This window comes from Lysinibacillus sp. GW823-FHT02G10 (assembly GCF_058797135.1).
This window is the reverse complement of sequence record NZ_JBXAJI010000002.1, coordinates 230,687-288,357: the sequence shown is the minus strand read 5'-3', so window position 1 is coordinate 288,357 and position 57,671 is coordinate 230,687. Positions and strand designations below refer to the sequence as shown.

56 protein-coding genes, 1 tRNA gene, 1 pseudogene, 1 riboswitch and 1 other annotated feature (2 of these 60 running past the window's edge) are annotated in these 57,671 nt (G+C 37.3%); of the genes and pseudogenes, 42 read left to right on the top strand and 16 right to left on the bottom strand.

Annotated elements, in window-relative coordinates; translation table 11 throughout:
* From polX to AC1RFD_RS11275, 12 genes are all read left to right on the top strand, one after another.
* Positions 1–1,304 carry the 3' portion of a DNA polymerase/3'-5' exonuclease PolX gene (gene polX / locus AC1RFD_RS11330; protein WP_259948401.1) on the top strand. 406 nt of this gene lie to the left of the window's left edge, so the window shows 1,304 of its 1,710 coding nt (coding positions 407–1,710); its start codon lies beyond the left edge, outside the window; the stop codon is at positions 1,302–1,304.
* Positions 1,305–1,322: 18 nt separating this feature from the next.
* On the top strand, positions 1,323–3,689 hold the full coding sequence (locus AC1RFD_RS11325; RefSeq protein WP_492474909.1) for an endonuclease MutS2: 2,367 nt from the start codon (positions 1,323–1,325) through the stop codon (positions 3,687–3,689).
* Positions 3,690–3,711: 22 nt separating this feature from the next.
* Positions 3,712–4,125: a DUF350 domain-containing protein gene (locus AC1RFD_RS11320; protein WP_008179180.1), complete on the top strand. Its 414-nt coding sequence runs from the start codon at positions 3,712–3,714 to the stop codon at positions 4,123–4,125.
* Between the two features lie 447 nt (positions 4,126–4,572).
* The gene (locus AC1RFD_RS11315; protein WP_048393666.1) at positions 4,573–6,267 is read left to right on the top strand and encodes an AMP-binding protein; all 1,695 of its coding nucleotides are present in this window, start codon (positions 4,573–4,575) and stop codon (positions 6,265–6,267) included.
* Between the two features lie 138 nt (positions 6,268–6,405).
* Positions 6,406–6,987 (top strand): fatty acid metabolism transcriptional regulator FadR, encoded by a 582-nt coding sequence (fadR, locus tag AC1RFD_RS11310; RefSeq protein WP_054549980.1) that lies wholly within the window; start codon positions 6,406–6,408, stop codon positions 6,985–6,987.
* Positions 6,988–7,001: 14 nt separating this feature from the next.
* Positions 7,002–7,775, top strand: coding sequence for an enoyl-CoA hydratase (locus tag AC1RFD_RS11305; RefSeq protein WP_004226413.1), 774 nt, complete (start codon positions 7,002–7,004; stop codon positions 7,773–7,775).
* Between the two features lie 114 nt (positions 7,776–7,889).
* Entirely contained in the window at positions 7,890–8,663 is a 774-nt protein-coding gene (locus tag AC1RFD_RS11300) for an electron transfer flavoprotein subunit beta/FixA family protein (RefSeq protein WP_305193042.1), read from the top strand.
* 47 nt (positions 8,664–8,710) lie between these two features.
* Positions 8,711–9,688, top strand: coding sequence for an electron transfer flavoprotein subunit alpha/FixB family protein (locus tag AC1RFD_RS11295; protein ID WP_054549982.1), 978 nt, complete (start codon positions 8,711–8,713; stop codon positions 9,686–9,688).
* 139 nt (positions 9,689–9,827) lie between these two features.
* Positions 9,828–10,061: a binding site (T-box leader), on the top strand.
* 91 nt (positions 10,062–10,152) lie between these two features.
* A complete protein-coding gene (locus tag AC1RFD_RS11290; RefSeq protein WP_492474940.1) occupies positions 10,153–11,469 on the top strand; it encodes an amino acid permease in 1,317 nt (438 codons plus the stop codon).
* Positions 11,470–11,590: 121 nt separating this feature from the next.
* Positions 11,591–11,902 (top strand): thioredoxin, encoded by a 312-nt coding sequence (gene trxA / locus AC1RFD_RS11285; RefSeq protein WP_004226420.1) that lies wholly within the window; start codon positions 11,591–11,593, stop codon positions 11,900–11,902.
* A 123-nt stretch (positions 11,903–12,025) separates the two neighbouring features.
* On the top strand, positions 12,026–13,816 hold the full coding sequence (gene uvrC / locus AC1RFD_RS11280) for an excinuclease ABC subunit UvrC (protein WP_048393674.1): 1,791 nt from the start codon (positions 12,026–12,028) through the stop codon (positions 13,814–13,816).
* 107 nt (positions 13,817–13,923) lie between these two features.
* Positions 13,924–14,101, top strand: a riboswitch (Lysine riboswitch).
* Positions 14,102–14,234: 133 nt separating this feature from the next.
* The gene (locus AC1RFD_RS11275; protein WP_066037528.1) at positions 14,235–15,461 is read left to right on the top strand and encodes an aspartate kinase; all 1,227 of its coding nucleotides are present in this window, start codon (positions 14,235–14,237) and stop codon (positions 15,459–15,461) included.
* Between the two features lie 98 nt (positions 15,462–15,559).
* Here AC1RFD_RS11275 and AC1RFD_RS11270 read toward each other — a convergent pair whose 3' ends face one another.
* A complete protein-coding gene (locus AC1RFD_RS11270; RefSeq protein WP_066037527.1) occupies positions 15,560–15,994 on the bottom strand; it encodes a YslB family protein in 435 nt (144 codons plus the stop codon).
* Between the two features lie 272 nt (positions 15,995–16,266).
* Between AC1RFD_RS11270 and AC1RFD_RS11265 the strand changes: the two genes are divergently transcribed.
* From AC1RFD_RS11265 to AC1RFD_RS11205, 13 genes are all read left to right on the top strand, one after another.
* Positions 16,267–16,875 (top strand): succinate dehydrogenase cytochrome b558 subunit, encoded by a 609-nt coding sequence (locus tag AC1RFD_RS11265; RefSeq protein WP_004226428.1) that lies wholly within the window; start codon positions 16,267–16,269, stop codon positions 16,873–16,875.
* A gap of 66 nt (positions 16,876–16,941) precedes the next feature.
* A complete protein-coding gene (gene sdhA, locus AC1RFD_RS11260; RefSeq protein WP_004226429.1) occupies positions 16,942–18,696 on the top strand; it encodes a succinate dehydrogenase flavoprotein subunit in 1,755 nt (584 codons plus the stop codon).
* A 5-nt stretch (positions 18,697–18,701) separates the two neighbouring features.
* Positions 18,702–19,481, top strand: coding sequence for a succinate dehydrogenase iron-sulfur subunit (sdhB, locus tag AC1RFD_RS11255; protein WP_004226431.1), 780 nt, complete (start codon positions 18,702–18,704; stop codon positions 19,479–19,481).
* Between the two features lie 195 nt (positions 19,482–19,676).
* Positions 19,677–20,141, top strand: a complete 465-nt coding sequence (locus tag AC1RFD_RS11250; RefSeq protein WP_066037526.1) for an acyl-CoA thioesterase — start codon at positions 19,677–19,679, stop codon at positions 20,139–20,141.
* 187 nt (positions 20,142–20,328) lie between these two features.
* Entirely contained in the window at positions 20,329–20,550 is a 222-nt protein-coding gene (locus AC1RFD_RS11245) for a helix-turn-helix domain-containing protein (RefSeq protein WP_492474908.1), read from the top strand.
* A gap of 74 nt (positions 20,551–20,624) precedes the next feature.
* Positions 20,625–21,077: a MarR family winged helix-turn-helix transcriptional regulator gene (locus AC1RFD_RS11240; RefSeq protein ID WP_016991542.1), complete on the top strand. Its 453-nt coding sequence runs from the start codon at positions 20,625–20,627 to the stop codon at positions 21,075–21,077.
* Positions 21,078–21,087: 10 nt separating this feature from the next.
* Complete coding sequence (racE, locus tag AC1RFD_RS11235; RefSeq protein ID WP_004226440.1) at positions 21,088–21,885, top strand: glutamate racemase; 798 nt, start codon at positions 21,088–21,090, stop codon at positions 21,883–21,885.
* Positions 21,886–22,017: 132 nt separating this feature from the next.
* Entirely contained in the window at positions 22,018–22,767 is a 750-nt protein-coding gene (rph, locus tag AC1RFD_RS11230; RefSeq protein WP_066037525.1) for a ribonuclease PH, read from the top strand.
* 1 nt (position 22,768) lies between these two features.
* Positions 22,769–23,362 carry an XTP/dITP diphosphatase gene (locus AC1RFD_RS11225; protein ID WP_066037524.1) on the top strand — a complete coding sequence of 198 codons (594 nt, stop codon included), beginning with the start codon at positions 22,769–22,771 and terminating at the stop codon, positions 23,360–23,362.
* Between the two features lie 12 nt (positions 23,363–23,374).
* Positions 23,375–23,878: a metallophosphoesterase gene (locus AC1RFD_RS11220; RefSeq protein ID WP_281216085.1), complete on the top strand. Its 504-nt coding sequence runs from the start codon at positions 23,375–23,377 to the stop codon at positions 23,876–23,878.
* A gap of 129 nt (positions 23,879–24,007) precedes the next feature.
* Complete coding sequence (locus tag AC1RFD_RS11215) at positions 24,008–25,468, top strand: protein adenylyltransferase SelO (RefSeq protein ID WP_492474907.1); 1,461 nt, start codon at positions 24,008–24,010, stop codon at positions 25,466–25,468.
* Between the two features lie 110 nt (positions 25,469–25,578).
* Entirely contained in the window at positions 25,579–25,740 is a 162-nt protein-coding gene (locus AC1RFD_RS11210; RefSeq protein WP_016991537.1) for a DUF2639 domain-containing protein, read from the top strand.
* 59 nt (positions 25,741–25,799) lie between these two features.
* Entirely contained in the window at positions 25,800–26,498 is a 699-nt protein-coding gene (locus AC1RFD_RS11205) for a YqjF family protein (RefSeq protein WP_492474906.1), read from the top strand.
* Here AC1RFD_RS11205 and AC1RFD_RS11200 read toward each other — a convergent pair.
* Both AC1RFD_RS11200 and AC1RFD_RS11195 read right to left on the bottom strand, forming a co-directional pair.
* Positions 26,495–27,145, bottom strand: coding sequence for a hypothetical protein (locus AC1RFD_RS11200; protein WP_288586028.1), 651 nt, complete (start codon positions 27,143–27,145; stop codon positions 26,495–26,497). The two genes, AC1RFD_RS11205 and AC1RFD_RS11200, sit on opposite strands and share 4 nt — an antisense overlap.
* Positions 27,146–27,238: 93 nt before the next feature.
* Positions 27,239–27,984 (bottom strand): annotated as a pseudogene (locus tag AC1RFD_RS11195) (SDR family NAD(P)-dependent oxidoreductase).
* Positions 27,985–28,205: 221 nt separating this feature from the next.
* On the opposite strand from AC1RFD_RS11195, the gene AC1RFD_RS11190 reads away from it, so the two are divergent.
* Positions 28,206–28,279 (top strand) — tRNA-Arg (locus AC1RFD_RS11190).
* Between the two features lie 212 nt (positions 28,280–28,491).
* On the opposite strand, the gene AC1RFD_RS11185 is transcribed toward AC1RFD_RS11190, so the two are convergent.
* Positions 28,492–29,046, bottom strand: a complete 555-nt coding sequence (locus AC1RFD_RS11185; protein WP_048393709.1) for a hypothetical protein — start codon at positions 29,044–29,046, stop codon at positions 28,492–28,494.
* A 272-nt stretch (positions 29,047–29,318) separates the two neighbouring features.
* Positions 29,319–29,498: a hypothetical protein gene (locus AC1RFD_RS11180; RefSeq protein WP_281216091.1), complete on the bottom strand. Its 180-nt coding sequence runs from the start codon at positions 29,496–29,498 to the stop codon at positions 29,319–29,321.
* A 593-nt stretch (positions 29,499–30,091) separates the two neighbouring features.
* On the opposite strand from AC1RFD_RS11180, the gene AC1RFD_RS11175 reads away from it, so the two are divergent.
* From AC1RFD_RS11175 to AC1RFD_RS11165, 3 genes are all read left to right on the top strand, one after another.
* Positions 30,092–30,613: a DinB family protein gene (locus AC1RFD_RS11175; RefSeq protein ID WP_103118521.1), complete on the top strand. Its 522-nt coding sequence runs from the start codon at positions 30,092–30,094 to the stop codon at positions 30,611–30,613.
* 431 nt (positions 30,614–31,044) lie between these two features.
* Positions 31,045–32,997, top strand: coding sequence for a lipoteichoic acid synthase (ltaS, locus tag AC1RFD_RS11170; protein WP_492474905.1), 1,953 nt, complete (start codon positions 31,045–31,047; stop codon positions 32,995–32,997).
* A 777-nt stretch (positions 32,998–33,774) separates the two neighbouring features.
* On the top strand, positions 33,775–34,413 hold the full coding sequence (locus AC1RFD_RS11165; protein WP_492474904.1) for an NAD(P)H-binding protein: 639 nt from the start codon (positions 33,775–33,777) through the stop codon (positions 34,411–34,413).
* 148 nt (positions 34,414–34,561) lie between these two features.
* Here the strand turns inward: AC1RFD_RS11165 and AC1RFD_RS11160 are convergent, their stop codons facing one another.
* Both AC1RFD_RS11160 and AC1RFD_RS11155 read right to left on the bottom strand, forming a co-directional pair.
* Complete coding sequence (locus tag AC1RFD_RS11160; protein WP_048395071.1) at positions 34,562–34,750, bottom strand: hypothetical protein; 189 nt, start codon at positions 34,748–34,750, stop codon at positions 34,562–34,564.
* Between the two features lie 328 nt (positions 34,751–35,078).
* Positions 35,079–35,276 (bottom strand): YjcZ family sporulation protein, encoded by a 198-nt coding sequence (locus tag AC1RFD_RS11155; protein WP_048395072.1) that lies wholly within the window; start codon positions 35,274–35,276, stop codon positions 35,079–35,081.
* 388 nt (positions 35,277–35,664) lie between these two features.
* On the opposite strand from AC1RFD_RS11155, the gene AC1RFD_RS11150 reads away from it, so the two are divergent.
* Together AC1RFD_RS11150 and AC1RFD_RS11145 are read left to right on the top strand one after the other, a co-directional pair.
* Complete coding sequence (locus AC1RFD_RS11150; protein WP_048395075.1) at positions 35,665–36,195, top strand: sigma-70 family RNA polymerase sigma factor; 531 nt, start codon at positions 35,665–35,667, stop codon at positions 36,193–36,195.
* Positions 36,196–37,191, top strand: a complete 996-nt coding sequence (locus tag AC1RFD_RS11145) for a DUF4179 domain-containing protein (RefSeq protein WP_492474903.1) — start codon at positions 36,196–36,198, stop codon at positions 37,189–37,191. It abuts the gene before it with no gap.
* Between the two features lie 181 nt (positions 37,192–37,372).
* Here AC1RFD_RS11145 and AC1RFD_RS11140 read toward each other — a convergent pair whose 3' ends face one another.
* The 3 genes from AC1RFD_RS11140 to AC1RFD_RS11130 all read right to left on the bottom strand — a co-directional run bounded on the left by AC1RFD_RS11140 (position 37,373) and on the right by AC1RFD_RS11130 (position 41,544).
* Positions 37,373–38,863, bottom strand: a complete 1,491-nt coding sequence (locus AC1RFD_RS11140) for a serine hydrolase domain-containing protein (protein ID WP_492474902.1) — start codon at positions 38,861–38,863, stop codon at positions 37,373–37,375.
* Positions 38,864–39,033: 170 nt separating this feature from the next.
* Positions 39,034–40,158, bottom strand: coding sequence for a hypothetical protein (locus AC1RFD_RS11135; RefSeq protein ID WP_492474901.1), 1,125 nt, complete (start codon positions 40,156–40,158; stop codon positions 39,034–39,036).
* Between the two features lie 381 nt (positions 40,159–40,539).
* On the bottom strand, positions 40,540–41,544 hold the full coding sequence (locus AC1RFD_RS11130) for a nucleoid-associated protein (protein ID WP_048395084.1): 1,005 nt from the start codon (positions 41,542–41,544) through the stop codon (positions 40,540–40,542).
* 361 nt (positions 41,545–41,905) lie between these two features.
* On the opposite strand from AC1RFD_RS11130, the gene AC1RFD_RS11125 reads away from it, so the two are divergent.
* The 4 genes from AC1RFD_RS11125 (at position 41,906) to AC1RFD_RS11110 (ending at position 46,330) form a co-directional block, all read left to right on the top strand.
* Positions 41,906–43,435, top strand: coding sequence for a spore germination protein (locus tag AC1RFD_RS11125; protein ID WP_427485193.1), 1,530 nt, complete (start codon positions 41,906–41,908; stop codon positions 43,433–43,435).
* Positions 43,436–43,456: 21 nt separating this feature from the next.
* Positions 43,457–44,554, top strand: a complete 1,098-nt coding sequence (locus tag AC1RFD_RS11120) for a spore germination protein (protein ID WP_048395089.1) — start codon at positions 43,457–43,459, stop codon at positions 44,552–44,554.
* Entirely contained in the window at positions 44,551–45,741 is a 1,191-nt protein-coding gene (locus tag AC1RFD_RS11115) for a Ger(x)C family spore germination protein (RefSeq protein WP_490761186.1), read from the top strand. The genes AC1RFD_RS11120 and AC1RFD_RS11115 overlap by 4 nt, the downstream gene beginning before the upstream one ends.
* A gap of 91 nt (positions 45,742–45,832) precedes the next feature.
* Positions 45,833–46,330 (top strand): SAM-dependent methyltransferase, encoded by a 498-nt coding sequence (locus tag AC1RFD_RS11110; protein WP_054550007.1) that lies wholly within the window; start codon positions 45,833–45,835, stop codon positions 46,328–46,330.
* A gap of 30 nt (positions 46,331–46,360) precedes the next feature.
* Here AC1RFD_RS11110 and AC1RFD_RS11105 read toward each other — a convergent pair whose 3' ends face one another.
* Positions 46,361–47,056 carry a response regulator transcription factor gene (locus AC1RFD_RS11105; RefSeq protein ID WP_048395095.1) on the bottom strand — a complete coding sequence of 232 codons (696 nt, stop codon included), beginning with the start codon at positions 47,054–47,056 and terminating at the stop codon, positions 46,361–46,363.
* Positions 47,057–47,182: 126 nt separating this feature from the next.
* Here AC1RFD_RS11105 and AC1RFD_RS11100 point away from each other — a divergent pair, with 126 nt between their 5' ends.
* The 7 genes from AC1RFD_RS11100 to AC1RFD_RS11070 all read left to right on the top strand — a co-directional run bounded on the left by AC1RFD_RS11100 (position 47,183) and on the right by AC1RFD_RS11070 (position 53,002).
* A complete protein-coding gene (locus AC1RFD_RS11100; protein WP_081011006.1) occupies positions 47,183–48,808 on the top strand; it encodes a flavin-containing monooxygenase in 1,626 nt (541 codons plus the stop codon).
* Between the two features lie 20 nt (positions 48,809–48,828).
* Positions 48,829–49,560, top strand: a complete 732-nt coding sequence (locus AC1RFD_RS11095) for an SDR family NAD(P)-dependent oxidoreductase (RefSeq protein ID WP_054550008.1) — start codon at positions 48,829–48,831, stop codon at positions 49,558–49,560.
* 31 nt (positions 49,561–49,591) lie between these two features.
* Positions 49,592–50,545 carry an alpha/beta hydrolase gene (locus AC1RFD_RS11090; RefSeq protein WP_054550009.1) on the top strand — a complete coding sequence of 318 codons (954 nt, stop codon included), beginning with the start codon at positions 49,592–49,594 and terminating at the stop codon, positions 50,543–50,545.
* A gap of 136 nt (positions 50,546–50,681) precedes the next feature.
* Positions 50,682–51,098, top strand: coding sequence for a YugN family protein (locus tag AC1RFD_RS11085; RefSeq protein ID WP_054550010.1), 417 nt, complete (start codon positions 50,682–50,684; stop codon positions 51,096–51,098).
* Between the two features lie 151 nt (positions 51,099–51,249).
* A complete protein-coding gene (locus AC1RFD_RS11080) occupies positions 51,250–51,411 on the top strand; it encodes a hypothetical protein (protein WP_167444838.1) in 162 nt (53 codons plus the stop codon).
* Between the two features lie 44 nt (positions 51,412–51,455).
* Positions 51,456–52,532, top strand: a complete 1,077-nt coding sequence (locus tag AC1RFD_RS11075) for a PQQ-dependent sugar dehydrogenase (RefSeq protein WP_048395103.1) — start codon at positions 51,456–51,458, stop codon at positions 52,530–52,532.
* Between the two features lie 50 nt (positions 52,533–52,582).
* Positions 52,583–53,002: a universal stress protein gene (locus AC1RFD_RS11070; RefSeq protein ID WP_281216101.1), complete on the top strand. Its 420-nt coding sequence runs from the start codon at positions 52,583–52,585 to the stop codon at positions 53,000–53,002.
* Positions 53,003–53,063: 61 nt separating this feature from the next.
* Here AC1RFD_RS11070 and AC1RFD_RS11065 read toward each other — a convergent pair whose 3' ends face one another.
* The 5 genes from AC1RFD_RS11065 to qoxA all read right to left on the bottom strand — a co-directional run.
* The gene (locus tag AC1RFD_RS11065) at positions 53,064–53,921 is read right to left on the bottom strand and encodes a DUF6612 family protein (protein ID WP_048395106.1); all 858 of its coding nucleotides are present in this window, start codon (positions 53,919–53,921) and stop codon (positions 53,064–53,066) included.
* Positions 53,922–54,168: 247 nt separating this feature from the next.
* The gene (gene qoxD / locus AC1RFD_RS11060) at positions 54,169–54,453 is read right to left on the bottom strand and encodes a cytochrome aa3 quinol oxidase subunit IV (RefSeq protein ID WP_004226585.1); all 285 of its coding nucleotides are present in this window, start codon (positions 54,451–54,453) and stop codon (positions 54,169–54,171) included.
* On the bottom strand, positions 54,453–55,052 hold the full coding sequence (gene qoxC / locus AC1RFD_RS11055) for a cytochrome aa3 quinol oxidase subunit III (RefSeq protein WP_016991860.1): 600 nt from the start codon (positions 55,050–55,052) through the stop codon (positions 54,453–54,455). Before qoxC ends, qoxD begins: the two co-directional genes overlap by 1 nt.
* 1 nt (position 55,053) lies before the next feature.
* Positions 55,054–56,997 (bottom strand): cytochrome aa3 quinol oxidase subunit I, encoded by a 1,944-nt coding sequence (qoxB, locus tag AC1RFD_RS11050; RefSeq protein WP_048395108.1) that lies wholly within the window; start codon positions 56,995–56,997, stop codon positions 55,054–55,056.
* 61 nt (positions 56,998–57,058) lie between these two features.
* Positions 57,059–57,671: the 3' portion of a cytochrome aa3 quinol oxidase subunit II gene (gene qoxA / locus AC1RFD_RS11045; protein ID WP_221680900.1), read on the bottom strand. 293 nt of this gene lie beyond the right edge of the window; only the last 613 of its 906 coding nucleotides appear in the window; its start codon lies off the right edge, out of view; its stop codon occupies positions 57,059–57,061.

Below are 57,671 nucleotides of genomic sequence, written 5' to 3'. Positions count from 1 at the left end.
AGGAGAAGATTTTAAAGGAGCTAGCCAATTTAGCAAATCGTTCAGAACGACTACCAATTTGGCAGCTTGAGCCTGTGGTTTTACAAATTGAGGCGCTTCTAGGTAGTATGAAGGAAGTAGACCGGTTTTCAGTTGCTGGGAGTTTCCGTCGAGCGTTAGAAACTAGCAAAGATATTGATTTTATTGTTGTGACAGAAGCAGTTGAGGAAGTACGCGAAAAGTTGTTAAATAGCTTGGCCATTCAAGAAGTCGTGGCGGCAGGGGATACAAAAATTTCGGTGATTTTAGACTTAGATGAACCAGTTAGCGTTGATTTCCGTTTAGTGAAAGATAATGAATATGCGACTGCGTTGCATCATTTCACAGGTTCAAAAGATCATAATGTTCGTATGCGGCAAATTGCCAAAGCCCGTGGTGAAAAAATAAGTGAATATGGTGTGGAACAGGAAGATGGTACCGTTTTGACGTTCCAAGACGAGGCAGCATTTTTCGCTCATTTTGATCTACCTTGGATTCCACCGAGCTTACGGACAGGAACAGTAGAATTTGACAAAACAAACATAATTCAAAACTTAGTTCGACTAGAGGATATTAAAGCTGATTTGCATATGCATACAACATGGTCAGATGGTGCATACTCTGTTGCAGAAATGGGCGAGGCGTTACTAGCACGGGGCTATCAATATAGCGTTATTACAGACCATTCGCAATTCCTAAAAGTAGCAAATGGATTAACACCGGAGCGTTTAGAAAAGCAACGTATAGAAATTGAGGCATTTAATGCAGCACATCCAGATTTTCATTTGTTTAAAGGGACGGAGATGGATATTTTACCAGACGGCTCACTTGATTTCGAAGATCAGGTGTTAAAAGAGCTCGATTTTGTTATTGCTTCCATTCATTCTAGTTTTACACAATCACAAGATAAAATTATGGCACGTTTACTAACAGCTATGCAAAATCCCTATGTTCATATGATTGCCCATCCGACTGGTCGAATTATTGAAGATCGCGATGGTTATAATCCTGATATGAAACAGTTAATTGCCTGGGCAAAGGAATATGGTAAAATTTTAGAGTTAAATGCAAATCCATATCGTCTCGATTTATGTGTAGAACATTTAGAAATGGCATGCGCTGCAGGTGTGCCAGTAGCCATCAACACAGATGCGCATGATATTGCACATTTACGTTTTATGGATATTGGGGTTCGCTATGCAAATAGAGCATGGTTACCGAAAGATATGATTGTGAATACATGGACGCGTGAACAGTTTGAAGCGTTCATACAACGAAATAAATAGGCTGAGGAGGTGTTCTCAGTGATTGCAGAACGCGCATTGAAAACACTAGAATACGATAAAGTTAGGCAACAAGTGGCTTCCTATTGTACTTCTTCCATTGGTAAATCTGCCATTGAGGAGCTTGTGCCACAAACAGATTTTGATAAAGTAGTACAATTATTAGAGGAAATGGATGAGGGACTTTCCATTTTGCGTGTGAAGGGCAATGTACCAATGGGCGGAATTTTTGATGTCCGTCCCTCTGCCAGACGTGCTCAAATAGGAGGCATGTTAGCAGCAGTAGAACTAATGGAAATTTCGAGCACGATTCGAGCAAGCCGAATTCTACGTAATTTTATTGAAGATTTAGAAGCCGATGAAGTGATTGATATTCCCCATTTCATCTCCAAAAAGGAAGCAATGCCTGTCCTAACAGGATTGCAACATGAAATTAATAACTGTATTGACGACAATGGAGCTGTCTTAGATTCTGCTAGTCAAACATTGCGCTCTATTCGCCAATCTTTGCGTGCTGAAGAAGGGAAAGTCCGCTCTAAGCTGGAAAGTTTAATTCGGGGAAGTAATGCAGCGAAAATGCTTTCTGATACACTTGTGACAATTCGTAATGATCGCTTTGTTATTCCCGTAAAGCAGGAATATCGTCACCACTATGGTGGGATTGTCCATGACCAATCTTCTTCTGGTCAAACCTTATTTATTGAGCCAGATTCTGTTGTCCAAGCAAACAATGAAATTCATCGCTTGAAAATGAAAGAGCAGGCAGAAATTGAACGTATTTTACTAGCATTAAGTGCAATGGTGCAAGAAGTAGCATCAGATTTATTTAACTTAGTGAAGGTATTAGGTGATATCGATGTCATTTTAGCAAAGGGCAAATATGGCCAAGCCAATAAATGTACAATGCCTAAAATGAATCAGGATGGCTATATCCGACTAATACGTGCACGTCATCCACTACTACCAATAGAATCAGCTATTCCAAATGATATTGAATTTGGTAAAGACATTACAGCTATTGTCATTACAGGTCCTAATACAGGTGGTAAAACGGTGACATTAAAAACGGTTGGTCTGTGTACATTAATGGCACAAGCTGGATTACCAGTGCCAGCATTAGATGGCTCAGAACTTGCTGTATTTGAGCAATTATTTGCCGATATTGGTGATGAACAATCAATTGAGCAGTCACTTTCTACGTTCTCGTCCCATATGGTTAATATTGTTGACATCCTACAAAAATTTGATCACGAATCACTTGTTCTTTTTGATGAGCTAGGGGCAGGTACTGACCCACAGGAAGGGGCAGCCTTAGCCATTTCAATCTTAGACGAAGTACATGGGCGCGGTGCTCGTGTAATGGCTACAACTCACTATCCTGAGCTAAAAGCTTATGGCTATAATCGACCAGGTGTAGCCAATGCCAGTGTAGAATTTGATATTGAAACTTTGAGCCCGACCTACCGTCTACTTATCGGTGTACCTGGGCGCTCAAATGCATTTGAAATTTCCAGTCGTCTTGGTTTACCTGAATCCATTATTGATCGTGCTAAAGACTTTACTGGAACCGATCGACATGAGGTTGAATCGATGATTGCCTCATTGGAAGAAACACGTCGCCAATCTGAAGATGATGCAGAGCGTTCGCATGCATTGCTATTAGAATCAGAAACATTACGTAAAGAGCTTCAAGATAAATTGCAAGCCTATGAGGAGCGTAAAGAGGCGCTTGATAAGAAGGCGAAGGAAAAGGCGCGTAAAATTGTTGATGAAGCAAAACGTGAAGCAGAAGCGATTATTGCAGAGCTTCGAGAAATGCGTAAAAATGCTGATCAAGTTGTCAAGGAGCATGAATTGATTGAAGCACGTAAACGCTTGGAAGAAGCAACACCACTTGAAGACAATAAAGTGCTAAAAAAGGCGGCACAAGTCAAAGCTCGTGCACAAAACTTAGTTGTCGGAGACGAGGTAAAGGTGTTAAGCTATGGTCAACGAGGTACTTTGTTAGAAAAGGTGTCGAATACCGAATGGGTTGTCCAAATGGGGATTTTAAAAATGAAAATCTCAGATAGTGATTTGGAGTATATTAAACCTGAAAAAGAGCCTGTATTACGAACAGCTGGTGTGAAAAATCGAAATAGTCATGTGAAACTAGAATTAGATTTACGTGGTGAACGCTATGAGGATGCAATCGTAAGAACAGAGAAATATATTGATGATGCATTACTCTCTAATTATGGTCGTGTGTCCATTATTCATGGAGTTGGTACAGGGGCTTTACGTCAAGGTATTCAAAGCTATTTGAAAAAGCATAAGCGCGTAAAATCCTTCCGTTTTGGTGAAGCCGGTGAAGGGGGCTTAGGCGTCACAGTTGTTGAATTGAAATAAGCTATAAAGGGGACGGAGAAAAATGCTGAATTCTGGCTTTTGGCGATATCCAATTATCGAAACGGCAGGATATTTTAGTGTTGTAGTATTATGTTTAGTCGTCTCGATGGCATTGTTCGAAGTCGTTACGAAATATAAAAATTGGGAAGAAATTAAAAAAGGTAATGTCGCTGTGGCTCTTGCAACAGGTGGAAAAATACTAGGGATTTGTAATATCTTCCGCTTTTCCATTGCACGTCATAGCACATTAAGTGAAATGATCGGTTGGGGCCTTTTTGGCTTTACATTATTGATTGTAGCGTATTTCTTATTTGAATTTATGACACCTCGTTTTAACGTTGATCAAGAGATTGCCAATGATAATCGCTCAGTTGGTTTCATTTCCTTTACCATTTCAGTCGGTCTTTCGTTTGTAATTGGGGCAAGTATTGCATAGGAGTGTCATGACATGGAAAAATTAGCAAAAGTACTAATCGTTGTCTGTATTGCATTTTTGGCAGTAGGTGTCTACTATATGTTAACGATTTAAATAAAAAACGCATTCTCTTTAAGAGGATGCGTTTTTTGTTAATTGTACATAGCATAAATTTCTACAACAACCTATTAACTTTCATTCATATAACTCTATTAAAGGGTAGAAAAATTATTTTTATAATATAGGAATATGCTCATTATTTTTTTATGGAGTAACTCAATAATGAACGAGCATTCATAAGGTGTATTCAAATAAATCCCGATAAATATCAATCATATTAATGTTGTTAATTGCATAATAATTAATCGAAAATGCATTTATTTTCTATTTTCTGTTTGAAACTGTATTTCTTTTTCATTATAATAAATATAAGAATTGACAAAGTTTGGGACAAAGGGGAGAGGACGTATGACAGCAAAACCATGGCTAGCAAATTATCCTGAAGAAGTACCATCGTCTTTAACGTTTGAGGAAATTCCAGTGCAAGAGTTTTTGACACGTGCCTATAAAAAGAATCCATCCAAAGTAGCGATTCATTTTATGGGAAAGGATTTGACGTACACCGAGCTATATGAGTCAGCTTTAAGGTTCGCAAACTATTTACAAGCACTAGGTGTGGAAAAGGGAGATCGAGTAGCAATTATGCTGCCTAACACGCCACAAAGTGTAATCGCTTACTATGGTGCCATGTATGCAGGTGCTGTTGTAGTACAAACAAATCCACTTTATACTGAACGTGAGCTTCAATATCAAATGGCTGATTCAGGAGCAAAGGTGATTCTCGTAATGGATATTTTATATCCGAGAGTCATGAAAATTATGAAAGAGACAGCTCTTGAAAATGTCATTGTGACAGCTATTAAAGATTATTTACCATTCCCAAAAAATTTAGTCTATCCATTTATTCAAAAAAAGCAGTATGGCTTTAGTGTCAAGGTTGAACATAGCGGCCAAAATCATCTGTTTTCAGAAATTATGCGTTCAGCACCAATTAAGATAATTGACAATATGCCATTTGATTTTGAAGAAGACCTAGCACTCCTTCAATATACGGGTGGGACAACAGGTTTCCCAAAAGGCGTTATGCTGACCCATAAAAATTTAATTGCCAATACGACAATGTGTGATGCTTGGATGTATAAATGTGTTCATGGTGAAGAAACCATTATGGGCATTCTACCATTCTTCCACGTCTATGGCATGACAACTGTTATGCTTTTATCTGTATTTACTCAAAATAGAATGGTGCTTTTACCGAAGTTTGATGCTGAAACGGCATTAAAGACGATTGATAAACAAAAACCAACACTGTTCCCCGGCGCACCAACCTTATACATCGGCCTTTTAAATCACCCAGACATTGCGAATTATGATTTATCATCCATTAAGGCATGCCTAAGTGGCTCTGCTTCATTGCCAATTGAAGTGCAAGAGAAGTTTGAGGCAGTGACTGGTGGAAAGCTAGTAGAAGGATATGGGTTAACAGAAACCTCACCTGTAACACATGCTACGCCAATTTGGGGGAAGCGGGTGATTGGCTCGATTGGTTTACCTTGGCCAAATACAGAAGCGGTTATTTTACGTACAGGTGATACAGAAGAGCTACCTATTGGTGAAGTTGGTGAAATTGCTGTTAAAGGACCACAAGTAATGAAGGGCTACTGGAACCGTCCAGAGGATACAGCTGCGACATTTGCTGATGGTTGGTTTTTAACAGGTGATCTTGGTTATATGGATGAGCAAGGCTTCTTCTATGTAGTAGATCGTAAAAAAGATTTAATAATAGCAGGCGGCTTTAATATTTATCCACGTGAAGTAGAAGAAGTGTTATATGAACGTGAAGAGATCCAAGAGTGCGTAGTAGCAGGCATACCTGATCCGTATCGTGGTGAAACAGTTAAAGCTTATATTGTATTAAAAGAAGGATATTCGATTACTGAGGACGAATTAAATAAATATTGCCGTCAGCATCTAGCAGCTTTTAAAGTTCCGCGTTATTATGAATTTAGAGAAGAGCTGCCAAAAACAGCTGTAGGAAAAATTTTGCGTCGTACGTTAGTTGAAGAAGAAAAAACAAAATTAGCGAATAAAGAAGCGAAATAAATACGTGTGAAAGTATTGACAAGCAATGCTGTAAAATATAATATGAAAATATGAATGAATGACCATTCATATTTTCATATTTTTTTAGGTTTACACGTCATATCGACGTGCGCATGTTTTTTAGGTGGTGATATAAAAGTGAAACGAGATAAGCCAAAATATAAACAAATTATTGATGCAGCTGTCATCGTTATTGCGGAAAATGGGTATCACCAAGCGCAAGTATCGAAAATCGCCAAACAGGCAGGGGTGGCCGATGGAACAATCTATTTATATTTTAAAAATAAAGAAGATATATTAATTTCTGTCTTTAATGAAAAAATGGCTGTTTTTGTAGAGTCATTACAAGATATAATAGAAAAGGGGAGTACGTCTAAAGACAAACTTTCACGAATGATTGAAAATCATTTTAATGTTCTAGCGACAGATCGATACCTAGCAACTGTCACACAATTAGAGCTTCGCCAGTCAAACAAAGACTTACGATTAAAAATTAATTCCGTATTGCGCGAGTATTTACAGCTACTTGATCAAATTTTAATCGAGGGTATGCTTACAGGTGAGTTCAATCAGACGATGGATGTACGCTTGGCTCGACAAATGGTTTTTGGAACAATTGATGAAACTATTACGTCGTGGGTTATGAATGACTATCGATATGATTTGATGGAACAGGTTCCAAAGGTTCAGGCATTAATCCTGAACGGCATTAAAGCTTAAAAGGATGTGGAGAAATGGAATTTCTAAGTTGGAAAGTAGAAGATGGAGTAGCGATTATTACAATTGCACGTCCACCAGCAAATGCATTATCTCGCGGTATTATTGCAGAAGTTAACGCTGTGCTTGATGCTGTAGAACACGATGATGCTGTAAGAGTCCTTGTACTTCATGGTGAAGGCCGTTTCTTCTCTGCAGGGGCAGATATTAAAGAATTTATTGGGGTAGAATCTGGTGAGGAATTTACAAAGCTAGCTAGCAACGGGCAGCAGGTTTTTGAGCGTGTTGAATCGTTTTCTAAGCCTGTAATTGCAGCCATCCATGGTGCGGCATTAGGCGGAGGGCTTGAGTTAGCAATGAGCTGTCATATGCGATTTGTCACTGAATCAGCAAAATTAGGTTTACCTGAATTACAATTAGGGCTTATTCCTGGTTTTGGTGGTACACAGCGCTTACCACGCTATGTTGGAGTAGCAAAGGCTGCTGAAATGATGTTTACAAGTGAACCAATCTCTGGTAATGAAGCTGTTCAGTGGGGCTTAGCAAACCGTTCATTCTCAGACGAAGCATTGCTAGAAGAAACGTTAAAGATTGCTAAGAGCATTGCTAAGAAAAGCCCAATCGCTTTAAAAGCAGCTATTCAAACATTGCAATATGCAAAGCATGCATCATTCTATGAAGGCATTGAAGCAGAGGCTAAATCCTTTGGGACAGTATTTGTCACAGAAGATGCCAAAGAAGGAATTCAAGCATTCATTGAAAAGCGTGAGCCTGTGTTTACTGGCAAATAATTTTCCAAATGTCGATAGCAACGTTCAGTATGTTATCGGCGTTATCGAAACTGAAAATATATAATATTTATAAGTTTACTTAGAATTATAAAACGTTCCAGGAGGTATGGATATATGAACATTTTTGCATTAATTAAACGCACATTTGATACAGAAGAAAAAATCGTAGTGTCGGGTGGTAAAATCCAAGAGGACGGCGCAGAATTCATTATCAACCCTTATGATGAATATGCCATTGAAGAGGCAATCCAAGTTCGCGATGCTGCTGGTGGTAAGGTAACAGTGGTGACAATTGGTGGCGAGGATGCAGAGAAGCAATTACGTACAGCACTTGCTATGGGAGCAGACGAAGCAGTGCTTATTAATACAGAAGATGATTTAGATGAGCTGGACCAACATGCAGCAGCTTATCTACTAGCAGAATACTTAAAAGATAAAGATGCAGATTTAATTTTAACAGGAAATGTTGCGATTGATGGTGGTTCAGGGCAAGTTGGTCCACGTGTTGCTGATTTATTGGATATGAATTATGTAACTACGATTACAAAACTTGAAATTGACGGAACATCTGCGAAAATTGTTCGCGATATCGAAGGGGATTCAGAGGTAATTGAAACTTCTTTACCGTTATTAGTAACTGCTCAGCAAGGTTTAAATGAGCCTCGTTACCCATCTCTACCAGGTATTATGAAAGCGAAAAAGAAACCGCTTGCAGAGCTTGAGTTAGATGATTTAGATATCGATGAAGATGATGTAGAAGTGAAGATTGAAACCGTAGACATCTTCTTACCAGCTCAAAAAGCAGCAGGCCGTATTTTAGAAGGCGACCTTTCTGCACAAGCAAAAGAACTGGTAACTCTACTTCACACGGAAGCAAAAGTTGTTTAATTATTTGATGTCAATCGAATCTTAAAGGGTAACGGAGGGAATATGCTATGTCAAAAAAAGTATTAGTATTAAGTGAAGTTCGTGAAGGAAGCTTACGTAATGTTTCTTTCGAAGCAATTGCAGCTGCAAAACAAATCGCTGATGGTGGCGAAGTTGTTGGGGTACTTTTAGGGGATGCTGTAGCAGGTTTAACTGGTCCATTATTTGAATATGGTGCTGATCGAGTAGTAACAGTGGAACACCCGCATTTAAAACAATATACATCTGATGGCTATAGTCAAGCACTATTAGCTGTTATCGAGCAAGAACAACCAGCAGGTATTGTCTTTGGTCATACAGCAAATGGGAAAGATTTATCGCCAAAAATTGCAAGCAAATTGCAAGCAGGTCTAGTATCTGATGTCACTGCTATTGAAGGTGCAGGCGACGATGTGGTATTCATCCGACCAATTTACTCTGGTAAAGCCTTTGAAAAAGTAAAAGTTAAAGAAGGCGTTGTCTTAGCTTCTATTCGTCCAAATAACATTACACCTTTAGAAAAAGCAGAAGGTAAAACAGGTGATGTGTCTGCCATCTCTGTAGAGATTACAAATCTGCGCACAATTATTAAAGAAGTTGTTCGTAAATCTTCAGAAGGTGTAGATCTTTCAGAAGCGAAAGTAGTTGTTGCAGGTGGTCGTGGCGTGAAGTCAGAAGAAGGCTTCGAGCCATTAAAAGAGCTAGCTGATTTACTAGGCGGTGCAGTAGGTGCATCACGTGGTGCATGTGACGCTGAATACTGTGATTACTCGCTGCAAATCGGACAAACAGGTAAGGTTGTAACACCAGATCTTTATATTGCAGCAGGTATTTCGGGCGCAATTCAGCATTTAGCTGGAATGTCCAATTCAAAAGTCATTGTTGCTATCAATAAAGATCCTGAAGCAAATATTTTCAAAGTAGCGGATTATGGTATCGTAGGAGATTTATTTGAAGTTATTCCGCTTCTAATTGAAGAATTTAAAGCATTAAAAGTGAACGCGTAATACAGATGCAGGAAGGGATAACCCTTCCTGCTTTTTTATATTGCTTTCCATTTTAAAAAGTACTATTTGAAAATTATTGCAAAATAAAATATTGACATAATTAACGATAGACATTATAGTGATGGATACATTAATGATTTGAAACGCAAAGATTAGGAGTAGTAAAAGCTCGTTATTCGGTGAAGAGAGCTGCGGGTTGGTGCAACGCAGACCAATAAGACTTTGAACTTGCCTAGGAGTGGTAACACAAATAGAATTATCAGATTATTCTATTTGTTTGACGGTTAACCTTCGTTACAAGGTTTTTTAAGCTGGGTTCTCAAGAGCCAATTAGAGTGGTACCGCGGTTTGCTGATAGCATATCGTCTCTTCTTTCATTTGATGATGAAGGAATAGATGGTATGCTTTTTTGATATTTAGGAGGTAAGAAAGTGGAAAAAAACAAGCAACAATTAACAAGAACAATGACCTCGCGTCATATCACGATGATGGCGTTAGGTGGTGCCATTGGCGCGGGATTATTTAAAGGAAGTAGTGCAGCCATTGATATGGCAGGACCATCTGTGTTGATTGCGTATTTAATCGGCGGCATTATTTTATTATTTGTTATGCAAGGCTTAGCAGAAATGGCCGTGCGTAATAAAGAAGCAAGAACCTTTAGAGATTTAGTGCAATCCGTGTTAGGTAAATACCCTGCGTATTTCCTAGATTGGATCTACTGGAAAATGTGGGTTTTAAATATTGCAGCAGAGTCTGTCGTGGCTGCTATCTTTATTCAATATTGGTTACCAGAATATCCAATTTGGATACTGGCACTATCTGTTTCTGTGTTAGTAACAGCGATTAATTTATTATCCGTAAAAATCTTTGCAGAAACAGAATATTGTCTAGCATTAATCAAAATTACTGTTATTATTGTCTTTATCATTGCAGGACTTATTTTATTGCTTGTGACGTTTGGAAATCATAGTGCTGTTGGTTTTGCTAACTTAACGGAGCATGGTGGGTTCTTCCCTAATGGCTCGACGGGATTAATTGCTGCAATGCTTGTAGTTATCTACTCCTATGGTGGGACAGAAATCATCGGGATTACATTAGCTGAAACGAAAAATCCGGAAAAAGTAGTGCCAAAAGCTGTTCGCAGTACATTAGTACGTATTGTTACTTTTTACTTACTGCCATTCTTTATTATCGTAAGCTTGATTCCTTGGAATGAAGTAAATGGGGTTCCTGAAAGCCCGTTTGTCCTGGTTTTTAAAATGGTTGGTATTCCAGGGGCAGACCATATTATGAACGCTGTTGTTTTACTTGCCATTATTTCATCAATGAATTCAGGACTGTATGGATCATCACGCGTACTATATACACAGGCTGTAGATGGACGTGTGCCTAAAATCTTTGCTTATTTATCGAAACGAAAAGTACCAGTATATGCTATTTTAATGTGTACTTTAGCGATGTATTTAGGGGTCATTTTATCTTTATATGCGGGAAGCAAAACATTTGATTTTCTAATGGGATCACTTGGTTATACTGTGTTATTTATTTGGTTAATTATTGCGATTGCACATTTAAAATCACGTAAAAAACAAGCAGAACACACAAGTGCCTATGAAGTAAAATGGTTCCCTTATACGACTTGGATAGCTATATTGGCGTTAAGTGCGATTCTCATCGGAATTATTTTCACCACATCTATTATTGTGACAGGCATTACGTTAGCTATTTACCTTTTTATTACGTTAACCTATGTATTGAAGGGTCGTTATCAAGTCAATTAATGACTGTGTATTGATTTTTCGACACAGATTTGCATAAAAAATACATTGTAGGCAGATTGTTCGCTCAAGTGAATTTATCCATGCTATACTACAAGCATAGTAAGTTTAAGGAGGATTTCAAATGGCAATTGTACATGCAACAGATGCTACGTTCCAGGACGATATTAAAGAAGGGTTAGTACTAGTAGACTTTTGGGCTGCTTGGTGCGGACCATGTAAAATGATTGGGCCAGTTCTTGAAGAAATGGACGCAGCAGGTAGTGCGGCTAAAATTGTAAAAGTTGACGTTGACAATAACCAAGGTACTGCAGCTCAGTATCAAATTATGTCAATCCCATCTTTACTATTATTTAAAGATGGAGAATTAGTTGACAAAACAGTAGGCTTCCAACCAAAAGAAGCTTTAGAAGCATTTATCGCAAAACATGCGTAATGAATGAAGTTCACAAAGCCGAGCCATCAATTGATGTGTTCGGCTTTTTTTCGTTATATAATAAAGAAAATAACTAACATTATTCTAATGAGGGGAATTTTTACTTAGGGGGGCAGGTAGGTAATGAACGATTTAATAAAGCGAAAACTGGATATTTTACCAGATCAACCTGGCTGCTATTTGATGAAGGATCGACAAGGGACTATCATTTATGTCGGTAAAGCAAAAGTTCTAAAAAACCGTGTACGTTCTTATTTTACGGGAACACATGAAGGGAAAACGCAAAGGCTTGTAGGTGAAATAGAAGATTTTGAGTATATTGTAACGTCATCAAATATTGAAGCACTTATTTTAGAGCTGAATCTCATCAAATTACATGATCCAAAATATAATGTCATGTTAACGGATGATAAGACCTATCCATATTTAAAAATTACGAATGAAAAACATCCTCGTCTGATTACGACACGGAAGGTAAAAAAGGATAAGGCAAAATATTTTGGTCCTTATCCGAATGCCTATGCAGCAAGTGAAACGAAAAAGCTATTGGATCGATTGTATCCGCTGCGCAAATGTGTACAATTACCTTCCAAGGTTTGCTTGTACTATCACATGGGTCAATGCTTAGCACCTTGTGTGAAGGAAATTGAAGGTCAGGTTTATCAAGAAATGATTGAGGATATGACGAAGTTTCTAAATGGTGGTGTGGAGGCAGTCAAAAAAGAGCTTGAAGTTAAAATGCTAGCAGCTGCAGAAAACCTGGAATTTGAGCGAGCGAAGGAATTCCGAGACCAAATTGCCCATATTGATACGGTTATGCAGAAACAAAAAATAGTTTCAAGTGATACAACAAATCGAGATGTATTTGGCTATGCTGTTGAAAAAGGATGGATGTGTGTTCAGGTTTTCTTTGTACGCCAAGGAAAGCTGATTGAGCGCGATGTCTCAATTTTCCCCATCTATCAAGATGCAGAGGAAGAATTTTTAACATTTGTTGGGCGCTTTTATGAAAAGCCAGAGCATATTAAGCCAAAAGAAATTTTTATTCCACAAGCCATTGATGCAGCTATCTTAACAGAATTATTAGAAATTAAAGTGCTCACACCGAAAAGAGGTCAAAAGAAGGAATTGGTTGAATTAGCTACCAAAAATGCTGAAATTGCTGTGGCAGCTAAATTCCAGCTAATAGAGCGTCAGGAAGAACGTACGATTGGTGCTTGTGAGGCACTTGGTGAAGCAATGGGTATTAGTACACCTTTACGAATTGAAGCTTTTGATAATAGTCATATGCATGGAACGGATGCAGTGTCTGCTATGGTTGTTTTCATTGATGGGAAGCCTGCGAAAAAGGAGTACCGAAAATATAAAACGCGTACAGCAGCCAAGCATGATGATTACGGTGCAATGCAGGAGGTTATACGTCGTCGCTATATACGTGTTTTAAAGGAAGGACTACCATTACCAGATTTAGTCTTAATTGATGGTGGTAAGGGACAAATGGAAGTAGCCCGTGAAGTACTAGAAGATGAGCTTGGTCTTGTTATACCGATTGCTGGTTTAGCCAAGGATGATAAGCATAATACATCTCAGCTCTTGTTTGGTGATCCACCAGAAGTGATTAGCTTAAAACGTACAAGTGATGGCTTTTATTTATTACAACGAATTCAAGACGAAGTCCATCGCTTTGCTATTACCTTCTTGCGTCAACAGCATGAGAAGCATGCCATTCAATCTGTATTAGATCATATTGAAGGGGTAGGACCAAAACGAAAGCAACAGCTGCTTAAACATTTCGGTTCAGTCAAAAAAATTCGAGAGGCGAGCGAGCTAGCATTACAGGAGGCTGGGATGCCCGCTAATTTAGCAAGCCAAATTTTTAGCTATTTTCAGCAACAATCATTGTCAAAGGAATAGGCATGTGCTATGGTTATAAATAACATTGTTTTCAATGTTATGAAGAGTCAACTGCGTGACTAGTTTGTTTACGCAAAGGCTTAATGAATTGAATACATTCACTTTAAAGTGATGATAGAGGTGCAAGATTCAAGAGTAACACGATGGAGGATGGACAAGTCCAGAGATATTGTGTGAAAGGGGAGCTTGCCGAAGTACAGGATTGTTGTTCCATTGTTGTACTGGTTTTGCATTTAAGAAATGTAAGACTGTCGATTCTAAACGTTTCGGAGAGCTATCACACATGCGCAAGTTACGATTATTGTACATGTTATAGGCAGCTTTCACGTTATGTGGAGGCTGCCTTTTAGTTTTCTAGAAACGGTTTTACCCCCCATAATTTGGTGAAATACATGAACTGGAAGGGAGAACGAAAGAAATGGCTAAAATCGTGATGAAGTTTGGAGGAGCTGCATTAGCTTCTACTGAACAAATCCAAGAGGCTGCTAGGAAAGCGATTGCTGAAAAGGACAAAGGATTGGATGTAGTAGTGGTCGTTGCAGCGATGGGACACACTGCGAAAGAGATGAAAATGATGGTACACCAACTAACTGACGATGTGTCGAAAAGAGAATTAGATGCAGTTTTGTCAACTGGATCTCAATTATCTAGTGCTTTATTTACCATCGCTTTGCAGGAAGCAGGCTATGAGGCTGTGTCTCTAACTGGATGGCAAGCTGGTATACATACGGATGGTATGTATCGACATGCTCGTATCGACTATATAGATATTAGTCGTATGGAAGAACATTTTGCACAGGGACAAATTGTGGTTATTGCTGGAGAACAAGGGATTGACGAAGTGCACAATATCACCACGCTTGGAAAAGGTGGAGCTGAAACAGCTGCTGTTGCACTTGCCATAGCGTTGGAAGCGGAGAGAGTAGATATGTATACAAATGTGGATGGTGTTTATACAGCAGATCCACGATATGTTCCCAATGCCCAAAAGCTTCAAGAAATTTCATATGATGAAATGTTGGAATTATCGAATTTAGGGTCTCATATCATACATCCTCGTGCGGTGGAGTTAGCGAAGAAATTTCAAATGCCTGTTATTATACGTTCAAGTTTAATAGAATCAGTAGGCACTTTATTGAAGGAGGAAGTGGAAATGGAAAAAAATTTAGTCGTTCGTGGTGTTGCATTTGAATCAGATATTATTCGTTTAACAGTAGGGTATGATGCTTTTTCCAATGCTTCATTAGCAGATATATTTACGGTTCTTGCAGAGAACCGTATTAATGTAGATATTATTGTCCAAGCCATTATTGATGGGTTGAAGCCAACTGTATCGTTTTCCATTTTAAAAGAGGAATTTGCGGAAGCATTACGTGTTTTAGAGGATAGTAAATTATCACTTGGATTTAGTTTTGCTGACTTCGAAATTGGACTAGCAAAAGTTTCTATTATTGGTTCAGGCATGGCTTCCAATCCAGGCGTTGCTGCTCGTATGTTTGATCGGTTACGTCGTGAAAATATCCCTGTAAAAATGGTTAGTACTTCTGAAATAAAAGTGTCCGTTGTTGTACCACAGGATGATATGATCCAAGCAGCTAATGCTCTCCATGATGAGTTTAATTTAGAGCAAGCACTTTACATATAATAATAGAAGAAACAGCATTTTATGTAATTGACCGAAATAAAAGGAAGAAAAAAGAAGGATTGTCATCCCATTCTTTAATGGGAGACAATCCTTTTTAATTATTCTGTGGGAATGGTATTCATAATACGTTCTTTAACGTCCCATTTGACTGTAAACATGACGTATTGTTGCTTTTCCCGTTTTTCATTATAGCATTCTGTCAGGTAGCCTTTAGCTAGTTGAATTTGCTCTGCTATAAATCCTGCTTCAAGTTTAAAGCTACGCTGCTTTATTTGAAGAATTTCAGGGTCATTTGTCAACTGGAAAATACGTCCATCTTTTGATTCCTTTATGAGTTCTAATGTACCCCAGCAGGCATCTGCGAAAAATGCGATAAGTTCATCTTGACTTTTACATGGGAACTTGCGAGCAAGCTCTTTACCTGCCCAATAAAGGACGTCATCTTCATGTTTACCAAGTATAGAAGATAGAATATGATCACGAATGATCTCATAGCCAAATGATGAGATTGTAGGAGATGGAGTGTTTAACATTGTTATCCTTCTTTCTTAGAATTTTCTTAAAATTTAACGGTAATAAAGTAATGATAGATTTTTCGAGAAAAAACGACGCATCATGTACTAGATTAGTTCTTTAATAAGCTCTATGAAAAACTCCGAGTTGCCTTGACGCTCGTAGCTCTTGAGAGTACAATAAACATGTCATAATATTGTACCATGATGAAATACACAGTCAATGAAGTATCATTTACAAAATGATGACTTCTTTTGTTGTGCTATTTTAAGTACTAAGGGGGGTAACAGTCTTGTCGAAAGATCGAGAGTTTTTATGGCGTCGCTTACATTCTCTACTTGGGATCATTCCAGTAGGTCTGTTTTTAACGATGCACCTGTTCATTAACTTTACAGCAACAGGCGGGGCAGAAAGTTACAACGATGCTACCGCAGTAATGGAAAAGATTCCATTCCTTATCCTAGTTGAATGGATTGTCATCTATATTCCATTAATGTTCCACGCATTCTATGGTGTCTACATTGCATTCACTGCTACACCAAACACAGGACGTTTCAGCACGTACCGTAACTGGATGTTCTCTTTACAACGTTTTACTGGTGTATTCTTAGTGATATTTATTGCATGGCATATTTTCCAAACTCGTATTCAAAAAGCACTTGGCACACACGTTGATTACGACATGATGGCGAATATTGTTGCTAATCCATTCATGCTTGGATTCTACATTGTTGGTATTTTATCAGCAACTTTCCACTTATCTAACGGTTTATGGGCATTCCTAGTAAGCTGGGGTATTACACAATCTCCTCAGTCTCAAAAGATCGCTACTTACGTAACAAACATTCTTTTCGTAATTCTAAGTGTAGTTGGTGTGGCTGCTATTTTAGCTTTCGTATAATTCAATAGAAGCTACGATAGAGCACATGCAATCATTGCAATTTTTTAAGAGGAGTGAGAAATAATCATGGCGAAAAGCAAAATAATTGTTGTCGGCGGTGGTCTTGCCGGTCTGATGGCAACGATTAAAGCAGCTGAAGTTGGTACTGAAGTTGATTTATTCTCATTAGTTCCTGTAAAACGCTCACACTCTGTTTGTGCGCAAGGCGGAATTAATGGTGCGGTAAATACTAAAGGTGAAGGGGATTCTCCATGGATCCACTTTGATGATACAGTTTATGGTGGGGACTTCCTAGCGAACCAACCACCAGTTAAAGGTATGTGTGATGCAGCACCTGGCATTATCCACTTAATGGACCGTATGGGTGTTATGTTCAACCGTACACCAGAAGGACTTTTAGATTTCCGTCGTTTTGGTGGTACTTTAATGCACCGTACAGCTTTCTCTGGTGCAACAACAGGTCAACAATTACTATATGCGCTAGATGAGCAAGTTCGTTCTCATGAAGTAGCTGGTTTAGTAAATAAATATGAACACTGGGAATTCCTTGGTGTTATTATCGATGAAGACGGCGTTTGTCGTGGTATCGTAGCGCAAGATATGCGTACAGAAGAAATTAAATCATTCCGTGCAGACGCTGTTATTATGGCGACTGGTGGCCCTGGTATTATCTTCGGTAAAACAACAAACTCTGTTATTAACACAGGTTCTGCTGCTTCTATCGTTTATCAACAAGGTGCTTCATATGCGAATGGTGAATTCATTCAAATTCACCCAACAGCGATTCCTGGAGATGACAAAAACCGTCTAATGTCAGAATCAGCTCGTGGTGAAGGTGGTCGTATTTGGACTTATAAAGACGGTAAACCTTGGTACTTCCTAGAAGAGAAATACCCAGCTTATGGTAACTTAGTACCACGTGATATTGCAACACGTGAAATTTTCGACGTTTGTGTAAACCAAAAACTTGGTATCAATGGCGAAAACATGGTATACCTAGATCTTTCACATAAAGATCCACATGAATTGGACGTTAAACTTGGTGGTATCATCGAAATCTATGAAAAATTCGTAGGGGATGACCCACGTAAATTACCAATGAAAATTTTCCCAGCAGTTCACTATTCAATGGGTGGATTATGGGTTGACTACAATCAAATGACTGAAATTCCTGGTCTATTTGCAGCAGGTGAATGTGATTACTCTCAACATGGTGCAAACCGTCTTGGTGCAAACTCATTATTATCTGCTATCTACGGTGGTATGGTTGCAGGACCAAACGCAGTAGACTATGTAAAACACCTTAAAAAGCATGCTGAAGATCTTCCACAAGAGATTTACGATGCTCGTGTAAAAGAGGAACAAGCGAAATGGGATGCTATCATGAAAATGGAAGGCACAGAAAACGCTTACTTACTGCATAAAGAGCTTGGTGAAATGATGACTGCTACAATGACTGTAGTACGTTACAATGATCAGCTTGAAGATACATTGAAAAAACTTGATGAGCTTACTGAGCGTTGGAACAACATCAACATCAATGATACGCAAAAATGGAGCAATCAAGGCGCACACTTTACACGTCAGCTTAAAAATATGTTAGTGCTTGCAAAAGTAATGACAAAAGGTGCACTATTACGTAATGAATCTCGTGGTGCACACTATAAACCTGATTTCCCTAACCGTGATGATGAGAACTTCTTAAAAACAACAATGGCGAAGTTTGACCCAGCTACTGGTAATCCAATCATCACGTACCAAGAAGTCGACGTTTCATTAATCCCACCACGTAAACGCGACTACTCTGCGAAAGGAGACTAAAAGTTATGCAAATCGCAGCTAATACTGGAAGAATGGTCAAAGTGGAAATCTTACGTCAAGATACACAAGGCGGCAATAGCTACTGGCAAAAATTCCAAGTGCCTTACCGTCATGGTATGAACGTAATTTCAATTTTAATGGAAATTCAAAAAAATCCTGTTACTGAAGATGGTGTAAACACATCACCAGTATCATGGGATATGAACTGTTTAGAAGAAGTTTGTGGTGCATGTTCAATGGTGATCAATGGCCGTCCACGTCAATCATGTTCTACACTAGTAGACCAATTGACAGAGCCGATTAAATTGGAGCCAATGAAAACATTCCCTGTTATTCGTGACCTACAAGTTGACCGTGAACGTATGTTCAACGCGCTTAAAAAAGTTAAAGCATGGGTACCAATCGATGGTACGTATGATTTAGGTGAAGGTCCACGTATGCCAGAAGGTAAACGTCAATGGGCTTATGAACTATCTAAATGTATGACTTGTGGTGTATGTATGGAAGCATGTCCAAACGTGTCTGAAAAAGCTTCATTCATCGGACCAGCTCCATTATCACAAGTACGTCTTTTCAACACTCACCCAACTGGTGCTATGATTAAAGATGAACGTTTAAATGCGATTATGGGTGACGGTGGCCTTGCAAACTGTGGTAACTCTCAAAACTGTGTTGCTGCATGTCCAAAAGGGATTCCTTTAACAACATCCATCGCTTCATTAAACCGTGCAACTACAGTGCAAATGTTCCGTAACTTCTTCGGTTCTGACCACTACGTAGACTAATATACGGACAAGCTGAACTCCCTTACACTTCGTGTAAGGGAGTTTTTTATAGTTATAGAAATGAAATTTATCAAGTTGTTTATTTACATTTTTTCTATGATAATATAGCATTTTCTTTTATAATGAATATGTATTCATTTTGTTTGCCGTTGATTGATAAAAGACGGGCAATTACATGACAGGGGATGGTATATCATGAAGGCAAATTATATCGATAATTTTCAAGAGTGGGAAAAGGGTTTTTCATTTTTTAGCGAGGTACGAGTGCGATTTTCAGAAACAGACATGTATGGTCATATGAACAATACGATTAGCTTTACATATTTTGAGCAAGCAAGAATTGATTACTTCAGACATTTAGGAATTTTAATGCCCCCAGTTGGAGAAGAGAATGTGAAATCTATACCTATTGTAGCCGATTTACAATGCGATTATGTAAAGCAGGTTTTCTTTGATGACGTACTACGAATCTATACAAAAATCGCGCAAGTTGGGAATTCGTCGATGGACATTCACTATCTAGCAAAAAATCAAAAGGACGAAATCTGTTTCACTGGTCGTGGAACAATTGTACAAATGGATCCTCGTACAGGTAAAAGTGTGCCGATTTCAGAGGAAGAAAAAACGAAATTCATTCAGTTGGCCATTCTGCCTCACTAGTTCAATATATAAGTATATGTAAATTTATTGAAATAGTAGGTTTTGCTTTTTACGTAAAATTTATGAATGTAACAATGTAATTTTCGAAATTTTTAAGGAAACATGGAATAATCATGCAAATAGCCGTCACCGCTTCCTGCCCCTTAACATAAGTTACAATACGTGCGGGGGAGGAGGGTGTAACTGAATGAATGGCTCTCATCATCGTTCTCTTTTAACAAACCGAGAACGTGAAATATTTGCGCTTTTATTAGCTGAAAAAACAACGAGAGATATTGCAGAGCAGCTTAGTATTAGTGAAAAAACAGTGCGAAATCACATTTCCAATACAATTCAAAAGCTAGGTGTAACGAATCGATCTCAGGCGTTAATTGAGCTGTTACGCTTGGAAGAATTTAAATTAGACTAATGGACACTTGCTATTTCGTGAAAAAAACGACAAAATAGAACTATTCAACGTATTTTTAGGAGTGAAATAGTTATATGTCGGATGAAGTAACAAAGCACTCACCTGAAACCGTTGCAACGGTTGAAAAGGAATTACGCTATATAGCGGCCATCGTGAAGCAAAAGGGAAGAGAAATTGTTTCCGATTATGCGATTACGCCGCCACAATTTGTTGCATTACAGTGGTTAGAAGAGCTTGGTGATATTACAATTGGCGAATTATCAAACCGTTTATATTTAGCTTTTAGCACGACAACAGATTTAGTGGACCGAATGGAGAAAAATGAATTAGTCAAGCGTGTGCGTGATGAAAATGATCGCCGTGTCGTTGTCGTTCATCTTCTCGAAAAGGGCGAACGTATCATTCAAGAAGTAATTGAAAAAAGACAGCAATATTTGCAAGAGATGCTTGTTGGTTTTAATGAACAAGAAGTCGCGCAATTATCAAGCTATTTAGAAAAACTACATGTACACATGAAACAGGATTGAGGCGGAAAGTATGAATGCCCCGATAGGCGTTATTGACTCAGGAGTAGGCGGTTTAACCGTAGCAAAAGAAATCATGAAGCGATTGCCAAACGAAACGATTTATTATATTGGCGATACAGCAAGGTGTCCGTATGGTCCAAGAAGTCGTCAGGAAGTACGGAATTTTACTTGGCAAATGGCAAAAGCACTCGAAAAAATGAATGTTAAGATGCTCGTTATAGCTTGTAATACAGCGACTGCAGTAGCACTCGAAAGTTTACAAAGAAATATGCCTTTTCCAGTACTAGGTGTTATCAATGCTGGCGCACGTGCAGCTGTAAAAAAAACGAAGCGACATGAAGTCGTTGTGCTTGCAACAGAAGGAACAATTAAAAGTGGGGCGTATGAAGAAGCCTTATTGTCACTCAATACGTCAACACATATTATTCCACTAGCTTGTCCCACATTCGTACCACTTGTAGAAAGTGGCGAATATAAAGGTGACTTTGCAAATAATTTAATAGCAGAAGGCTTAAAGCCGTTGAAAAATCGACAATTTGATACGGTTATTTTAGGGTGTACACATTATCCTATTTTACAAAAACAAATTGAAGCTGTTGTCGGAGAAGATGTGAATGTTTTATCTTCTGCGGAGGAAACAGCAAAGGATGTACAGGAAATGTTAGCGTATAATGGCACTTTAGCAAATGCAAATGCGGTGCCTGCTCATAGATTTTTTGCAACTGGTTCTGTCCCAATTTTCCGTTCGATTGCTGAGAATTGGTTAGAGCAAGGTACTCTCGACATAAAACGTATCACATTAAAATAAAAAATCAGCTTAGCAACAGGCTAGGCTGATTTTTGCCGTTTTCAGCATTGTACATAAGCCACCGAGTACTTTTTTGATGGCACAAATTATGATAAGATGAGGGCGCGAAAGTTTTTAGGAGGAACGAAATATATGACAAGATATGATGGTAGAAATGCAGATGGGCTACGACCTGTGAAAATAGATAGTGAGTATCTATTACACCCTGAAGGCTCCGTATTAATTCAAGTAGGCAATACAAAAGTAATTTGCACCGCAACGATTGAAGACAAGGTACCTGGTTTTCTACGTGGGCAAGGGAAAGGGTGGATTACAGCCGAGTATTCCATGTTGCCTCGTGCAACCGCTCAACGGACACCACGTGAATCCTCTCGTGGGAAAGTCAATGGTCGTACAATGGAGATTCAGCGCTTGATTGGGCGTGCATTGCGTGCTGTAGTCGATTTAGAAGCGCTAGGCGAACGTACTGTATGGATTGACTGTGATGTCATTCAAGCGGATGGCGGTACTCGTACAGCATCCATTACGGGAGCATTTGTTGCCATGACACAGGCCATTGCTAAATTTGCTGAAGAAAAGCCATTTGAAAAATTCCCAGTAATAGACTTTTTAGCAGCTACAAGTGTTGGGATCGTTGAAGAACAAGGCGCTATTCTTGATTTAAATTATGTAGAAGATGTGGCTGCAGCTGTTGATATGAACATTGTGATGACAGGCGCAGGACGATTTGTTGAATTACAAGGTACTGGTGAGGAAGCTACTTTTTCTCGTGAAGAACTAAATGAATTGTTAGCATTAGGTGAAAAAGGCATACAACAATTAGTTGAGCTTCAAAAAATAACGCTTGGTGAACTGGCACACAAAGTTGGAGGGAATCAATAATATGAAACAAGTAGTCATCGCCACAAAAAATAAAGGAAAAGCAAAAGATTTTGAAGCATTATTTGGACCACTTGGTTATGAAGTCGTAACAATGTTTGAAGTGGCACCAGATATGGAAATAGAAGAAACAGGAACAACATTCGAAGAAAATGCCATCTTAAAAGCAGAAGCATTGGCGAAGGAGCTTAATACCATTGTTATTGCAGATGACAGTGGTTTAGCAGTAGATGCATTAAATGGTGAGCCAGGTGTGTACTCCGCTCGCTATGCAAGTGACCATGACGATGAAGCAAACATGATTAAACTGTTAGAAAATTTACAAGGTGTCGAAGATGACAAACGTACAGCACGTTTTTGCTGCTGTATTGCAATTGCAGGACCTGATTTCGCAACAACAACGGTATTTGGTACATGTGAAGGCGTCATTGCCCATGAAAAGCGTGGAACGAATGGCTTTGGCTATGATCCAATCTTTTTTGTGCCAAGCTTAAATCGAATGATGGCTGAGCTTTCACCAGAGGAAAAGGGTTCTATTTCTCACCGAGGCAATGCAATTCGCAAGTTAAAGGAGCAATTACCGAATCTTATCAAATAAGAGGTGATATCCATGAAAATGCTTGTTATGAGCGATACACATGGTGACAGCCATGTCATCGAAAAGGTTAAAGGTTTTTATCCTGAAATAGATATTGTGGTTCATTGTGGAGATAGTGAACTTCCCTATTCACATGAGGCATTAGAAGGATTGAAAAAAGTACGTGGAAACTGTGATCGTGAGAAAGCTTTCCCTGAAGAAGAAATTTTCACGGTCCATGATGTAAAGATTTTTGTGACACACGGTCATTTATTCAATGTGAAAAATTCCATCTTATCATTATCCTATCGTGCTAAAGAAGTAGGTGCACAGATCGTTTGCTTTGGTCATTCACATATTCTTGGTGCCGAAATGATGGATGATATCCTATTTTTAAATCCAGGCAGCTTATTAAAACCACGTGGTCGTAAAGAGAAAAGCTTTGCTGTTGTGGAAATCAATGCGACATCTTTTAAAGTTGATTGCATGACAAATGATAATCAATGTATGGCTACATATACATTTGATCGACAATAATAGAGAAAATCCGCATAACTAGTAAAGTATGCGGATTTTTATTTGGGCTACTGATAATGGTAAAATTGCCTATGAATGATTCATGCTGAAATAGCAAAAATAAATCGTAAAGGCAATAAAGGAGAAAACATGAAAAAAACAATTGGCTGGCATTTTGATAATAGTTACGTTCAACTACCAAGTATTTTTTATTCCGACATATCGTTAAATCCTGTTCGTTCACCAAAATTGATCTTATTAAATGAATCAGTTGCAGCATCACTTGGGTTAGACATTCAGGCTTTAAAGAGTGAGGAAGCATTAGCCGTTTTAGCTGGTAATACAATCCCAGAAGGTGGCGAACCGATTGCACAGGCTTACGCAGGGCATCAATTTGGTCATTTTAATATGCTAGGTGATGGTAGGGCTCTATTATATGGGGAGCAAATCACACCTCAAAAGGAACGGTATGATATTGCTTTAAAAGGATCAGGTAGAACACCTTATTCTCGAGGTGGAGATGGGCGAGCCGCATTAGGTCCAATGCTAAGGGAGTATATTATTAGTGAAGCGATGTTTGCACTAGGGATCCCAACTTCACGTAGTCTAGCAGTAGTCACTACAGGTGAAATGATTATTCGAGAAACAGAACTACCAGGCGCTATTGTCACAAGAGTTGCAAGTAGTCATTTGCGGGTAGGGACATTTCAATATGCTGCGCAATGGGGGACAGATGAGGAGCTACAGCTTTTAGCTGATTATGCAATAGAACGACATTACTCAGCTAATATTGGCAATCAAAATCGTTATCTTTATTTGTTAAATGAAGTCATAAAGAAACAAGCCTCCCTTATAGCAAAGTGGCAGTTAGTGGGCTTTATCCATGGCGTCATGAACACCGATAATATGACCATTAGCGGTGAAACCATTGATTATGGTCCTTGTGCATTCATGGACATCTATGATCCTGCGACTGTGTTTAGCTCGATTGATCACCAAGGACGCTATGCTTATGGAAATCAGCCCAATATCGGTGGCTGGAATTTAACGCGCTTAGCAGAGTCCTTACTACCTTTAATTGATGATGATCAAGAAAAAGCCATTCAACTGGCACAAGAAACGCTACAACAGTATCCAAAATTATATGTAGAAAATTGGTTGAAAGGAATGCGTGCAAAGCTAGGCATTTTTAATGAGGAGCAAGAAGACATCCAGCTTGTTGAAGAGCTTCTTCAGCTTATGCAGCAATATCAAGCAGATTATACGAATACATTTATCGCCTTATCGTTTGAGCAATTGGAGGACTTCCCATTATTTAACGCACCAGCTTTTAAGGACTGGTATCACAAATGGCAAGCTCGATTAGCAAGACAGCAGCAAAACAAAGACATGTCACAACAATTAATGCGCCAACATAATCCAGCTGTTATTCCGCGTAACCACAGGGTAGAAGAAGCTTTGGAAGCGGCTGTAGAACAAGGCGATTATAGTGTGATGAACAACCTACTAAAAGCCCTAGCTCAGCCTTATGCTCATGCGAAAGAACAACAAGAATACGCTTCATTACCTGAACACACTAATCAACCATATCGTACGTTTTGTGGCACATAAGTAAAAAACGAGAGTTATTTATTCTCTCGTTTTTTTATTTGTATAAAGGCACTCTACCGTATTCAAACGCATATTCTATGTATGAATAAAAATAAAGGAGAATAAGGTCGGTGCATAAGTATTCAAAGGGTTGGTTTGTCAAAGTTTTACGTGCTCATGGAATAATGGTTCATCCTCAATTTAAAAGTCATTTAGGCTTATATAAAGAATCTGAATTACGAAACTTATATTATCGTTATGTCGAAATAGAGTCTGCTGAGCAAAATCAATAGACCATTTGTTTGAAGAACTCCTTTCTAGGAAAAACTAGTGATTAGAAAGGAGTTTTACTATGTGGATGATGACTCAAACATGGCAAGATGTTCTATTTTTACATTGGCCGATAGCCCCTCAAGAACTTGAAAAACATGTACCTAAAGAACTGAAGCTCGATCTCTTTGAACAAAATGCCTGGCTTAGTGCTGTCCTTTTTAAAGTTTATCGACATCGGCTACGCTTTCTACCACCTCTTCCGGGGATGAATACCTATTTACAATTGAATGTCCGAACATATGTGGAGTATAACGGCATGAAAGGCATCTATTTTTTTCATTTAGATGTGACGAATAATTTCTTATCAAAAATTACGGCAATAGGTAGCTTGCCATATCGCCATTCCAAAATCCTAGTAAAACAAAGAGGGAATCACTATTCATACACAAGCCATTACAAAGCATGTGACGAAAGATTGAGGGTTATTTATACAATAGGAGACAAGACCAATACTAATTTTGACCGATGGATTGTAGAGCGCTACCATTCATGGGCGAAATGGAAGGATACACTTTTTCGTATTGATATTCACCACTCCCCATGGGAATTAAAAAGAGCCAACGTAACGATTGAAAGCAATACATTAGCCTCTTTTATGAAGGGGAAACTTCAGGGCATGCAGCCTCGTGCTCATTATGCTAAAAACAAAACAGCGAGAGTTTTTCCTCCAGCAGTTGAGCATAAAATGATCATAAATCCATCAAGATTTTTGCATTAAAAGAGGTAACAAAATTGCATAACGATGGCGCTGGCTATCATATCTGACATCGCAAGTGCCTCTGCTTCAATTTCATCAAATACCTCTACATCAGCCTGATAATCTTTTTGTATCATCGTGACAGCTTCATTTTTCGTTAAAGCTAAATGCGTATAAAACATTTTTTGTACGGCCTCTCTACTTAGGTATGGATTGATTGTATGCAAAAAGAAAGCCATATCATCTGCATTACGATACCATTCCCTCTCTTTAGCTTCCGCTGTGGTAGCGTCACCTTTCGCAGCAGCTGTCACTAATTGAGCCGCAATTACCAGATGCTCTTTAATTAAAGCTGCATAACGATCCGCCACGGAGTCACCATAAAAGGGGCGTAAACAATTCCCTAAATCGGTTGCATTGCGTAGCAAACGCTGCTGCACAAAGGGTAAATCAGGCAAATTAAACACAATGCTTATAATAGTCATCCGTGTCCAATTCACATGCTCCATCCAAAGTAAGCGGTTCATAGCCATAAAGTCTGCTTCGCCTTTACTAATACAGCGTCGGTAATCATTTGACTGTAAAAAGTGACGAATCGGAGCCGTATACTGCGTATAGGGAGCATGATACAGCTGGCTTAATGAAAAACCATTTGAATAGGGGTACAAGGCTTCACTCCTTCTTGTTCTTTCTCCTACAGTAGCATACTCTAAGGAATCTCGGAGTATGAAGAACAAGAAAGAAAAGAAGAGACAACAAAATTACGCCTCATACATCATTTTCTTCGTCATGCCACCATCAACTGTAAGATTAATACCTGTCACAAAGTTATTGATCGGGTTTGTTAAATAGAGACAAGCCTGTGCAATATCTTCAGGCAGACCAACCCTTCCTGACAAATGCTGCGCATGATCGATTGGCCGCAGTGCCTCGTAATCACCTGTTTAATCCACCCAGGTGAAATACAATTCACTGTAATTTGATCTGGCCCTAAAGATCGCGCTAAAGCATGTGTTAACGCTATGATACCACCCTTTGTAGCCGCATAAGCTTCTGTATGAGGCTCTGACATTTCAGCTCGCGTTGAGGCCAACGAAACAATGGAACCACCCTTTGCATTATGCCGCATCACTCTTGCAGCCTCTCTGGCACAGAAAAAGGTACCCGTTAAATTCGTCTGCAACAAATCCTGCCACTCATCAAACGTCACCTCATAGGGAGATTGATGCTGGAACTTCCCAGCATTATTAATTAAAATAAGAATGGTCCCATATTGCTCAACAGCTCGCTGCATTAAATTGATGATATCCTGTTCCTTTGTCACATCCGTTGGCACAAATAATGCAGAGTAGCCTTGAGCAAGCATATCCTGTTCTAACTGTTGCCCTAAGCCTGCATTCAAATCAGCAATCACCACTTTTGCACCTTGTTGTGCATATGCAAGCGTAATACCCTTACCAATCCCTTGTGCACCACCTGTGACCATAACGACTAAATCTTTAAACATCCACAAACCTCCTACTTTTTTATCGCCAATAGTGTAGCAAATATTTTGCTATCCTTCCTGTTAAGAGGGTGAAGAAATGGTATAATGGATGCTATAGCAACATATGATAAAAAATATGAGGCAAACCTTGCCTGCATAGTAAAATTAATGTTGACATTATGCTATAAAGTACATATAATAAATATTGTCCTTCCTATGGAATACATAAGAAACGACATCATGTCTCAGTAGCTCAGCTGGATAGAGCAACGGCCTTCTAAGCCGTCGGTCGGGGGTTCGAATCCCTCCTGGGACGTTAATAAAAGCCTTACAGCCACAACGGCTGTAAGGCTTTTTATTTTTATACATTGATGTATAAGTCTCTCGATAGTGCCTAAGAGGTGCCAAAATCAGTCTTTTTCATCGAAAAGTTTATCAAAATGAGAACTAGCTCGTTGATCTGTTTCTTGTAAAGTGGTATTAAATGTGAAACAAGACAGCCCAGAGACAGTCCTGCTAAGAATGTTTTTAAAATAAACTAGAAAAGAAATTTTTCGTAGTATTAACAATTGAATTAAAAGTAGAGGAAATGAAATTAATAGCAGCACTTATTGCATTTTTTACAGTTTCCACAACAGTAACAAAAACATTTAAAACTTTATCCATAATATCTTGTATAAAGGCACCGACTTTATCAGCAATAGTAAGGATGAGTGTTTGAGCTGCAGGATGCTCTTCACCAAAATCTATCAACGAATCATAGTATTTATTGATCATGTCTTCGGATTTTTTTAAAGCTTCCTCTTTTTTCTTCCGCATATTTTCAAAAAAAGCTGTTTGATTTTTATCATTTTCTAACTGCTTAACATTTTCTTTTAAGTCTAATTCTTCTTGTACATAAAAACTATTAACGTTCTCCTGATATTCTTGTGTTAGTTTTTGTAATTCATCAGGTGCGTCTGATAATGAAGGAGCTTGAAGTCCAATGAACGCTGCTAAAGAAAATTCATTGGTTTGCTCTCCCGTATAAGCATCTCTCATTTGATTCATAATACTACTAAAATTTTTTACTGCTACTGTCATAATTATTCCTCCTAGTAATTTAATTGTTGAAACAACTATAGATTATCAATAAAAGGTTAAAATTAGGTTAAAAAACATAAATTTACTTTTTTGTTTTAATATATAATATACTGGCTATGAGATAAGTTAATTAAAATAATATGTATTTAATAATAGTAGAAACACCACTCCATGATGGGTGGTCTCAATCTTTATATAGGGTTACATGATGTGGAGAAAATTAAAAAAGACCATCTCTAATAGAGTGGTCAAAAATACTAACTTGTCTTACATTATAATGAAGTTGACTTACCTTTTTTCTCATCCATAATAAGGTCTTCTTCACGTTGTGGGCGAGGGGCTTCCGTATATTCTTTACTCCCATTAGGTTTTTTTTGGTCTACTCCACTAGCAAATGATTGTTTTGTTGGCTCGTCTGTTGCAAATTCTGTATTTTTTCTGTCTCGTTTCATGTCGACACCTCCTAAAGATATTATTTATCTTATCCAATAAAATATCCCTTGTTTATTTCTATTTCATCCTTAAAATTTCAGATCACCCCAAGACTATGTAAGGTAAATTTAGTAGGAAATTTCTGATGTTTGGATTTTGCATAAAATAATTGATTTTTTAGAAAAAATGAATTTTTATGTTAAAATAAACCAAAGAAAACATTTTAGAAAAGTACCGCGCTTTGATTGGAGGTTGAACAGGTGGATGAGAAGAAGAAGGGGAAATTACAAATCCTCGTAATAATTTTAATGATATTACTTTTGGTTGCAACGTTTGTTTTATTTTTCATAGGTAAATATATGTTGGCATTTATTTTATTTGGAATTTTTATGCTAATACTAAATTTTATTAGTAGCTGGAAAGACCTAGATAATGCAGATTACGTTTATAGAAAAATACATAAGAGTAACCAGAAGTGGTAATTACTAGACATTTAGCTTAGTTACTTGTAGTGCTTATTTGGATATCTGAAAAGAGCAAAGAAGGGATCCTCACTTTATATGAAGAAATAGTGAGTTATAATATTTTTTTCAACAACTACGGAGGTGCTTTTTTGCAAACATTTTTTAAATATAATTGGCTAGTTCGGGAAGATTGGTTTCGTTGGTGTGAAGAGTTGACTGAAGAAGAACTTTTGCAAAACCGAACTGGAGGAATGGGCAGTATATTACACACACTCTTCCATATCATTGATGTTGAATGGAGTTGGATTCGTCTATTACAGGGGAAAACAGACTTTCAGGAGAGCTTTGATGAATATAATAGCTTGGAAAAGGTTCGTAAATTGGAAGCAGCATTTCATTTAGACGTCGAAAGCTTTGTAAATCAATGGGATGACAGCATGGAAGAGCGTATTCTTCATATTCCATTAGCAAATGGTAGTATGGAGACGCATACATGGGGTGAAGTCATTCGTCATACCATTGCACATGAAATTCACCATATAGGACAATTATCAATTTGGGCAAGGGAAATGGGGAGAGCGCCTGTTTCTGCAAATCTAATCAGAAGAGGTCTTTCTTCATCATTGAAAGATTCAGTAGGTGCTCAAATAAATAAAGAAACGTTTAAATAGAATGAGAGACACTGTAGAAATATATATGCTAGAAAAATGTTGCAATAATATCCAATTGTTTATTAGCAAAAAGTGAATAGCGTACCAGAGTATCTTCCAATTCATTTGAATGGAAGATTTTTTGATGCCCAAATGAGAAAAATTGCGAGGCAGATTTCATAAAGGCATTTACTTATGGCTTATAATATCCAGTAAATTTTAGTTAAAAACTAATGTTTACTGGGTATTTTTTGGACAATATATAGGTTAATTAGAAATATTTATATGAAGAATAGCTAACAACTTGACAGAAGTTTAAATGGAGAGTACTATACATTGGTCGCGAAAAAAGCTATTGTAACGTAACATTTTTTAAAGTGCCATACAGTACTTATCAGTTAAGTTCATATATATCTAGATTTTAATTTAATCAGTAAAAGGTAGGTGCAAAAATGAAAAATCTAGCAAATAAAAAAGATAACCTATTACAAAACTTTTTAGGAATTTATATAGTAGCAGTATTAATGTTATGGATTAAAACATACATCTCTCAACTATCACAATTTGACTTAGGTGTAGAAGGAATCATTCAACAATTCCTTTTACTAATAAATCCGCTGGGCTCAGCAATGCTATTTCTAGGATTTTCATTTTTATTTAAAGGAAAAAGAAAATACACATCACTCGTTGTTGTCTACACTTTGATGTCTATTGTTTTATATGCCAATATTGTCTATTACCGATTCTTTAGTGATTTCATTACATTACCTACACTTTCTCAAACGCAGAACTTTGGAGATTTAGGCGGCAGTGTTCTTTCTTTATTAAAGCCTTATGATATCTTGTTCTTTGTGGATGTAATGGTTATGTTTTATCTACGATTCTCTAAAAAAATCCAAAAAGATACCAAACGTTTTGGCTATAAAAAAGGAATGGCAATCATTGCCTTTGCATTAGCGGTATCAATTCTTAATTTAGGACTAGCTGAAACTAATCGTCCTCAACTATTAACACGAGGTTTTGATAGAAACTATATTGTGAAATATCTAGGGATGTATAACTATACGATTTATGACTCAGTTGAAACGATGAAAGCCTCTTCTCAGAGAGCTTTGGCAGATAGTAGTGATATTACTGAAGTAATTAACTATACAAAGTCAAACTATGCCAAACCAAATGCCCAATATTTCGGTGCAGCAAAGGGAATGAACGTTATCTATTTACATTTAGAATCATTCCAAAACTTTTTAATCGACTATAAATTAAACGGTGAAGAAGTAACACCATTTTTAAATTCATTAGCAAAAGATAAGAATACATTGTATTTTGATAATTTCTTCCATCAAACAGGTCAAGGGAAAACATCTGATGCAGAATTTATGCTTGAAAATTCTTTATTTGGATTACCACAAGGATCTGCTTATATTACAAAAGCACAAAATACGTATCAGGCAGCTCCTAGTATTTTAAAAGATTATGGTTATACATCAGCTGTATTCCATGGTAATAACGGAAGCTTCTGGAATAGAAATGTAATTTATAAATCATTTGGCTTCGATAAATTCTTCGATGCTAGTTACTATAACACAGGTACTTCAGAGGACATGGCTGAATATGGTTTGTTAGATAAACCATTCTTTGAACAATCTCAAAATCTTTTAAGCTCCTTACCACAACCTTTTTATACAAAATTAATTACGGTAGGGAATCACTATCCATATAAAATGAATCAAGATTTAGTGACAATTGATAAAGCCAATACGGGAGATGCAAGCGTTGATAATTATTTCCAAACAGCTCGTTATGCAGACGAAGCAATTCAACAGGTCTTCCAGCAATTAAAGGAATCAGGATTATATGATCATTCAATGATTGTTCTTTATGGTGACCATTACGGTATTTCCGATAATCATAATAAAGCGATGGAACAAGTCGTTGGAAAAGAGATTACACCATATGAAAGTGCTAATTTACAACGTGTACCATTATTTATACATGTTCCAGGCATACAAGGTGGGACCAACCATAGCTATGGTGGCCAAACAGACCTACTGCCAACGTTATTGCATTTACTAGGAATTGATTCACAACAATTTGTTCAATTTGGTTCAGACTTATTATCAGAAGAGCATGATGAAATTGTACCATTTAGAAATGGCGATTTTGTCAGTCCTACTATTTATTCAATTAATGAAAAATATTATGATAATAAAACAGGCTTACCATTAGACGACAGTCAATTAGAGGAAGCAAAGACGATTAAAAATGAAGTAGATCATAAATTGGCGTTATCTGATAGAGTCGTGAATGGTGACTTATTGAGATTCTATACGCCAACAGGTTATACGCCAGTTGATCCTTCTCAATATAATTACTCTCCTGATGAAAATGTAGAGTCTAAATAATTTAAGGCAGTTCAAGGAATTGTGTACGATATCAAAGTCTATAGGATATCATACCATTACCTTGAATTGCTTTTTTATTGGTCATTTTTGAATAAGTATGGCAATACCAAGGTTTTATATTCTCCTTAAGGTTCAAATAGAAAGTTGGACTAACGGAAAAAGGGATTCAAATCCTTTAATAGTAAGGGTTTGAATCGCTTTTATTAGTAAGGAGAGGAAAGAACAAACATGATGGCACTCATCATCCTTACTTCTTTCTTTTTAAAGCATAATTTAGATGAAAAAAGGAAAGAAATAGGTGTAAATTTGAGGAGTTGATCGGGATGGAGTTTTATAAAGACATAGTCATTTACTGTTATAGTTGTCGTAAAAAGACTGTGTTTACATGTAAAGATACACATGAAAAAAAGGGTGTCGATAGTCACTGCAGTGAATGTACAGGTATTTGGTTTGAATGGCAAAACCGAGCTGTCGAGAGAGAAATGGAGAAGTGGATTGCATATAATAAAGACTTAGTAAATAATATAAACCACTGATCTAGTTAAGCTGAATACACCTAAAAAGTGTAATTATCAAGTAAGTACGATGAGGCGTTGAAGTGCCATTTTCTTTTAAGAGAGTGGTTCTTTTTCTTTTGTATAGACAAAAGCTCTAGCTAGAATAAACAAAATTACTATTTCTTTTATCTCATTTGATAAAGAGAGGTGAATAATAGAATTATTGAATCTAAACTATGATTTGTCCGTATACATATTATTATGATAATTAGGGGGCATCATGGACGTTTATAAAAAGATAGCAATTATCGGGGGAACAGGTAAAGCGGGGCGTTACATTGCTTCTAAAGCATTAGAGAAAGGGTATCACGTACGTATGCTTGTTAGAAACCCAGAAAAGTTAGTTTTCAGAGACAGTAGGATTGAGGTAATAGAAGGAAATGTACAAAATATCGAGGATCTTCAAAAGCTATTAAAAGATTGTCAAATCGTTATCAATACTTTTGGTCAACCAATGAAAGAAAAACCGATTTATAGTAAAGTAACGGAAAATATATTGGGAGTCATGTCTGATTTACATATGGATCGTTATATTGGGGTAACGGGTGGATCGCTAACCATTGCTGGAGATACAAAGAGTATTATAAATAGTATGGGTGCAAAGATATTTGAAATTATTTATTCAAAAATGATGGTAGATAAGAAAAAAGAATGGCATCTCCTTAGCAATAATCAAGTTATCAAATGGACACTAATTCGGCTTCCATTTATCGTAGAGGGAGATGAAGTAGGGTTCATGAAGGAAAATCTTGGAGATATGCCAGGTACAAAAATAACAAATCGGGATATAGCTACATTCATCATTAACCAAATAGAAAATCAAAAGTATGTACAAAAAGCACCGTTTATCTCCAATTAATCTAATTTAAAGGAGAATGCCACTTGGAGAGGGATAGGGTCAGCGCCTCAACTAAATGACTTTATCCCTTTTGAATGCCCAACAAAATTTTCCTTTGCCTCAATCGTATTGGTACAAAAAATCAAATGACATCCTTTTGAGCAGTTTTTTAATTAAAACCTTCTCCAATAAACCTTCCAACGCCTCTCAACAACCAATAAATGATTCTAAATGGGAGGAAAAGTAATTCTGGTATCCAAATTAGTACATCAAGAAATAAGTCAATTAATGAATATTGATCTTTACGTCTCTTATCTCTTCTCTTTTTGTTTTTCCTTCCTTGCAACCATTCTCTCACATTACTCGACCCCTTTTACAATGGCTTTTTCTTAAGTAAGTATACGATTCATGGTTTTAGGTGGTTTCATTTTTAAAAAACTTTATGATGTAAAAGCGGATATGGGGCGTAAATGGAAGTAAAAATGTTGGCTTATTATATTTCTTTAGCGATGTGTATTACCGCAAATGTGGGAAATGGAGAATTTAAAATTAAATAAGGTGAAAGACAAGCAGGTTTAAAAAAGGGTCACTAGGCTGGAAGTGACCCTCTTTGCTGTGGATGTATCGACATTAATGTGAGCTGCTATTAATGAAGATCATCCCTTTTTCATGTTTATCAATAAATATTAATATTCTTTTTGCACGAATGTTGCTCCGACAATAATCAGAAGAATGAATAGCACAACGATTAAAACAAATGTTGAACTATTGTTTTTGCCGCCATAGTCCATGCCACAACAACCCATACTATAACCGCCGCTATAGTCATTACCATAGCCTCCATAACAACAATTGAAATTACCCATGTTTCCAAAGTATCCCATCAAGATCTCTCCTTTCTTCAGTTTATTGTATGAATGCCGTTGAAAGAGAAAAGGGTATTCGTCTAATGAATCGTATTTAGGTAATTTTAAAGAGAATTTTGGGTGAAGGATGAGTATCACTAAACCCTTGATAGGATGAAACTCAAAGGCGCTTGTTACAGCCTGATGATTAGTTGTCAATCCAGTCCATAAGATAAAAAATAATTTTTTGATGCATGATGATGGAGCGGGTTTGAAACAGTAAGTCTATGTTTTTCCGTTTCTATTTTTAGCTACAATGTGTTGCGGAAAGGAATCATTTGTTTTTTTATTTAAATAATGTGAGAGTTTTCTTTCATTTGCTCGTTATTACTTGTAGAGAAGAAAGGAAAGGAGGTTTTCTAACTTCGTGTATTCATTAATTAATCAGCTACAAAAAAAGGATGAACAAGCTTTAAGAGAAGTGATTAACAAATATGGAGGTTATGTTAAAGCCATTGTAGTGAAAGTGTTACAGCCCAATCAAACAGCTATTGAAGAATGTATCAACGATGTATTTCTAACCATTTGGCAAAAGAGTATTCAATTTACTGGCGATGAGATTGATTTTAAAAAATGGATTGGCGTTATTGCAAAATATAAAGCGATTGATACATATAGAAGCCTTCAAAATAAGCCTAAAACAGTCGAGTTACTTTCATCAATTTCAAATAGCAAGGATCTACCAGAAAGAATCGTCGAACAAAAAGTACAAAAAGAGCAACTATTTATCAGTATTTTAAATTTAAGTAAAAACGATCAGGAAATTTTTCTCTTGAAATACTACTTAGGATATTCCAACGGAGAAATCGCTGAGATATTTGGTCTATCTAAATCAGCTGTAGAAAATCGTTTATATCGAGGTAAGTTAAAGTTAACAGAAGAGCTGGGAGGTATCTAAATGAACGAAAAGGAATTCATCGAAATAGATATTGAAGAGATTGAACCAATTGAATTATCTGATTGGGAAAAGATTAATATTGAAAAAAGTGTTTTACGGTCATCTTCAACCAAGAAGTATGTATTTAAAAAATGGAAGTGGGTTAGTATTGTCGCCATGCTCACATTTATTTTTACTAGTAGTAGCATTTGGCTACCTGTAGTGGCTAATCGAGTACCAATTGTACAGCAACTATTAAATAGCAATGATAATCCCCAATTACAAGTATTTAGTGATAATGCATCAACCATCAATCAAATAGACGAAAGTAACGGAACCTCCATTGAATTAGCTGAGGCTTTTTTCGATGGAACGATTGTATCGGTTAGTTATGAAATGAAACACGAACAATCGATAGATGAACCCCCTCTATTTTGGAAGGGCGATTTAGAAGTCAACGGAAACAAGTTAGACGTACTTAGTCATCAAATCGTTAAAAAGAATGAGGCTACTTGGATTGGTATGTTTACAGCGAGAATTTCAGACAAAGTAATTGATGAAAAGGTAAATGTTCAATGGCGTCCTCAAGATTTTATAGGTATGGAAAATACGACTCTTGTAGAAGGAGCTTGGGACTTTCAGTTAGAACTTACACCAACCCGAGCGTATTCAAGAAAAGTAAATATACCATTTGGTAATGATCAATACCAGCTATTATATAATCAAATAACAGAGGGAAAATATATAACCACTCTTTATTTTGAGGGAAATCTTGACTGGGAGACAGAATTTTTAATGGTAGACATAGAAGATAATCTTGGAAATGTATATGAAAAGGTAGGAGCAACAACTATTAAAAGCGGTTCTGGGCGAGTAAATGGTTATGTTGAGGTTTTTATACCTGATTCTGATATTCGAACGCTAATCATTACGCCAACTATAAGAATTGTTGACGAAAAAACATTAGAGCGGAAAGAGCTTGTTCCGCTCCCAAGTATTAATATTTCTCTAAAATGATATGGTCTGTTCCTACAACTTGTTTTCAAAGGGCTGAAGGAATCAATTCTTACCTTCAAAGATGGATGTGTTAGCAATGAATGATATAGGTCAGCATCTTTACCATTAGCTCATATTACGCAGTGTTCAGTCAAAATAGAGCTATTAATTGTAGCTAAATATCTTTTAAGCTATTAAATTTTTAATTCTTCCTTTTAGTACCAATCATCATAAAGCCTAATAATAAATATAGAAGACTGGCCGAAATGGAGCTATACAACAGGAATGTAATAGAAGTTGGTGCCCAAACTTTAATAAATGTCCAATTTAAGCCGCCAAGTACTATGTTAGGCGTGATAAATAGTGCTGTCAGCATTGTCGCCACAAGTATAGTATGGGCAGATAATAACAATATTCTTTTGTAATTTAGATTTGCCATACTACGTTGTTTTTTATAAAGGCTGCGTATATTTTGAACGAATAGATAACAGAAAATAATGCTGATTGCGATGATGATAGCACATATGATTGTTACAATTTTATCTAGCTTTTGATAGCTGCTGATATGTTGCATGTCAATCGTTTTGCCCTCCCATAAATCCATGACACCTTGTCCAATCGCTGTTGTAGAGCTTGTATTCATATTGGCTAAAATAGCCACGCCGATTTGTTCGTCAGGTTGCAAAATGAAATACGAGGAAAAGATTGGATTCTCACCAGCATGGTAGATATATGACTTTGTGTCCTTTTTCACAACTGCCCAACCGTTTGCATAGTAAGTATTCGTATCAAAAGGCTCCACTGTTAGATCTGGAGTATGCGATTCTTGAATTAAATTGTTACTGATTGAATAGATATCACTGTTTCCTACCTGTAATTTTAACCATCTGGCTATATCATTAGCGTTACTGATGATATAACCAGCGGGGATATTGCCACGATAGATAGGTGGTATGTATCGCTGCTCTCTCATTAGACCTATTTTATAGCCAGAAGCCATATGTGTGGAATGTACTTGGTGAATTCCTACAAAAGATTGATGCATACCAACAGGTTGTAAAATTTTCTGTTGAATATACTGATCGAATGGCTGTTTTGTAACTTGTTCAATGACGAGGCCTAAGACATCATAGTTGATGGTTGCATATTCAAAAGAACTCCCTGGTTGACGATTTAGTGATTGATCCAGCAGTGTTCTAACTGTTAATTCAAGGGCATTATCCGCTGTGCTTTCTGGGATTTGAGTAATGGAATTTGAGGGAATTCCGCTAGTATGAGACAATAGCTGCTGTATTGTCACAGCCTGATCCTCGCCTTTATAGGTTAATGATAACCAAGGGATATACTTTCGGACATCATCTGATCGTTTTAACAAACCTTGTTTTTCTAATTGTAAAATAGCGAGTCCTGTAAATGCCTTAGACGTGGAGCCCAACTCAAAAAGAGTATCAGAGGTAACAGGCGTTTTTGTTTTCGTATCTGCAAAGCCAAAGCCCCGTTGATAGACGGTTTTCCCTTTATCAACAATAATTACTGAAATTCCTGGGATTTTACTAATGGTTTGCTGCTCCTTAATAAACTGATCAATTTTACTAATTGTATTATTTGATGCTGCGTGTCCAAATCCGGGTGTGAACGTAAAAAATAGTAACATTACTGTCATCATCACCGATTTCTTCATGAATAATGTCATGTTGTTTTTCTCCTTAGAACGTAATGTGCTTGTGACAACATGGTTTACTGTAACAAGAAAAATAAGGGTAAACCATCGATTAACATGACTATTTCCGGGATAACATGACAAAATTGTCACTTCAAAAAGGGCCACTCCTAAAACCAATAGGAGGGCCCTTGAAATTTTATTTAATTTGTTTCTGGCTCTGGCGTAAAATCTTGACCGTTAAATGTTAATTTAGATGGTGAGATAAGAATTTCTCTGTTCGCTTCGTAGTAAGGGTCTAAAACTTTATAAAAGGCTTCCCATTGCTCGCCAGCTTTTTCATCTTCACCCTTTTGTTCAAGGGCAACTGCTTCTTCATAGTGTTGTTTTAATTTTGCGTAATCTGCATTACTAATGCTGAATTCGATATCTGCCATATATTCCTCGAAGGGAACTGGTTTAAAGTGTGGGCGAAGTATTTCATAGAATTCATCCCATTTCTTCATAGCCAATTCTTCGTCTTTATCTTTTTCAGCTTTTTGTGCCTCTTCATAGATTGTTTTAAGTTTTGCAAGTTCCTCTTTTGTTAAATCGACGTTCATATCCGCCATATACTCTTCAAAAGTTAAAGGTGGATATAATTCTTGGTAATAAGGTTCAAGAATAGTGAAAATTTTATCAATGTTTTCTGATGCCTCATCCGTTTTATTTTCTTTTACATACTTAATCCAGTTACTATAAAGTGTTTTTAGCTGTTCTTTATCTTGTGCTTTGATAACAATATTTTTTTCAGCGAATGCGGCTTCATTAATAAATTCTTCAAAAGGCTCAGGTTGCCAATTTGCTAATTCGTAAGGTCTTGTGATGTTATCCATCGCCTCATAGATTCGTTCCATTTCCTCATAATTCTCTTCTTTTTCAGCCTTTTTCATGTCAGAAAAGAGTTTCTCTAGTATGACTAATTCTTCTTTTGTTACTTCTTTAGGTAAGCTTTTTTTATAGACGGCAAAGGTAAAGAAATCTGAGTAATCTTTCACAATACTACCCTCAACTAAAATTTCTTGCCCCTCTGCTAGCTTTAACTGCTCAATTTGTTTATCTGAGAAATTGTGTAAACTGATGTAGTAGTTTTTTCCATCTGTTCCTTTAAGGGTAATGCTGCTATCATCAAAATATTTAATGGTACCTGTTATTTTTTGTTCTATTTGGATCGTTACATTATTTGTTGTATCAACAGCTGTTGCACCAGCTTGAAGCGGTGTTAATACAGCCATCCCAAGTGTTAATGCTGAAGCTAATAGCCATGTTTTTTTAGCAGGTTTTTTCATATTTATCAATTCTCCTTTAGGTTAACTTCTGTTACCAATTATTAGACGTTTTACCAATTGAAAAAGTTTTAACTTTTTGAAAAAAATTTTAAGAAATTAAAGAGTGGAGGATTCATGATAAGACACACTGTTTTCGTATCTGTAGTCTTTGAAAAATAGCTATTATTTACAGCACAGACCATGCAAAGGGTTGATTATCGAAGCAAAGATTTACAAGGATTAGTGCGCTTCCAGAGAAAATTCATGGGCACGAACTAAGGCATTATTGCAGCTGATACTGTTTTAAGCTCTTTTTCTACTTATTGAAGATTTTAGGAGAGACGCTGTCATTCTAATGTTTAATCTCATAAGATAACTTGCATCCGTTTAATCCAAGCTCTTCTACTGTTCATCCTGGAAATAGATTTTATAGAATTTGCGATTCGTTGCCTCATCATAGCCAACTTCAATTAATTCATCTATTTGGTCGATATGTTGAATATTTACTTGGATTTCAATATTGGAATCCAGTTTGATTTTACGTTTGTATTTCTTTTCAGCTTTTTCTAGCGCACTATCAGAAATGATAGTCTCATAGGGTTTGACCGAATTAATGATGATATCTTTTTGAGTAGTGTCCGCTTGCTCAAAAACAGTTTCAATATAATGATTTACTTGAAACTCCTCTTCATTTCTAAAGTAATCCAGTGTTTTATTCAAGAGCCCAAGTTTTTCTGTGCTTGTATAATTTTCTTCCTTTAAAATGAATTTTTTACATTCTGTTAATGCTAAATTGGTTTTATAATAATGTTCATCCGCTGCCTTAATTTTTAAAAATCGTTCTTGCCAATAAACAATATCTTCTTTACGTTTTGTTTTAATATACACGGCAGGAGATTGATCTGGTCCCATATCAACAATAATAGCCATATTATTAATTTTCTTAACGTTAATGCCATCCACGCCGTTCACGATCATTTGATTGTGTTCATTTTTCACATCTAAAAACATTTCTTTTTCATCAATTTTGACAATAGCGATAATCTTTTTAGCCTCATTTAATAGAAAACAATTTTCAAAAAGGCCAATAAACAGTTCTCCGCTTTTGATGTTAGGATGCTGTGACACACTATGTAAGTGTTTGGCAATATTTTGTGAGTGTTCTAGGAAGTTACTTCCCTGTTCGAAAATAGCTCTTGAATACGTAAAAACTTCATTGAGTGCAATATTGCTTTCATGGAAAAATTCATATTGCTGTTCCACATCAATTTTACTAAAAGCGAGCTGTGTAAAGGCTGCTTCTAACATGACCTCAGGTTGTGTAAAAACTTCTTCTCCTAAAATAAGCGTCTCACTCAAAAAATGCAGACTATATTGTGTTAATTTACTTTCACTGACTTCTAGCATAAATTTCACCTTCTAATTTTTCATAGTAGCTAGTATACCATAAGCTAAAGATTGCTTTTATAAGTACCAGTACTCATTTGAGGCTGGTTTTTTATGGTCACCGAATGTTAGTGTCTTATTATGAAAGAATGTTGAGGATTGGAAGTTTAAAATACTGCTGCTTAGATAAAGATAAAAACAGGTAGGGATACTCTGTACAAGTGTACTAAAGAGGGTGATCAATATGTGGGAAAAGGTGATTTCCTACATGCCACATTGGCAAGTTTTTTTACAAGGCTTTTTAGCGTTTTTTATTCCATATTTAATTTATAAATTGTTCCATGTTTTTTTATTTGTTAATAAGAGCAATGGCAAAATTGAGATGAAAGAAAATAGTGAACAAGTTGAGATGGTACACATACCTATTCAAGAAACGTTAGAGCAATTTACAGGAGATTTTAATAAAGATCTTTTACAAATGAGGAAAGAACTTGGCCATAATTGGGATATTCATTTTAGAGAATTTCAAATAGGAAATACGGATAATCGTGCAGCGATCGTTTTTCTTAAAGGATTATGCGATAAAGAATTAATTGACAAACATATTTTGAAATCATTAATGAATGGACATACAAAAAAGTCGTCTGTTTTAAGAGGTCATGAATTACAACAATCAATTAGAAATGAAATCCTACCAGTGAGTGAACTGCTAGAGGAATCGAAAGTCATGAAAGCTGTTGGCAAAGTATTAACTGGTTCCACTGTATTAATTGTGGATGGCATACAGAATGTATTTATCATTGGTACGGCACATGGCAAAACTCGAAATCTTGAGGAGCCTGTTTCTGAAGCAATGGTACGTGGACCAAGAGTGGGCTTCACGGAAAAATTAAGTGTGAATACCTCTTTATTAAGACAGCATGGTGAGAATCGAAATTTATCGATTATCGAGATGGAAGTAGGCGAACGTACGAAAAAAGAGTTGGTTTTAGCCTATATAGATGAAATTGTGCAGCCTAATCTTGTAAAAGAGGTGAAGGAACGAATTGAAACAATCCATTTGGATGATGTTGCTGAATCAGGATATATTGAGCAATTGATTGAGGATGATTACCTCAGCCCATTTTCGCAAGTGCAGAGTACCGAGCGTCCTGATCGGGTTATTGCTGCTTTACTAGAGGGACGAGTCGCAATTCTTTTAGATGGAACTCCCTTTGCATTAATTGTGCCAGTCACGTTTAATATGCTACTGCAATCACCAGAGGATTACTATGAACGTTGGTTATCGAGCTCACTTATTCGCTTGCTTCGCTATTTTGCTGCAGGCATCTCTTTATTTGCCCCATCCCTGTACATTGCTTTTGTATCGTTTCATCAAGGTTTAATTCCCACTAAACTAGCGCTGTCCATGATGGCAACAAGGCAGGGGGTACCGTTTCCAGCATTGATTGAAGCCCTCATTATGGAAGTCGCTATTGAGATATTACGAGAAGCAGGACTTCGTCTACCGAAGCCGATTGGTCCGACAATGGGGATCGTTGGAGGGCTTGTTATTGGAGAAGCCGCCGTACAGGCAGGAATTGTGAGTCCAATCATGGTCATTGTGGTTGCATTAACAGCAATTTCCTCTTTTGCTATCCCTCAATATAATGCTGGTATCACGCTAAGAATGCTACGTTTTGTGGCGATGTTTTCCGCAGCTTTATTTGGACTATATGGCATCATTCTATTTTTCTTATTCCTTTGCAGTCATTTGGTAAAGCTAAAGAGCTTCGGTGTATCATATTTGAGCCCAACTATTCCGTATCGAGCAGGTGATTGGAAAGATTTTATGGTGCGAATGCCGTTAAAGATGATGAAGCATCGTCCTAGATTGTTAAAGCCAAAAGATTCGGTCCGCAAAGGGGAATAAGAGAAAGGGAGCAAAACAGCCATGAACAGCAGTATGAAAGATAAAATAACGACGTCACAAGCAGTTGTTATTATTATTAACTATATTCTTGCCACTGGGATTCTTACTTTACCTCGTGCATCTGTAGAAAAAGTTAAAACGCCAGATGTTTGGATTAGTGTATTTTTAGGTGGAGTCGTTGCAATGATTGCAGGTGTAATCATTGTGAAGCTAAGCCAACAATACCCTGACAAAACATTTTATCAATATAATCAAGATATCATAGGGAAGTGGTTAGGCTGGTTTATAAGTGCGTGTGTAATTGCCTACTTTTTTACCATTTCTGCCTTTGAAGTTCGCATCATGGCTGAAGTAACTTCTCTCTTCTTATTAGAAGGAACCCCCACTTGGGCGATTATTTTGCCTTTTTTATGGGTTGGACTTTACTTAATAAGCGGTGGCATCAACACAATCGCTCGTTTATTTGAAATCATTTTTCCTATTACCTTTGTTATTTTTTTACTTGTGGCCTTTTTAAGTTTAGGGATTTTTGAAATCGATAATTTGAGACCAGTACTCGGTCTGGGCGTTGTTCCGATGTTAAAGGGAATAAAAACAGCGACACTAGCATTTTTAGGGCCTGAAATTATGCTACTACTTGTGGCATTTATGTACCCCTCAGATAAATCAAAAGCTGTAAAGGTTGTACTGGCGGGTATAGCCATACCCTTGCTCTTTTATGTCATCACGGTTGTGATGGTCATTGGTGCTCTATCCATTGAGGGGGTTTTGACAAGGACTTGGCCAACAATTGAATTAATGCGAAGTTTTGAAATCCCTGGTTTAATTTTTGAACGCTTTGAGTCATTTCTTCTTGTAATTTGGATTATGCAAATCTTTGCTACCTTTACGATTACTTATTATGCCGCTACTTTAGGATTAGCCCAACTGTTTAAGAAAAATATGCATCCCTTCTTATATGGGCTACTTCCGATTATTTACATTATTGCGATGACACCTAAAAATATTAACGATCTATTTACATTTGGCGATAAGATTGGTCATGCTGCATTAATTTTATTTGGTGTAGTACCGATAACCTTACTCCTTATTTCGAAATTGAAAGGAAAGAAAGCATGAAGCGAATACAGTGTTGTGTACGTTTACTTCTAGTTGCAACGGTAACCTTACTTCTTACTGGCTGTTGGAGTAGTAAAGAGATTGAGGATTTAGGCCTTATTGTAGGTACATCATTGGATTTAGAAACGGGTGATGTTTCCTCTGAAGAGCAACAAGATGCTAGGTATGCAAACAGACAGTTGCTAACAATTACCAATCAATTTGTTACGTCAGAGACTACGGTTTCTGGAACAAAAGAGGGAGCATTGCCAGAAAAAGCGTATAAAAATGTTTCTGAGACAGGTGATGCGGTGTTACCAACTTTACGAAATATGCTGTTAAAGGTTGATAAACGTTCCTTTGCTGAACATTCCAAAGTAATTATTATCGGTGAGGAATTAGCTAGTACTATCAATCTCCAACAAACGTTGGATTTTTTTCTAAGAGAATTAGAAATACGGCCGAGTGGACTGCTCTTTATTGCTCAGGATCAGGCAAGTCAGGCACTTGAAACAAATGAACCAACTAAAATTCCTGCCTTTCAATTAGTAGAAATGATGGAGGGACATGAAAGGACGACAAAAATTTTGCCTCCAATGACCGTAGCCAAACTAGAGGGGAAGCTGTATTCAGACTCTAGCTTTTTATTGCAAAATGTGAGTACGGAAAATGGAGAAGTAAAATTTGCAGGCGCTGCTATCATTGAAGGAAAAACCAAAAAGCTACGAGGATTTTTAAATGAGAGTGACCTAGAAGGAATTGCATGGATGTCTGGCGATGCGAAAGGTGGCCTTGTCAAAGGCTTTGATGAGGAGTCAGGAGCACCTATTGTGTATGAAATTATTTCAGCTAAAAGTAAAATTATTCCACATGTGAAAGGGGATCAAATCTCCTTTACGATAAAAATTCAATCAGAAGGAAGAATTGCTGAACATTGGGTTCTCTCCGATAAAGCATTTGACAATCAATTTTTGAAAAAAGCAGAGAAAGTATTTGAAAAAGAGATAGAGCGATTAGTGAGGAAAGCACTAGATAAAACGCAACATGAATTTCAAACAGATGTTTCTGGGTTTGGCAATAAACTAAGAATCGATTACCCGAAAGTATGGCAAAAAAGAAAAAAAGAATGGGATCAAACGTTTAGTGAGCTTCCTATTACATGTGAAGTGAATGTTTCCATTAAGGATTATGGCACGTCAGGTGATTAACATCGTTAATCATCTTTTTTTCTGTCCATTTAGTCTATACTGAAAGGTAAGGACATATAGTAGATATTCGAAAAGATGGGGGATAAAAGACATGCAATATACTATTCAATCAATCGCTACCGTTCGTAACAAACGGCAAATGTTAAAAGATGATCATTGGGGAGAGATTATTTCAACTATTGAACTTGCTGATCATATCCAAGAGGCGTCCTTAAAAGGAATAGAAGATTTTTCTCATCTAGAAATTATTTTTTATTTTGATAAGGTTACAGACGATCAAATTCAATATGAGGCAAGACATCCGAGAAATAATCATGACTATCCAAAGGTTGGCATTTTCGCACAAAGAGGTAAAAATAGACCCAATAAATTAGGAAGTACAATCGTTGCCTTGTTAGAGGTCAAATCAAGAGGATTAATCGTTCAAGGGCTAGACGCCATAGATGGCACACCTATACTAGATATAAAGCCTGTAATGAAAGAATTTTTACCTAAAGAGGATGTTAAACAGCCAGCGTGGTCAATAGATTTAATGAAGGCCTACTGGGGTAATAAAATTGTTAAAGCGAAGACAATTGTGGGTTACTAAAAAAGGGGAGTAGCGTGCTCCCCTGATTTTTTAAAGAATGATTCCTTCTTGATAAAGAATGCTAATGGCATGAGAGCGATTTTTGGCACGCAATTTTTTGATAGCAGATTTTACATATTGTGTAATGGTTAATTCACTTAATTGCATAACATCTGCTATTTCCTTTGTACTATCTCCCTGCGCTACCTGTCTCATTACCTCTAATTCACGCTTGCTCAGAAAGCCCTCTTTTTTGCTATTTCTAGCTTGTATGATAAGCTGTCCAATCATGTTTCCAAAGGTGGTCATGTCATCTAACAGCTTATCATTTATATCGATTTCCTCTTCTAATTGAGTACTACAAATATAGCCAAAAACATATGACCCAATGAAAATAGGTACAATTAAAAACGTATTATTTTGCGAGGGAATAGAATATTTCATACTGATATTTTTTAAATAGTCCATTCCTGTGCAAAATTTAGCCTTCTTATCTTCAATAGCAGCATAAATAATAGGGAAGCTACGAATCTCCTCACGAATTTCACCGATATGACTACCACCCGATTCATTTAAAAAAATGATTCCTTCTGCTACAAAGCCTATTGGAGAATACCTCAATAAATAGGCATCCTTGATAGGAAAAGCATCTAAATATACCTGCAAAATGTGTATCAACAGCTCTTCATGGTTGGCATAACTTTGTACTGTGTCGAAACGTTTTTGAATGGTATAAAGATTGGACATGACCTATCCCCTTTTTTAAGTATATACTACGCTTAAAATAAGGAATTTTCAATATTTTCTGTAAGTTGTAGTATTTAAGCTAAGTAAAGCCATATTTCTCTATTTTGGCGTAAGGAGGAGCAACAGGTGAGTAGTCAAACAATTAAAGAGGTGGATGCAGTTGTTCTAGGTGCTGGGTTTGCAGGTCTGTATATGCTACATCAGTTGAGGAGTAAAGGCTTTTCAACCATTGTATACGAGGCTGGAGATGGTGTAGGTGGTGTTTGGTATTGGAATCGTTATCCTGGTGCTAGATGTGATATTGAAAGCATCTATTATAACTACACATTTTCAAAAGAATTATATGAAGAATGGACTTGGACATCTAGATTTCCAGAGCAAGCGGAAATATTACGCTACTTAAATTACGTAGCCGATCGTTTTCAATTGCGATCAGATATCCAATTTAACACAAGAGTCACTGCAGCTCATTTTGATGAAAAACAACATAAATGGATGATTCATCTAAACGATGGGCAGTACATTTTAACAAGGTACTTTATTACAGGAATAGGCTGTCTATCTGCAGCAAATGTTCCTAACATCCAGGGGTTGCAACAATTTAACGGAAAATGGTATCACACGGGGCATTGGCCACATGAAAAGGTTGATTTTACTGGGAAGCGTGTAGGAATTATTGGGACAGGCTCAAGCGGAATTCAGGCAATACCTGTTATTGCAAAAGAAGCAGAGCAGTTAACGGTGTTTCAACGCACTCCACAATATACGATTCCCGCTCGTAACCATGCATATGAAGAGGACTTTATCAAAGAAACGAAGAAAAATTTTGAAGCGATAAAACGTTCCATGAGAAATTCGGTTTCAGGTACACCTTTTGCACAAAATCAGCAATCTGCAATGGAAGAACCTGATGATAAGAGGCAGGCGGTTTTTGAGAAAGCTTGGGCACAAGGTGGCTTTGCCTTCTCAGCTACTTATCATGACTTGTTAACGAATGAACAGTCCAATGAAAAAGCGGCAGAATTTATTCGCTCCAAAATAAGACAGATTGTGAAAGATCCTGTGGTTGCAGAAAAACTATGTCCTAAGTATATGTATGGAACGAAAAGACAGGTTTTAGATAGCAATTATTTTGAAACCTATAATAGGGAGAATGTTTTACTGGTTGATGTCAAAGAATCACCTATTCAAAAAATAACAGGAGAAGGTATTCAAACGGCGGATAACCATTTTGATTTAGAGATCATCATTTTTGCGACAGGCTATGATGGCATGACAGGGCCATTATTTAAGATTGATATCCGAGGAAGGAATGGCGTGTCATTAAAAGAGAAGTGGAAGGATGGGGCAGCTGTTCAAACCTATCTTGGACTCACAACAGCAGGTTTTCCTAATTTATTTATGATTACGGGACCAGAAAGCCCTTCTGTTCTCGTGAACATGCCGATTGCTATTGAGCAGCATGTCGAATGGATTGCCGAGTGCATGCATTATTTGCGTGAGCATGACATTGATCTTGTGGAACCAACAATAGAAGCAGAGGAAGCTTGGAGCACACATTGTCGAGATGTCGCTAATGCAACACTCTACGTCAAAGGTGATTCCTGGTATACGGGAGCCAATATTGAGGGCAAACCTCGAAGTTTTTTAATCTATCTAGGAGGATTTGATTATTACACAAAACATTGTAATGAGGTGGCTCAAAACAATTATGTAGGCTTTAAGTTAATGAAATTAAAATCAATATCATAGTTTGTGAGAGGGGAGCATATATCAATATGGAGCAACAAGTAGTCATTATTACAGGTGCTGGAAGTGGTATAGGAAGAGAGACTGCAAAATTGCTTGCCACTATGGGCAAAGCATTAGTTTTAGTGGATTTTGATGAAAAAAGTGGACAAGACACACTACATGCTGTTAAGGAATATCACCAACAAGCAATTTTTGTCCAAGCTGATGTTTCACAAAGCAATGATGTCAAAAAATATGTGGACGCTGCAAAAGAAACATTTGGCAGGATTGATGCTTTTATCAATAATGCAGGTGTTTTAAGCCCACCTACACTACTGGGAGATTTAGAAGAGGAAACGTTTGATAGAATAATCTCGGTCAATCTTAAAGGGGCGTTTCTCGGCTTAAAGTATGTATTAAAAGAAATGGAGCAACAGCAATCAGGTGTCATTGTGAATACATCCTCAGCAGCTGGTATACAGGGACAACCCTATCTAGGTGGTTATGCGGCAAGTAAGCATGGTGTAATTGGATTAACTAAAACGGCGGCCATGGAATATGGACCTAAAGGGATTCGAGTGAATGCAATTTGTCCCGGTGGCGTGATGACAAACATGACAAAGGGATTGGCATCGAGTCCAGAAGAAAATGGACCATTACGTAGATTAGCAGACCCTACTGAAATCGCAAATGTAATCGCTTTCTTAATTTCGCAGGAAGCTTCTTATATGAATGGTGCTGTCGTCCCAATTGATGGCGGTTTAACATCGTAAAAACATTTTAAATAAGAGAGGAAGGATTTTAATGGAACATCGTATTGATTCAGAACTAAAAGAAACGTTAGCAATTTTTCCCCCATTAGATTTGGATAATGTACAAGCTACAAGAGACGGAATGGCAGCCGTTGCTGTGCCAGCTTCAATTGAAGAGCACATCATAGTAGAAAATAAAGTCATTCAAGGGCCTGATAATAATGATTCTCTTCGTCTTCGTATTTATAAGTCAAAAGAGCAAAAGGAAATATACCCAGGCCTGCTATGGATTCATGGTGGAGGCTATGTCTTAGGAGCACCAGAGGGTGATGATGTGCTTTGTCAGCGTTTTGTCAATGAAGCGAATTGTGTTGTAGTATCTGTAGACTATCGACTTGCGCCTGAACATCCTTATCCAGCTCCGCTTGAAGATTGCTATACAGCGTTAAAATGGGTAGCAGATCATGCGGATGAATTAGGGATAGATCCTACCCGTTTAGGGATTGCTGGAGCAAGTGCTGGTGGTGGGCTCACAGCTGCACTTGCACTACTTACACGCGATCGAAATTATCCGAAGCTTAGTTTCCAAATGCCGCTCTATCCAATGATTGATGATCGCAATAATACCCCATCTTCATTAGAAATTACGGGACATATGATCTGGAACCACTCACTCAATCAAAAGGGATGGGAAATGTATTTGAATGGAGAAAATGGTAGCGACAATGTACCACCATATGCTGCCGCAGCTAGAGCGGATGATTTATCAGGTTTACCATTTACTTATACATGTGTTGGTCAACTTGATCCATTTCGTGATGAGACTTTACAATATGTAACCAAGCTATGTCAGGCTGGAGTAGATGTTGAATTCCACTTATACCCAGGCTGCTATCATGGCTTTGAGAGTATTGTTCCTACAGCCGCAGTCAGTCAAAGAGCTGTCACAGAGTATGTAGAAGCTGCTAAATATGTGTTACATCGAAATATTTCAGTGCCTTTATAAAAAATTTACGAAAATCCCGAAACCATAATCTACTCAGGTTTCGGGATTTTTTTGTTCAGCAAAATGATCTTTTAGCTAGTTTGTAATATCGTCTTTTAGGTTAAACTTTTATCGAGTGAAAGGAGGAGAAGATAAATTGTTACAATTTGATTCAAAAATTGTTGGAAAAGAGATAGGGTTTGGCTATTTACGAGATAAAATTGCCGATCGGGGTTTCACGATTGGCGGGAATTGGGAGTACTATAAAGGTAGCTTTGACTCGGTATTATGGAAAGAGGCAGGAGAAACTATTTATTTACGTGTCCCTTTTATCGTCACATCAGGAGAGCTTGATAATGAAGATGCTCAAATTCGTTTTCAAAAGCCATTTGTCATTAAGCATGTTGAGAATATTGGTCTAGATTATGATGAGGGCTCCTTACTAGATGCAACTGGTGCTAGTCAATTTCAAACTCCGCTTGATAAAGATGGATACATTCATGATAAAAGTAGATGGATTCAAGCAGGTGAACAAGCTGTGGAAGAAAAAGTACTACCATTTTTCATTCATTAGTTAGATAAATTTAAATAGCTGCTACAAGAAATTATATGTCTTTTATCCTTATTATTTTGGGAACATATAATCAAAAATATAAATAGAATTGTCGTAAGAATTTTCCAACATTATAATGATATTAGCACGTACTACTATATGAGGTGAGTTTATGGATAAAATAGCTATAGATGATTTTCAGCATTCCTATCAGAAATTGCACCAAGAACGACTCATCCATCGTAAAGAAGCCTTTCTAGAGGTGTTAGAGAAAACAAGAACATTTGGTGAAATAATCCTGTTTGAAAGTATAAAAAGTAAAAGAGGCGTCTAGGTGGCGTCTCTTTCTATTTTTCATAAATGAGAGGATGATTAATCATGAGACGTTACATACCTTTAATACTGCTAACGATGATTCTATGTGTTGCTTGTACGTCAACGAAGGATAATAACGATAATAGGTTAGAAAGTGAGGAAAATCACGCTATAGATGCCATGAATTCCTCTATCGAAATAATAGCAGATCAATTGCAGACACCTTGGTCGATTCAAAAAAGTGGAGATGTCTTTTATATAGCAGAAAGGCCAGGAAGTATTGTAAAGATTGCGGAAGGTGGCGTTGATAGGCAGCAGATTATCCTGAAAAAGGAGCTATCAACTGCTCCAGAAGCTGGTATGTTGGGATTTGTGTTAGCACCTAATTTTCCTACTAGTCAAGTTGCCTATGCGTATTATACGTATGTCGAGGAAGAGGAACAATTTAATCGAATTGTTACGTTAACGTTTAACGATAATAAATGGCTCGAACAGAATCTTATTATGGATCGAATAAAGAGTGGTACATACCATCATGGGGGACGTTTGAAAATAGGTCCTGACGGCAAGCTGTATGCAACGGTAGGAGATGCAACACAACCTTCTTTAGCACAGGATGTGGAAGCTTTAGAAGGGAAAATTTTGCGCATCAATTTGGATGGCACCATACCGAATGATAATCCTTTTCCTCAATCCTATATATACAGCTATGGACATCGAAATCCACAAGGCTTAACATGGTCTAATGATGGTACGATGTATGCCAGTGAGCATGGCAATGCAGGAAATGATGAAATTAATATCATTGAGAAGGGGAAGAATTATGGCTGGCCTCTTATTGAAGGAATGGAGAAAGAGCAGGGGATGATAACACCTCTTTTTACATCCGGTTCTTCTAACACATGGGCACCATCAGGCATTGCTATTGTAAATGATCAATTATATGTCGCTGCCTTAAGAGGCACAGCAGTCCTAGCTTTTGATATAAATAAGAACAAACACAATGAATTACTATCAGAATTTGGTAGAATTCGTGATGTCTTTGTGGATGAAAAATTTCTTTATTTTATTAGCAATAATACAGATGGTCGTGGAAATCCGCAACCTCAGGATGATAAACTATATCGAACGCCATTGTGATATAATATTTGAGAAAACATGGAATGGTAGGATGAATGGGGAGGACAAACATGGCAAACTATCTTAAGATCGCAGTAGCAATTGATTTCTCAGAACAATCATTAAAAGCATTGGATAGAGCGAATCAATTAGCAAAGGAACACAATGCTATTTTGCAATTGGTGAATGTCATTGATACAAAATCGTTTGGAGCAGTTTCAGCATATGACTTAAAATATGCCGAGGAATTGAAGAAGGAAAACATTCTTAAAATGGAAAAGCTAGAAAAAGAGGCATTACAGACAGGAGTCAAAGAGGTCGAATCCATTGTAGAAACAGGTTCACCAAAAGGCATTTTAACACAGTTACCTCAGGTTGATTTAATTGTTTGCGGTGCAACTGGATTAAATCGTATGGAGAAAATGATGTTAGGCTCTGTGGCAGAGAAAGTCGTACGTCATGCGCTTTGTGATGTGTTGATTGTTCGTTAGTTGTTAAAATAGTTGAGAGTAAAAGAACCTGCTTGTGCTAGTAGACAAGCAGGCTCTTTTTTTATTGGAATGTTTGAGCGTTATCAATAATGCTTTGAGGTATATCGATTGTTTTTAGATGATTAAATTCAGTATACGTAACGACTGATTTTGTATTCATTAACAATTCGTCACCTTCTACGGCCATTTTTAAGTCAAAATTCATATCCATTTTGTTCGTATCGAAAGTCTCTTTATCGATGTGTAGTACGTAGTTAATTTTTTCAATTGATAGTTGATCCATTGGATTTTCTTCTAGACCCATTTCTTGCATAGACTTATTAATCTCAGAATCGATTAGTTCTTTGAATTTATCGCCTTTTGCATCTAATGTAAGGACGTATTCATCATCCGTTTGTTCAAATGTAAAGTCCTTAATGAATTTTTTCAATTGTTCTAGCTGTTCCTTCGCATCAGCAGAAGCCGCCGTTTGATCTAATATAGCATCAAAGTTCTCATCAGGGAGCTTTAACCAGCTATCTGTTGTCGAATCCTTCATAAATAAGCCTGCATCTTTTTTCATATACATTTCAATTGGCATGTCCATTGTTTCTTTACCTTCATTCATCATATCAGGCATTGTCATAGATCCTGATAAATGCATTGCAAGTGGATCAACGATGATATCCATCTCCATTTTGGAGTCGATTGAAAACTCCATTGCTTCTTCACCAGACCCAACCTTTGTCACCTGTGTCATATCCATTTTAGCACTTGCACTTTGAATATCAGCCTGGCGATCTACTGCTTTGTCATACACTTGTTCTAAAGTGAGTTTGCTTTTATTAGTTGTGTCTTTCGTAGGCGTAGCGCTTGAATTACAAGCGGCAAGTGTCAACGCTAGTGTTCCGACTGCTAATACTTTAAAAATTTTCTTCATTACTTTCATCTCCTATTCTTGGTAAAAAACACTATCTACTACTATACGCACTAAAAAAGGAAAAGTTTCATAAATTGTTAGAAAAGAACTACTTTTTTATTAAAAAAATAACATTACTCCTACTTTTGTAATCTTTAAACGCGATAATTACCAAATGAATAGGGATAAAACAAAAAAGCTGTCATGAACTTATCGTACAAGGACGATAAGTACAGACAGCCTTTTGCTTACACCATAGTGTAATGGATCAATTATAACCCCAGATCATAGCAAATAATGTACCAATGATTGTCACAACACCTACGAATACTGAGTATAAAATTGTTGTATATAACGTTTTTTTATCTTCAGATTCACCGATGTGCATGAATAATACTAATTGTACAGTTGCCTGTGCAAGAGCAGTTACTAGTAAAATTCCAAATGCCATATTAAGAGACATATCAAATTTTACAACTGCTAAAGCTACGATTGTTAGTAATAGTGAGAAGCCGAAGCCCATCACATGTTGTTTTGGGAATAATTCCTTCATCAGCTAATCAGTCCTTTCAAGTAGACGAAGCTGAAGATGAAAATCCAAACAACGTCTAGGAAATGCCAGTACAGTGAGAAGATAAACGCTTTATTAGCCGTTTGTGGGTTTAAGCCACGTTTCGCTACTTGGATTAAAATAGCTACGCCCCAGAAGAAACCAAATGTTACGTGGGCACCGTGCGTTCCAAGTAAAGTCATTAATGACGATAAGAATGCGCTTGTTTGAATCGTCGCACCTTCGTGTACATATGTGACAAATTCATCAATCTCAATAGCTAAGAAGCCAAGGCCTAGTAATAGAGTGATGATAAAGAATGTCATCATCGCTTTTTTACGACCAATACGCATTGCATGAACACCAAGACCAATTGTGAAACTACTTGTTAATAATAAGAATGTTTCCCATAGAACGGGAGTTAATTCAAAAATCTCGGCACCATCTGGTCCACTACCTGTACGTGTATGAAGTGTGAAATACACAGTAAATAAAGTGGCAAATAACACGATTTCGGCGCCAAGGAAAATCCAAAAACCAAAGATTTTTAGACGGTTTTCCTCTGTACTATATTCTAATGGAAGTGAAGAATCGATTTTCATATTATTTATCACCTCTCAAGCTTTTCTCAGTTGCCATTACTTCCTCAACTGAAATGTAACGACCATGATCTTTTTCAAATGAACGATGGATCATGAAGCCAAATACACCAAGCATACTGATGATGGCTGGAATCCATAGATTAAATACAGCGAAGAATGCTGCAAGGAAGAAGAATCCACTCATCCAGAATGGTGTGCCTGTATTATTTGGCATGTGAATTTTTTCGATTGTACCTGCAGTAATATCGCGACCTTCTTTTTTCGCGAACCAGAACTCATCTAAGCGAGTAACGGTAGGCACTACGGCAAAGTTATATTCTGGTACTGGAGAATGAGTAGCCCACTCAAGTGTACGACCATCCCAAACATCTGCCTTTTCATTACGAGGCATATGCTTCCAGCTATAGTAAATATTGTAGACGATTAATGCAAAGCCGACTGCAAGTCCTAGAGCACCAACGAACGATAACATGTTCAATGGACCATAACCAGTAGACTCAGAATAAGTGTACATACGACGAGCATATCCATCTAAACCTAAAATGAATAGTGGGAAGAACGTTACGTTGAAGCTGATGGCAATAAACCAGAAACCAGCTTTCCCTAATTTTTCATTTAGACGGAAACCGAACATTTTTGGCCACCAGTAGTGGTAACCTGCAAGGACACCAAATACTGTACCTGGAATTAATACATAGTGGAAGTGGGCAACTAAGAACATCGTATTATGATATTGGTAGTCAGCACTTGCCATCGCTAGCATTACCCCTGTAACCCCACCAATTGTGAAGATAGGAATAAAGCCAAGTGCATAAAGCATCGGTGTTGTAAATTGAATTTTCCCGTGCCTCATTGTGAGTAGCCAGTTGAATATTTTAACCCCAGTAGGAACGGCGATTGCCATTGTTGTAATAGAGAAAACACTGTTTACCATTACACCATGACCCATTGTATAGAAGTGGTGGGCCCAAACTACGAATGATAGTAGGGAAATGACCACCATACTCATCACCATTGATTTGTAACCGTATAAGTTTTTACGTGCGAATGTTGCAATGATTTCTGAGAAAATACCGAAAGCAGGTAGGATAACGATATAAACCTCAGGATGTCCCCAAACCCAGAAAAGGTTGGCCCAAAGCATATCCATACCACCGTCTTGCATCGCAAAGAATTTTGTGCCGAATTGACGGTCAAACATCATAAGAGCAAGCGCTACAGTTAATACTGGGAACGCGAATACGATAATAATGTTTGTAATTAAAATTGACCAAGAAAACATTGGCATTTTCATTAATGTCATACCAGGAGCACGCATTTTAATGATCGTCGTGATAAAGTTAACACCTGTCATTAAAGTACCAATACCTGATAATTGAAGGGCTAAAGAATAATAGTTATTCCCTACAGTCGGACTAAAATCCGTACTTGCAAGAGGGAAGTAGGCTGTCCAACCAGCGTCTGGTGAACCACCGATAATGAATGATAAGTTTAATAAACCAGCACCTGCTGCAAATAGCCAGAAGCTGACAGCATTTAGACGTGGGAAAGCAACGTCACGTGCACCGATTTGAAGTGGAATGACAATGTTCATTAAGCCGATAACAAATGGCATCGCCATAAATAGAATCATTAATAAACCGTGTGTTGTGAAAATTTCATTATAGTGTTGTGCATCAAGAAGTCCGTTATCTGGAACGGCTGTTTGTGCACGCATTAATAGTGCATCGATACCACCGCGGAATAGCATTAATAAAGCTACTGCGATATACATAATCCCGATTTTTTTATGGTCAACAGTTGATAGCCAGTTTTTGTAGAAATAGCCCCATTTTTTGAAATAAGTAAGGCCTGCTACGATAACCACTGCACCAACTACGATACTAATAGCTGCCGCTAAAATCATCGGTTCTTGCATTGGATGGAATAATTCTTCCATACTCATTGGATGCGCTCCTTTCAGAATTAAAAATTAATGTCTCGATTCGTTCAACGATAAAATCAAATTAATGACCAGAATGTTCATTATTCATGTCTTCTTCAGACATGTCCCCATGATCCATTTCATCCATATTCATGTGTTTGCCATGTTCCATTGGAGCTGGTCTAAAGTCTAAGTGTGTAGATGAGAAGCTTTGGCGACCAACATGTTCTGCCTCTAAAAGCTCATCAAATTTTTCTTCTGTTAATGGTGCCTCTTTCGCTTTAACATCAGCAACCCATTTATCGAAGTCTTCTTGTGTCATAGATTGTGCTTCAAATTCCATTTCTGCAAAGCCACGTCCATTAAAGTTAGAGTTACGTCCCATAAATGAACCAACTTCATCTGCTGCAAGGTGAATTGTTGTTAACATATCACTCATAGCATATTTTTGACCTGCTAATTGAGGAATCCAGAAACTTGTAATTGGACCAAATGAGTAAAGCTTAAATTCGATTGGACGATCCACCGGAATGTTTACATAGTTAACTGTTTCAACACCTTCTTCTGGATAACTAAAGTGCCATTTCCAGTTTGATGATGATGCATAAATCACTAAAGGCTCCTTATCGTCATAACCTGCTGGTTGAGCTTCTACTGTAGATGTTGTTCTTACTGTCACAACAGCTAAAAATGCT

What these genes read in the sequence shown, in the direction of transcription:
- AC1RFD_RS11320 (WP_008179180.1), top strand. Translation starts at nt 3,712, where the DNA reads ATGCTGAATTCTGGCTTTTGGCGATATCCAATTATCGAAACGGCAGGA.
- AC1RFD_RS11315 (WP_048393666.1), top strand. Translation starts at nt 4,573, where the DNA reads ATGACAGCAAAACCATGGCTAGCAAATTATCCTGAAGAAGTACCATCG.
- AC1RFD_RS11305 (WP_004226413.1), top strand. Translation starts at nt 7,002, where the DNA reads ATGGAATTTCTAAGTTGGAAAGTAGAAGATGGAGTAGCGATTATTACA.
- AC1RFD_RS11300 (WP_305193042.1), top strand. Translation starts at nt 7,890, where the DNA reads ATGAACATTTTTGCATTAATTAAACGCACATTTGATACAGAAGAAAAA.
- AC1RFD_RS11295 (WP_054549982.1), top strand. Translation starts at nt 8,711, where the DNA reads ATGTCAAAAAAAGTATTAGTATTAAGTGAAGTTCGTGAAGGAAGCTTA.
- AC1RFD_RS11290 (WP_492474940.1), top strand. Translation starts at nt 10,153, where the DNA reads ATGACCTCGCGTCATATCACGATGATGGCGTTAGGTGGTGCCATTGGC.
- trxA (WP_004226420.1), top strand. Translation starts at nt 11,591, where the DNA reads ATGGCAATTGTACATGCAACAGATGCTACGTTCCAGGACGATATTAAA.
- uvrC (WP_048393674.1), top strand. Translation starts at nt 12,026, where the DNA reads ATGAACGATTTAATAAAGCGAAAACTGGATATTTTACCAGATCAACCT.
- AC1RFD_RS11275 (WP_066037528.1), top strand. Translation starts at nt 14,235, where the DNA reads ATGGCTAAAATCGTGATGAAGTTTGGAGGAGCTGCATTAGCTTCTACT.
- AC1RFD_RS11270 (WP_066037527.1), bottom strand. Translation starts at nt 15,994, where the DNA reads ATGTTAAACACTCCATCTCCTACAATCTCATCATTTGGCTATGAGATC.
- sdhA (WP_004226429.1), top strand. Translation starts at nt 16,942, where the DNA reads ATGGCGAAAAGCAAAATAATTGTTGTCGGCGGTGGTCTTGCCGGTCTG.
- sdhB (WP_004226431.1), top strand. Translation starts at nt 18,702, where the DNA reads ATGCAAATCGCAGCTAATACTGGAAGAATGGTCAAAGTGGAAATCTTA.
- AC1RFD_RS11250 (WP_066037526.1), top strand. Translation starts at nt 19,677, where the DNA reads ATGAAGGCAAATTATATCGATAATTTTCAAGAGTGGGAAAAGGGTTTT.
- AC1RFD_RS11245 (WP_492474908.1), top strand. Translation starts at nt 20,329, where the DNA reads ATGAATGGCTCTCATCATCGTTCTCTTTTAACAAACCGAGAACGTGAA.
- AC1RFD_RS11240 (WP_016991542.1), top strand. Translation starts at nt 20,625, where the DNA reads ATGTCGGATGAAGTAACAAAGCACTCACCTGAAACCGTTGCAACGGTT.
- racE (WP_004226440.1), top strand. Translation starts at nt 21,088, where the DNA reads ATGAATGCCCCGATAGGCGTTATTGACTCAGGAGTAGGCGGTTTAACC.
- rph (WP_066037525.1), top strand. Translation starts at nt 22,018, where the DNA reads ATGACAAGATATGATGGTAGAAATGCAGATGGGCTACGACCTGTGAAA.
- AC1RFD_RS11225 (WP_066037524.1), top strand. Translation starts at nt 22,769, where the DNA reads ATGAAACAAGTAGTCATCGCCACAAAAAATAAAGGAAAAGCAAAAGAT.
- AC1RFD_RS11220 (WP_281216085.1), top strand. Translation starts at nt 23,375, where the DNA reads ATGAAAATGCTTGTTATGAGCGATACACATGGTGACAGCCATGTCATC.
- AC1RFD_RS11215 (WP_492474907.1), top strand. Translation starts at nt 24,008, where the DNA reads ATGAAAAAAACAATTGGCTGGCATTTTGATAATAGTTACGTTCAACTA.
- AC1RFD_RS11205 (WP_492474906.1), top strand. Translation starts at nt 25,800, where the DNA reads ATGTGGATGATGACTCAAACATGGCAAGATGTTCTATTTTTACATTGG.
- AC1RFD_RS11185 (WP_048393709.1), bottom strand. Translation starts at nt 29,046, where the DNA reads ATGACAGTAGCAGTAAAAAATTTTAGTAGTATTATGAATCAAATGAGA.
- AC1RFD_RS11180 (WP_281216091.1), bottom strand. Translation starts at nt 29,498, where the DNA reads ATGAAACGAGACAGAAAAAATACAGAATTTGCAACAGACGAGCCAACA.
- ltaS (WP_492474905.1), top strand. Translation starts at nt 31,045, where the DNA reads ATGAAAAATCTAGCAAATAAAAAAGATAACCTATTACAAAACTTTTTA.
- AC1RFD_RS11165 (WP_492474904.1), top strand. Translation starts at nt 33,775, where the DNA reads ATGGACGTTTATAAAAAGATAGCAATTATCGGGGGAACAGGTAAAGCG.
- AC1RFD_RS11155 (WP_048395072.1), bottom strand. Translation starts at nt 35,276, where the DNA reads ATGGGATACTTTGGAAACATGGGTAATTTCAATTGTTGTTATGGAGGC.
- AC1RFD_RS11145 (WP_492474903.1), top strand. Translation starts at nt 36,196, where the DNA reads ATGAACGAAAAGGAATTCATCGAAATAGATATTGAAGAGATTGAACCA.
- AC1RFD_RS11140 (WP_492474902.1), bottom strand. Translation starts at nt 38,863, where the DNA reads ATGACATTATTCATGAAGAAATCGGTGATGATGACAGTAATGTTACTA.
- AC1RFD_RS11135 (WP_492474901.1), bottom strand. Translation starts at nt 40,158, where the DNA reads ATGAAAAAACCTGCTAAAAAAACATGGCTATTAGCTTCAGCATTAACA.
- AC1RFD_RS11130 (WP_048395084.1), bottom strand. Translation starts at nt 41,544, where the DNA reads ATGCTAGAAGTCAGTGAAAGTAAATTAACACAATATAGTCTGCATTTT.
- AC1RFD_RS11125 (WP_427485193.1), top strand. Translation starts at nt 41,906, where the DNA reads ATGAAAGAAAATAGTGAACAAGTTGAGATGGTACACATACCTATTCAA.
- AC1RFD_RS11120 (WP_048395089.1), top strand. Translation starts at nt 43,457, where the DNA reads ATGAACAGCAGTATGAAAGATAAAATAACGACGTCACAAGCAGTTGTT.
- AC1RFD_RS11115 (WP_490761186.1), top strand. Translation starts at nt 44,551, where the DNA reads ATGAAGCGAATACAGTGTTGTGTACGTTTACTTCTAGTTGCAACGGTA.
- AC1RFD_RS11110 (WP_054550007.1), top strand. Translation starts at nt 45,833, where the DNA reads ATGCAATATACTATTCAATCAATCGCTACCGTTCGTAACAAACGGCAA.
- AC1RFD_RS11105 (WP_048395095.1), bottom strand. Translation starts at nt 47,056, where the DNA reads ATGTCCAATCTTTATACCATTCAAAAACGTTTCGACACAGTACAAAGT.
- AC1RFD_RS11090 (WP_054550009.1), top strand. Translation starts at nt 49,592, where the DNA reads ATGGAACATCGTATTGATTCAGAACTAAAAGAAACGTTAGCAATTTTT.
- AC1RFD_RS11080 (WP_167444838.1), top strand. Translation starts at nt 51,250, where the DNA reads ATGGATAAAATAGCTATAGATGATTTTCAGCATTCCTATCAGAAATTG.
- AC1RFD_RS11075 (WP_048395103.1), top strand. Translation starts at nt 51,456, where the DNA reads ATGAGACGTTACATACCTTTAATACTGCTAACGATGATTCTATGTGTT.
- AC1RFD_RS11070 (WP_281216101.1), top strand. Translation starts at nt 52,583, where the DNA reads ATGGCAAACTATCTTAAGATCGCAGTAGCAATTGATTTCTCAGAACAA.
- AC1RFD_RS11065 (WP_048395106.1), bottom strand. Translation starts at nt 53,921, where the DNA reads ATGAAGAAAATTTTTAAAGTATTAGCAGTCGGAACACTAGCGTTGACA.
- qoxD (WP_004226585.1), bottom strand. Translation starts at nt 54,453, where the DNA reads ATGAAGGAATTATTCCCAAAACAACATGTGATGGGCTTCGGCTTCTCA.
- qoxC (WP_016991860.1), bottom strand. Translation starts at nt 55,052, where the DNA reads ATGAAAATCGATTCTTCACTTCCATTAGAATATAGTACAGAGGAAAAC.
- qoxB (WP_048395108.1), bottom strand. Translation starts at nt 56,997, where the DNA reads ATGAGTATGGAAGAATTATTCCATCCAATGCAAGAACCGATGATTTTA.